Origin of the sequence: Thermoleptolyngbya sp. C42_A2020_037 (assembly GCF_015272455.1) — a bacterium.
GTDB lineage: Bacteria > Cyanobacteriota > Cyanobacteriia > Elainellales > Elainellaceae > Thermoleptolyngbya.
Genome location: NZ_JACYLP010000048.1, coordinates 1 through 57,671 on the forward strand (window position 1 = coordinate 1; position 57,671 = coordinate 57,671).

The window sequence follows — 57,671 nt, forward strand, 5'->3', positions numbered from 1 at the left end:
TAGCTCGGTGCCAGGGCGATTATCAAAAGCCCCTCGGAGGTACTTATCCGAGGGGCTTTTGGTTTATTCGTTTAAATTGCCCTGTTATGTAAATTACCCTGTTACGTCTTTTGCTTTGGGGGGAATAATAGCCTTATCAAGGCTTTTCACACTCAGGGTGCGTCATTATGGCAAGTGTTGGTTTGAACAAGTGGATTGTTAGTGGTAATTTGGGCGCTGATGCTCAGATGAAAACGGTTGATTTGCGGAATGGAGAGAAGGCTCAGGTTGCTGAGGCAACGCTTTACGTTCGTAGTCCTCGAAATCGCGATGAGTCTTTTACGGTGTCGTTAAGTATTTGGGAGAGGTCTGCGGCCTGGCGCAAGCTCCCGTATTTGAAGAAGGGATCTTTAATTATTTGTACGGGAAATTTGGAACCTAATCCTTACATTTCAAGCAACGGCAATGTTCCGAAGGCTGGGCTGTCGATGACAGTGCTGGATATTGATTTGGATATTGTGCGTGATGGAAGTGATAGTGATTCTGATGAATCGCTATCTGCTGCCTAGCGTCAAGAGGCTGATGATTCTGATGCGTGTTGGAGTGCCCAGTCGATCTGTTTGAACAGATCGTCCAGGGTTGAGGTGTTTTGAATGATGACGTTGGCGTGGCAGATTTTCTGACTGATTGGCATTTGGCTGTCGATGCGAGCGTGGATTTGTTCTAGGCTGAGGCGGCTGCTGCCAGAGCCTTCTATATCTCGCTGCGTGAGTCGTTCGATTTGTTGTTCGCGGGAGCAGTTGACAACCCAAATTTCGTTGACGAGATCTGTCATGCGGGCTTCGAATAGGAGTGGTACGACGACGACTGCGATCGCCTCTCGCCGCCGCGCCAATTCCTGTAGCTCTGCGGTGATTCGATCGCGCACGTAGGGATGAATGCGCTGCTCGATCCAAAGACGCTCTGGCGGACTATGGAAGATAATTTCTCCGAGTCGGGCGCGATCGAGTCGTCCATTGGGCATGAGGATACTTGGCCCGTAGCGTTCCACAATTTCATAAAGGACAGAACACCCAGGTTCGACTGCTTCTCGTGCGTATACATCAGCGTCTAGTATTGGAAGCTGTCGGACTGTTGCTAGATAGTTTGAAATTGTGGTTTTTCCCATCCCAACGCCGCCAGTGAGTCCAATTGTGCGGGGTGGCGCACTCCGGGTAGAACTATAGCTGCGATCGCTCATAGATTTACCCTGTTTGTTTAGGAACTCTTTGCCCATTTGACTATTGCTTGTGTCAATCCCTCCAAAGTATACTCTTCTGCTTCGATATCCACTCGGCCAAACGCAACTTGGCAAGCTTGTGAGGTTTGGGGACCGATGGATGCTAGACCGACGGAGTTCAATAGTAGAACTGAATCAGCCTCTAGGGATTGACAAAAATCGGTAAAAAGTTGCTTGAAGCAGCGTACAGTTTTCGAGCTTGCGAAGGTAATGACATCGACTTGTTCGCTGTGAAAGGCTTGCTGCACTTCTGGTGCGATCGCTCTTGCACAAACTGATTCGTAGGCGGGGACTTCAACGACTGTTGCGCCACTATGGGTAAAAGCCTGGACGAGAACGTCTCGACCGCCCGTTTCGACTCTGGGGAAGAGAATGTTTAACCCTTGCAGAGGTTCGGGAAAATGCTCGACTAGGGCATCGGCCACAAAATCTGGCGGAATAAAGTCGGGCTGGATGCCGTAATGCTGAAGTCGTGCAGCTGTTTTTTGTCCAACCACGGCGATCCTGACTCCGTGTAGGGATCGGGAGTCTTGATTTTGGGCAAACAAGCGTTCGAAGAAGGCATCGACTCCGTTGGTCGAGGTCAAGATCAGCCATTGGAACTTGGGCAGATGGGCGATCGCCCCATCGAGGGCATCCCAGCTTGAGGGCGGGCCTATCTCCAGAGTCGGCATTTCTAGCACGGTTGCGCCCTGGGCTTGCAGGAGTTGTGTAAAGGAACTGGATTGACCTGCGGCGCGGGTTACCACTACTGTTTTGCCGGAGAGGGGCAGCGGCATGGGCTGATCTGCTGGAGAGTTTATCTGCAAGGTGGAGTCGGACACGGGCGCGGTTGCAGGTGACGAGGGAATTGAGCTAACTCCATTTTGGGCTGAGGACGGGGGAGCAAGATAGGGGCGGAGGGCGACAACTTCACCAATTGTAATGACGGCGGGTGACAGCGCTTCGTGGGCGGTTTGTCGTACAACCGCTTCCAGCGTGCTTGTCCACACTTGCTGCTGAGGATGCCCGGCCCAGCGAATAATGGCGATGGGGGTGTGGGGCGATCGCCCGTTGGCAATTAACCGCTCCACAACGACCGCAAGCTGCTGGGTTCCCATCAGCACAACCAGCGTATCTATTCCCGCCAGCGCCGGCCAATTCAGCGCATCTGGCTCATGAGCGCTCACCACGGCAAAGCTACGGCTTAGCACCGGGTCGGTCAGCGGAATACTCGCCAGCAGGGGGCCTGCCAGGGCTGAGGAAATGCCAGGGACGACTTCAAAGCGACAGCCTGCTGCGTTCAATGCCTGAATCTCAGACGCAGTGCGCCCAAAGATAAACGGGTCGCCGCTTTTGAGTCGAACCACTTGTAGCCCCTGCTGGCACAGGTCAACCAGAAGGCGATCGATTTCTGATTGTTTGAGGCTGGGCTGCCCCCCGCGCTTTCCAACGTGAATACGCTGGCAGCTTGCTGGCGCAAGGTCGAGCAAATCTGGAGAAACGAGCGCATCGTAGACAACCGCTTCAGCCCGCTCCAAGCGCGAGCGCCCCTGCAAGGTCAGGTAATCTGGCAGCCCTGGGCCTGCGCCGACAATAGACACGAACCCTGTCGGCACACTGTCAGTACGCAAAGCCTGATGGGGGGCGATCGCCATCAATCTCTACTTGTAAATGACACAAAAACTGGCTTAGGAGATTCGCTAAGGTGATTCCTCCGGTGGCTCCGAACCCGCAATCTCACGAGTCTTGATGCGATCGACCTTCAGCACCAGCACCCCCAACGGCGGCAGGCAAAGATCGATCGAGTAAGGACGACCGTGGAACGACCACTCATCGGCCCACTTTCCGCCCAAGTTGCCCATGTTGCTACCACCATATTCGCGAGCATCGCTATTGAACAATTCGCGGTAGAACCCAGGTTCTGGCACACCGACGCGGTAGTGCGCGTGAGGCTGGGGCGTAAAGTTGCAGACCGTAATCACATATTCCTGAGGATCTTTGCTCTGGCGAATGAAAGATACAACGCTGTGGCGATTGTCGTTGCAATCAATCCACTCAAAACCGTCGTAGGAAAAGTCTTGCGTATAGAGCGCTGGCTCACTCCGGTAGAATTCGTTGAGCTTGCTTACAAAGTGCTTCAGCTTTTGGTGCGGTTCGTATTGCAGCAGATGCCACTCTAGGTCGCCCCACACGTTCCACTCATTCCACTGGCCAAACTCGTTGCTCATAAACAGCGTCTTTTTGCCTGGATGCGTGTACATATAGGTGTACAGGCATCGCAAGTTGGCATACTTTTGCCATTCATCTCCTGGCATCTTGCCGATCATGGCGCTCTTTCCATGCACCACCTCATCATGAGAAAACGCCAGCATAAAGTTCTCGCTGAAGGCGTACATAATGCTGAAGGTGATGTTGTTTTGGTGGAACTGGCGGAACCACGGGTCCATGTGAAAATAATCCAGCATGTCGTGCATCCAGCCCATGTTCCACTTCAGGTTAAACCCAAGCCCGCCAACATAGGTGGGCCAAGATACCATCGGCCAGGTCGTCGATTCCTCGGCAATGCTGAGGATGCCAGGAAAGTAGCTGAAAATAACGTGGTTCATCTGGCGCAAGAAGTCTGCTGCTTCCACGTTTTCTCGACCGCCATACTGGTTGGTCACCCACTCCCCAGGCTTACGCTGATAGTCGAGATACAGCATAGAGGCGACCGCATCAACCCGGATGCCGTCAATATGATACTTGTCGAACCAGAACAGGGCGTTGGCAACGAGGAAGTTACGAACTTCGTTACGAGAGTAGTTGAAGACCAGCGTGCCCCACTCCTTGTGTTCGCCCTTCCGGGGATCGGCGTGTTCGTAGAGGTGCGTGCCGTCGAATAGTGCCAGTCCATGTCCATCTTTAGGAAAGTGACCCGGAACCCAGTCCACAATCACGCCAATCCCATTTTGGTGGCACTGATCGATGAAATACATCAGGTCTTGGGGAGAGCCGTAGCGCGAGGTCGCAGCGTAATAGCCTGTGACTTGGTATCCCCAGGAGCCATCAAAGGGATGTTCGGCAATCGGCAGTAGTTCGATATGGGTGAAGCCCAATTCCTTGACGTAGGGAATGAGCTTATCGGCAAGTTCGCGATAGGTCAGGAAGCGTGCGCCCGGCTTGAGATCCGCGACAATGACAGGCGGCTCTTCGGTGCCATCGGGGCGGATGTAAGGTTCGGCAGAGGAGGCGTGGAGCCAGGAACCGAGGTGGACTTCGTAGACCGAAATAGGCTGAGTCAGCGGATCGGTCTGGCGGCGCTTTTCGATCCAATCTTGATCCTGCCACTCATAGGTTTCTAGGTCTGCCACGATGGAGGCAGTCTTGGGACGGACTTCTTGAAAAAAACCGTAGGGATCGGATTTTTCGTAAATATGCCCTTCCTGGTTTTTGATTTCGTACTTGTAGTGAGTGCCTGCGCCCAATCCTGGGATGAATAGCTCCCAGATGCCATTGCCAATGCGGCGCATTTGGTGTTTGCGACCGTCCCACCAGTTGAAATCGCCTAGCACAGAGACGTTTCGGGCGTTGGGTGCCCAGACGGCGAAGTATACGCCCTTAACTCCATCGACCTCGGTGAGGTGTGCGCCAAGTTTTTCGTAGATTCGGTGATGGTTTCCTTCGGCAAAGAGGTGGATGTCGAAGTCGGTCAGCAGTGGCGAGCGGAAGGCGTAGGGATCATAGGTGACGCGCTCGTGGTCGCCCTCTTTGATGCGAAGTTGATAGTTGGAGAGTTCTGCACGATCGAGGAGGCACTCGAAAAAGTGGGGATGGTGAGTGCTTTCCATTGGGTATTCGGTGCGCTCTTCGGGGCACACTACCCAGGCGGCGTCGGCGCTTGGCAGATAGGCGCGAACAACCCAAACCGTTTTGTCGTCTTGTGTGATCTGGTGGGGACCAAGTACCTCGAAGGGGTCGTGGTGTTGGTTCCAGACAATGCGATTAACCTGGTCGGGTGCAACGGTCGATGACATGAAACTACCTGCCTGCAAGAGCAATCTAGACTAAGGGGCGGATGTAGCAAAACTCAACTTGACCTTACTATACAGGTCGCTTTGTCCAGTTCATCTATCTATCCTGATGGAACTATCCTGACGGAATTGGTGGACGCACGTTAATGCGGAGTTCAGATATGGGGGGCTGATGGGCGATCGCCCCTGCTCAGGTCAACGAACGATGAGCGTCAAATCACTGCTGCCAACCTGATCTAGTTCCCCAGTACAAACACTCCGGGCAATCCGCAACCAATACGCTGAGCAATCCGTAAAAGGTCAGTGGGGTCAGGAACCCAAAATGTCAAAGAGCTTTGTAAACAAAACCCAACATTTGTTTATTTATCTGTAATAAACCGTAGCAAATTACGGCTCAAGTCTCAAACGATGTTTATTTTTATGGAAAACAAAAAATGCTGCTAGACCCTTTGGGGCGGCGGGGTATCAAACCTCAAACTTTCCATCCATACGAAGGCGCGATCGCAGGCGTGGCTGGAGGCGTGGGGGATTTCTTGCCGACGCTGCTAGAATCACTAGAATTACAGGTATCTGCAAACTCATTGATCCTTTGGATCGTTCGCCATGCCAAATGTTGTTGATTCCGCGCCGGTGCTTGATGTCCGCAACTTGCAGGTGCAGTTCAAAACCGAAGATCGGCTGAACGTAGCGGTTGACGACATTTCGTTTCAGGTGCGTCCGGGGCAGACGCTGGGCATTGTGGGCGAGTCGGGGTCGGGCAAGTCGGTGACTTCGCTGGCGGTGATGGGGCTGCTGCCGCGGCCGGCGGGGCGAGTGACAGCAGGCGAAATCTGGTTTCGCGAGTCGCCGGAGGCAGACCCCGTGAACCTGCTGACGCTGAGCGAAGAACAGCGGCGACGGCTGCGCGGCGGCAAGATTTCAATGATCTTTCAGGAGCCGATGAGTTCGCTGAACCCGGTCTATACCTGTGGGTTTCAGCTTGTGGAGGCGATTCGACAGCATACGGACATTTCCGAGGCTGAGGCGCGGCGGCGGGCGATGGGGCTGTTGCAAGAGGTGCGGCTGTTGCCCAGCGATGCCGAACTGGAGCGGCGCGTGGTGGAGGATTGGCAAAAGCGCGTGCCTGCGGTGGGACGATCGGGCGTGACTGAGCGGGAACTGAGCGATCGCCAAATTCAGCAAGAGGTGATCCGCCAAAAGCAGGCGATGCTCGACCGCTATCCGCATGAACTCTCCGGCGGGCAAATCCAGCGGGTGATGATTGCGATGGCGATTTCCTGCAATCCGGTGCTGCTGATTGCCGATGAGCCGACGACGGCGCTGGATGTGACGGTGCAGGCGACGATTCTGGACTTGCTGCGAGAATTGCGCGATCGCCGCAATATGTCCATTATTTTCATTACCCACGACCTGGGCATTATTGCCGAAATTGCCGACTCGGTGGCGGTGATGTATCGCGGGCGGGTGATGGAGATGGGCCCGGTGATGGACATTTTTTCTAACCCGCAGCATCCCTATACGCGGGGGCTGCTGGCGTGTCGTCCCCAGCCTGATCGCCGCCTCCGCTTTTTGCCCACGGTGGCAGACTTTATGGAGGTGCAGACTGGGCCTGACGGGGCGATCGCCATCACCGAGAAACCGATGGATCGCGATCGCCTGCTTTTGCTCAGCGACGAAATCAGCGATGCCGAGAGCCAGGAGCGCCTGGCTACCTTGCAGGGGCGATCGCCCTTAGTGTCTGTAGAAAATCTGGAAGTCGGCTTTCCGGTGCGCGGTCTGTTTGGCAAAACCCAGCGCTATCTGCTGGCGGTCAACGGCGTGACCTTTCAGGTGTATCCGGGTGAAACGCTGGGGCTGGTGGGCGAGTCGGGCTGCGGCAAATCAACCCTGTCGCGGGCGCTGCTGCGGCTGATTCCCACGATGGGCGGACGGATTTTCTTCGACGGGCAAGATGTGACGCACCTAGAGCCGCGCCAGCTCCGACAACTTCGCCGCGATATGCAGATTATTTTCCAAGACCCCTTCAGCGCCCTCGACCCGCGCATCAGCATTGGTGCGGCCGTGCTGGAGCCGCTGAAGATTCACAATATCGGCAATGCCCGCAGCCGCCAAGAGCGCGTCGCCTACCTGCTGGAGCGCGTCGGTCTAGACCCGCGCTGGAGCAACCGCTATCCCCACGAATTTTCCGGTGGGCAGCGGCAGCGCATCTGCATTGCCCGCGCCCTGGCGCTAAACCCGCGCTTTGTGGTGTGCGACGAGTCGGTGTCGGCGCTGGATGTGTCGGTGCAGGCGCAGGTGCTGAATTTGCTGAAGGAGTTGCAAGAAGAATTCAAGCTCACCTACATCTTCATCTCCCACGACCTCAGCGTGGTGAAGTTCATGAGCGATCGCATTATGGTGATGAATCGCGGCCGCATTGAAGAAATCGGCCCGGCAGAGCAAATTTATCGCCAGCCCCAGCAGCCCTATACCCGCCAGTTGATTAACGCGATTCCAGCGGGCACGCTCGACGCGATTCGCCAGCGGCAGACCCAGCGCAGCTAGGGAAACGGGTTCAAAGCAGGTCTGGTCTACTCGCTCTAGTACGGCTCGTCCCACGGTTCCCCCAGCAGCCAGGAAAAGAGCATTGCGCCGAGGGCGATCGCCAGCCATATAGGCCAATGGAACAAATGGTTGACCAATGCAATCGGGAAGTAGACTACCGCCTGCACCAGCGCCAGCGTGATGAAAAACGCAGCCAAACCAACTGCAAATGCCACGATTTAACCTGCCTCTTTGCGATGCCGTGCAACCCTATGCTACAGCAGCGGTCGGGGCGAAAGCCGTCTGCATTGCCCTGCTTCCTCGCTATCCTGGTAAAAAGTTAATGGGTTGGCAGATGTTGTCCCAGATGTCGTGAAGCCAGAAAACCCTGCCAAAATCGACAATCCAAAATCCAAAAAATCCCAAATAGATATAGCCGGGACGCAGCATCGGCTATGAAAGGAAAGACAGACATGAACCCAAAAAAGCCCAAAGGGAAAAGTGCAGGCGCTTGGCTGGTGACTGGGGCGGCGATCGCCCTGATAGCAGGCGGCGGGCTGGGCTACTGGCTCTCTCGCCAGCCCAAACCGGGCGCAGTCTCCGATGTACCCGCTGGGCTGGAAGCCGCCCCCCGCGATGCGCTGCTGGCGCTGTCGATTTCTACCCGCCCAGCGCAGTGGCGACAACTGCGTGAATTTGGCACGCCCCAGACCCGCGCCCGACTCGATCAAGCGCTGGTGAACTGGCGCGATCGCCTGCTCACGTCCAAGGGCTATCGCTATGCTCAAGACATTCAGCCCTGGGTGGGCGACGAGGTGACGCTGGTGCTGCTGGCTCCAGCGGCAGAAACCGAAAGACCACCTGCCCTCTGGATCTTGCCGATCGAAGATGCCGAAAAGGCGCAGCAAAGCCTGTCGCGACTAGGGGCGGGCGCATCTGCTTCTGCTCGCAGCCACAAGGGTATTGCCCTCCGTACCCTCGCGGGAACCGACGGACAGACCCTCAGCGCGGCAGTGCTGGAGGATCGGCTGGTGCTGCTGTCGGACACGGCTTCAGCGATTGAACGGGCGATCGACACCTATCAGGGCGGCGAGGCACTGACTCAGTTGCCGAATTATTCATTGGCCCTGGCCCAAACGGCGGTGCCTGAACCCTTTGCGCGGCTGTATGTCAACGGGCCCCAGGCAAAGGCGATCGCCGCTGCGAATTCTATCCAGCCCGCGCCGCTGTTGGGTCTAACGCCCCTGCAAAATAATCAAGGACTGGTTGCCAGTGCCCGTCTTACCGAGACAGGGGTGCAACTGCGGGGTTTTAACTGGCTACCTGCTGACAGCCAGAATCGCTATCGGGTGGTCAACAATGCCGGAGATTTGCCGAAGCGATTGCCAGATGATGCGCTGATGGTGGTTTCGGGCAGCAGCTTCCAGCAGTTTTGGCAGGGCTATAGCCAGCAGGGCAGCGTGGTCAATCCGCGCAATCCGCTGAATCCCAATATGCTGCGTGAAGGGCTGCTCAGCACGACTGGGCTGAACCTGGAAACGGATCTGGTGGACTGGATGAATGGTGAATTTGCCCTGGCGCTGTTGCCGCAGCCCGATGCGACGGGCGATCGCCGTTTGTCACTGGCCTGGCTGGCCGAAACGAGCGATCGCCCCGCAGCAGAAGCCGCCCTCGCCAGGTTAGACGAGGTAATGGGCAGTCGCTATCGGTTTCGCGTCACCCAAGCGGAGGTCGGCGGACAACCTGTGGTCGGCTGGGCATCGCCCTTTGGCTCGATCAACGCAACCCACGGCTGGCTGAATAACAACACCGCCTTTTTGACTCTGGGTACGGGTACGCTCCCCAACCTACTGCCCCAGTCCGAAATGCCCCTAGCCAACGACCCAGACTTTGTTGCCGCCACTACGACCAGCCTTAACAGCCCAAACGGGCAGTTTTTTATCGATATTGAGCGGCTGCTCACGAGCGACACACCTTTTCCCCTGCCCAATTTGCCTAATGGCACCGAGATTTTTCTGACAGGAATGCGATCGCTCGGCATTACCACTGCCATCGAGGGCGATCGCACCACCCGCTATGATCTGAACTTGACGCTGAAAAAATCGACCGAACCCGTTGCGCCCCTGCCACCGCCGGAGTAGGCAGGGTTGGAGATTTTGGGTTTTGGATTTTGGATTTCGGATTTTGGATTTGGGGTTTGGGAACGCGACAATGATTTAACCGCTCTTCTGTCACACTAGGTGAGCAATCATCAGAGCAAAGCAATGAACGCGAGGTGCAGCCAATAGTTGACCCACAACCTGCTAAAGCGACTGTCCAATTCATCGACGACTACTGCCAGTGGTATCCAGCGCTGTTTCCAGAAGTTAGGAGCTCCGAGGCGTTTAAGCAGTAGAGCGATAAAGTCCAGGTTTGCCAATCCAAGCTTAAGGGAAAACCAAGCCTCTCTAGAAGTTCCCCTGATTAAGGGGGAATTAGTGTTCTTATGGTGGCTAGTGTGGTGTTTGATCAAAAATGCCGCTCTCCAGATACCTTGAAGTTACCAAGCTCAAGCACAGGAGAATCGGATGAAAAACACCACACCAGTCCAATCTTATGACGGCGAGCAGATTTACGTCGGCATTGATGTGCATAAGAAAACTTATGTAGTTGTTGCTCGTGTTAACCAAGTCATTGTCAAAAAGTGGAGTACGACCGCTAAACCCGCCGATTTGGCAGCGCAGTTGTTGAAGTATTTTCCAGGAGGAAACATCCATACGGTATACGAAGCAGGGTTTTCAGGGTTTGTTCTGCATCGAGAATTGAATCGTCGGGGCATCGATAATCGGGTTGTCCATCCCGCAGCCGTGGAGGTGGCGGTTCACAACCGGGTCAAGACGGACAAACGGGATGCGGAGAAACTCTCGACCCAATTGGAGGCTGAACGGTTGCGAGGTCTGCGAGTCCCGACTCCAGCCCAGGAAGAACGACGAATGCTGAGCCGAACACGCAGCCAACTGGTGCAAGAACGAACAACGATTAAGCATCAAATTCGGATGAAAGCCCAGCAACTGGGACTGAATTCGAGCCGCGTTTCGCAAAGGAGAACGGTCTCAAACGGGCTATGAAACAAGCCAACTGCCTCACCCAAATTCTCATCCATCCTTCAGGAGGTGATCCCCCCACACTGCTCAGGCTGTCGTAACGAACCTAAACAATCTGTCTTGCTGTGACCGCGTCTACATCCCGGTAGGCATTCTCTGACTATGTTTTAGTGGGAGCGGCGCAGCCTATGAGGACAGCGAACAAGGAAACTGTGGCACAGTTACGACTGTGACTACGAATGACTGGTTGTTGTCGCCTCGTTTCGCTCAGTCTGGACTTGAGCAGTCCTCTTTCCCATGATTGTTCCGCTGCTGTGATTCAAACTCGTCTTAGTTGTGATCTAGAGGGCGCTTCCTCGTTCCTCTCTGGAGTTGTGTAGCTACCCTTGACAAAATCCCATGACAGGGATTTAGGGTGAGGGTTACAAAAGTGGGATGCACCCTCTCAATTCCTGCAAACAGCCTGAGCGATGAAAGCGCTAGAAGTTTCACAGATACTTGATCGGCAGTCCAAAATCGCCAATCCAAAATCCAAAATCGCCAATCCAAAATCCAAAATCGATATAAGTTTGGTATGGCGCTAGAGGTTTTGGCACTCACGTTATGGCACTTGAAAACCCATTGATGGATGCAGGGGCAATGGATGCAGGGGCGATCGCCCCCCGCCAAACGCAGCGTCGCCCCTGGGCGCTGGGGCTTTGGGCCGTGCTGGTATTCGGCTTTCTATATTTGCCCATCGGTGTGCTGGTGCTGATGAGCTTCAACAACTCGCGCATTCTGTCGCTGCCGTTTCAGGGCTTTACCCTGCGCTGGTATCGCACGGCCCTGGAAGATGCAGCGATGCGCGTGGCGCTGGGCAACTCGATTCGGGTGGCGGCGGTGGCGACGGTGCTGGCATCCGTCTTTGCGCTGCTGGCAGCCTTTGCGATCTATCGCTACCAGTTTTGGGGCAAAAATGCCTTTCGCATTGCGCTGAATCTGCCGATCTTGCTGCCGGGAATTGTGACGGGCGTGGCGATGCTGGCCTATTTCTCGGATTTGGGACTGCCGCTGTCGCTGTGGACCGTGATCTTGGGACATGCCATCTTTGGCTTGCCCGTGGCGCTGGGGCCAATGCTGACGCGCCTGGGCCAGTTTCCCCGCAGCTTGGAAGAAGCCGCCTATGACCTGGGAGCCACGCCCGTTCAGGTGTTTCGCGATGTGCTGTTTCCCTACCTTCGCAGTGCCGTGGTTGCTGGGGCTTTGCTGGCCTTCACGCTATCCTTTGATGAAGTTGTCGTCACTATTTTTCTTACTGGCCGCGACAATACTTTGCCGATGGAGATCTGGGGTCGCCTCCGCACCAACATCACGCCAGAAATTGCGGCGATCGCCACCCTGATTCTAACTGTGAGTACCGTCCTGGTGCTGTTGAGCCAGCAGGCGCAGCGAGACGGCTGATGGCGTGAAGCGGCTGTCTATATCCCCAGCAACCCTTTCCAACTCTTCCACTCCTCCATCCCCAACCCCTCTCCATGCCTTCCCAACCCATCGTCTCCCTCGATCGCGTCAGCAAAATCTACGGCAGTGGACAGAAGGAAGTCTACGCGGTGAAAGACGTAACGCTGGCGGTGCAGCCGGGGGAATTTTTTTCGCTGCTGGGGTCGAGCGGGTCGGGCAAAACAACCACCCTGCGGCTGATTGGCGGATTCGAGATTCCAGAGTATGGGCAGGTTTGCATCGGTGGTGAGGATGTGACTACGCTGCCGCCCTACCGACGGGCGGTGCATACGGTGTTTCAGAGCTATGCGCTGTTTCCCCACATGACGGTGGCGGAAAATATTGCCTATCCGCTGCAAATTGCAAGCGTGGCGCGGGCAGAGGCAGAACCGCGCGTGGCAGAGGCGATGCGGATGTTTCGGATTGAGGGGCTGGGCGATCGCCGTCCGTCGCAGCTTTCGGGCGGGCAACAGCAGCGGGTGGCGCTGGCGCGGGCGCTAATCAGCCGGCCCAAGGTGCTGCTGCTAGATGAGCCGCTGTCGGCGCTGGATGCCAAGATTCGGGAAGAGGTGCGACAAGAACTGCGAGAGCTTCAGCGCGAGACGGGGCTGACCTTTATCTACGTGACGCATGACCAGGAAGAGGCGCTGTCCCTGAGCGATCGCATTGCCGTGATGCACAGCGGCCAAGTGCAGCAGTTGGGCAGCCCGAAAGACATTTACAACCGACCCGCTTCGCATTTTGTGGCGCAGTTTATCGGCAAGGCAAATTTTCTGCAAGGCACGGTGCAGGCGATCGAGGGCGAATGGGCGGCGATCGCCCTCAATGGCTTTCCTATCCGGGCGCTGTCTACTGGAACCCCGCTGACCGTGGGCGATGCAGCGACCGTCATGCTGCGGCCAGAGCGCGTGCGGCTAGGGGTGGCAGATGCACCGGGGGCGATCGCCGCGACGATTCGCCAGGTCACCTACATTGGCCAGGTCTGGGAATGCAGGTTGGATACGCCGGTGGGCCCCCTGATGGCAACGCAGCTTGGAGGAGCAACCGCCCCTGCCGAGGGTGATGCCTGCGGAGTAGTTTGGGAAGACGACGCTTGCATTGTGCTGCCGGACTAGCAGGGGCGATAGACGCTTGACGGATTATCCAAAATCGCCAACCCCAAATCGCCAATTGGATATTGGTGGTTGCTGATCTAGGGTGGGTAATTAGTGCGGTTGATGCGTTAGACGCAACCCAAGAGCCATCGCATCTTCTGAGATAAGATCGAAGTGCCGACTTTTCTATAGAGGCAATAGAACTTTACACCAACTGTCTCGGACGTGTCTCAAAGGTTCCAGCGTTTTTGACTTTATTCACTGAAAAACTGCCGGATAGATTCGCTTTTGGGGCAAACGTTACTTTTTCGGATTTTTTTAGATTTCTTGGATTTATTAAAGCAAGCCCTGGTCTGAGATGCTCTGTCTGCAAGATGCTTGCGTAACGTGCTTATGCCATTTGACGTTCAGCCCTTCTGGGCCCTGTTTGATGATTCTCTAGACGGGGTGGTGGCGATTGATGCCAGGGGCTGCGTCGTGGGCTGCAATGCAGCGGCTTGCAAACTATTGGGGCGATCGCGCGAAGCATTGGTGGGGCAGCTTGCTGTAGAGGTGCTGCCTGCGGTTCTCTGGACCAGTTTGCAGCGGAGCCAGGAGTCCCACCGGGCCGCAGCGGAACCAATCAAAGGTGAACTTGATTGGTTTGTGCAGGGTTGCACCGCTCGACGAATTGCCTACGGCATCGCAAGTCATGCCTTGCCGGAGTTGTGCCTGATTGCGTTGCGGGAGGTCGGCCCATCCGAAGCGAATTGCTCTGCAAACTGCCAGCAGATAGAGGAACTGCTCCACCAGCAAATCCAGCGCGAACAGGTTTTGCGGGGCATTACTCAGCGCATCCGCCGGTCGCTCAGTGTAGACACAATCTTGGCGACGGCGGTAGATGAGGTGCGACGGGTTCTCCAAGTCGATCGAGCGCTGATCTTTCGGCTGATCAGCGCTGAGGTGGGTGTGGTGATCCAAGAATCGCTGAACCCGGCCTATCCGCTGACTCTGGAGATGAAGCTGGAAGATCGGTGCTTTGGGGGCAGCTGTCGCGACTTTTATCAGCAGCACAAGACGCGGCTGGTTCCCGATGTGCGCCAGGATGCTTGGGCTGGGTGCCTGGCAGACTACATGCAGCAGTTTCGCGTCAAGTCCAAAATGGTGGCGGCGATTTTGCAGCGAAACTCTCTCCAGCCCTCGGATCAGCCCACCAAGGGCAAGAATTTGGTGGACGACGCTGACAATGCTGACAATTTAGACGGCTCGCCAGAGGTGCCCACGCTCTGGGGGCTGCTGATTGTGCATAGCTGCGAAACTCATCGCCAGTGGCAGCCCAGCGAAGCAGACCTGTTGCAACACATCGCTGATCAATTGGCGATCGCCCTCCAGCAGGCAGAACTCTACAACCAAGTGCGGCAGTTGAACCTGAACCTAGAAGACAAGGTGCAGCAGCGCACGGCAGAACTGGAGCGATCGCTCAATTATGAAGCCCTGCTGCGCCGCATTAGCGATCGCCTACGCGACAGCCTCAACGAGCATCAGATTTTGCAAACGGCGGTGCAAGAACTCGCCGAGCAACTCCACCTGTCTACCTGTGAAGTCGGTTTTTTTAGCAGCGACGGCCAGTCCTATCGAATTGCCTACGAATTTCCGACTAGTTTGCCGCCGATTCGAGGAGCCGAGTTTCGCTGCGAAGAGCATTATGAGCTGGCAGTTTGCCTACAAGCCCGTTCCTGGACGCACACCTGCGGGCAGCACCCGCTGGCGGGCTGGGTCGGTCTGTTTCGCTGCCCCATTACCGACGAACACGGCAATCTGGGTATCTTGACGCTGGTGTGCCCGCCGGAGCGGGTGTTTACGGAGCCAGAAATTCGCCTAGCGGAACAGGTCGCGATTCAATGTGCGATCGCCATTCGCCAGGCCCGCCTGTTTCAAGCCGCCCAGACCCAGGTTGCTGAGCTAGAGCGCCTCAACCGGCTCAAGGACGACTTTCTCAATACGGTGTCTCACGAGCTGCGAACGCCCCTGTCGAATATCTCGATGGCGACGCAGATGCTCGAAATCATTCTGCGCGACATGACCAACAGCGTGACCGAGCCACTGGCCGCTCAACTGCTCCGACACGCCGCTCCTTTCGTGCAAATTCTCAAAGAAGAAAGCCTCCGCGAAACCAGCCTAGTCAATGACCTGCTCGACCTGGCCCGCATCGACTCAGAAACAGAGCCGCTCCTGTGGACGACGGTGAACCTGCGCGACATCCTGCCCCACATTGCCGAGCCATTTTTGCAATACGTCCATAAGCAGCACCAGCATTTGGAAATCCAGGTTCCAGACGACCTGAAGCCATTGACGACTGACCTAAACTATCTGGAGCGCATTCTTTCGGAACTGTTGCACAATGCCTGCAAGTACACGCCTGCTGGAGGCAAGATTCAAGTCTCGATTGAACAGGAGCAAGAACAGGTTAGAGAACAAAGCGGGGAACTGAGTCGAGAACACACCCGAGAACAGGTTGGAACATCCGCAGAAGCAGCATCCGTTCCTGGTCAGTTGCGGGTTTGCGTGACGAATACTGGGGTGGAAATTCCTGAACAAGAGCGCGATCGCATCTTTGAAAAGTTCTATCGCATTCCCAACAACGACCCCTGGAAATATGGCGGCACGGGCCTGGGCCTGGCGCTGGCTCGAAAGCTGGCCACGCTCATCGGGGGGCAGTTGTCGGTTCAAAGCGCTCCAGGTCAGACGACCTTTGTGCTTGCCTTACCGCGGTTTGGGCTGCTTCACGATGGAACTGCCGCTGCACCCAGCAGCACCCACACCAATGCGTAAATGCCAAGATCTGTCATGCCAAGATCTGTCATGCCAAGATCTGTACAAATTGCTACCCAGAACCGTCAAAAGGCGCGTCTCGAAACGCCTCCAGGTAGCAGATTGAACCAAACTAAATTTCTTTAGGAGTCCTTTCGCTTGAAATCAGAGAGGAGGGTGATATTCTAGCCCGCAGAGTATTGCACCCAAGCGATGCACTTGCATTCCCTCACTTACAGGCACTTGAGTCATTTTTATGCATTGGATTACTAAAGCCGCTGTCGCGCTGAGCTTGACCTGTGTTGGTGTAGCTCAGTTTGGACCAGCGCTGGCCGGGTCTTTGGTTTTGGTTGGTGGAAACTGGGCATTTCCAGGCAGCGGCGGCATCGAAGAAGATTACGGCGTTTCCATTTACGAGGAGATCGTGAATCTGGCGGGTGGGCTGTCCAATGCAAAGATCGGCATCATCTCGACGGCCAGCAGCAACCCTGCGCGATCTGCCGGGTTCTACATCGAAGATTTTCAGGCGCTCTATGGCGACAGCGTAGATGTAGAGTGGGTTCCCATTACGGTGAGTGATTGCGCGGGCTACAAGAACGACAGCAGTTCGGCGATCGCCAATCAAATCAGCAGCCGCAACGCCTTTGTCTTCACAGGTGGCGACCAGTCCTTCATTACCGAGTGCTTCTTTAACGAAAACGTCGCCACTCAAAGCCGCACCGACACGGCGCTCATCCGATCCCTGCGTGACCAGTTCACCAAAGGCGCAGTCATTGCTGGCACCAGCGCCGGAACCGCCGTGCAGCCCGGTACTGAAATGATTACCAACGGCGAAAGCTACGAAGGATTGCGCGATGGCTCCAACAGCCTGATTGGCAGCCCGCCCTTCGACAACACGCTCTACTACAACCCCCTGGGCGGGCTGGGCTTTTTTAACTACGGCATCTTAGACAGCCACTTTAGCGAACGGGGGCGGCAGGGACGCATCATTCGCCTTGCGTCTGACCTGGGAATTGACACCGCCTTTGGGGTGGACGAAAACACAGCGCTGGTGGTGACGGACACCGACACGGAGGATGTCAACTTCAAGGTGCTGGGTCAGAACGGCGTGTTCATTGCTGACCTGACTGGCGCGGAGCCGGGTGAGAAGAACGGCAACTGGACGATTTCTGGCGTAAAGGCTACCTACCTGACCGAAGGCGACACCTACGACCCACTGACGAAGACGGCAACCTTTGGCAGCAAAACCTCGCTTAAAGGCAGCGAGGTTCCAAGTGAGATTCCCAACACGGAAAACGTCTTTAGCTATTTTGACGACGATCTGGGCAACTGGACCAACCAGCGGGCCTTTACCAACACGGCGATCGCCCTATTTGGCAGCACTAGCACCACGGCCACGGGCACTAGCCTAGAATCCGACCCGACCTACGGCGTTACCCTAACCAAGGGTCTGGGAGCGGAGGGCTTCTCTGGGGTCGATGGACTGGGGCAGACTCGCGTATCCTTTAAGGATCTGGACGTGGCGATCGCCCCCACTCCTGAACCCTCCAGCCTGCTGGGGCTGGTCGGCGCAGGCGTGTTGGGGGTTGGCCTGCGCCGCAAGCGAAAGCAATAGACCTCGCGAATCCAGCGCCAACAGCGTAGACCACTAAAACAGCGTAGACCGCTAAATAGACTGCTAAACCATCACGCGCCACAACGCCCTGTCGTGTACTCAAACGCATCCAGCACCACGGGCGGCTTGCCATCGCCAGTTATGCCGTAGGTCTTGACCTGCAATCGCTGATCCGGCGTGAAATGAAGCTGCGTAAACACATGCATCGTGTTGTTGCGGTAGGCAGTCCAGGGGGGCGCAGTGTCGCTCTGAAAGATTGAAAACGAGCCGCTTTTGTTGCTCTTTTTGCCGCCAGGACTGGACTTGAGCCAGGTCACGCCATCTTCCAGGGTGTAGCAAGATTTGGAAGTAGAGGTTGCGGTGATGGACTGGGGCATATTGACCAGCGGGTAAGTTCGCTCATAGGCCTGGTCATGGGAAGAGACAATCAGCTTCACACCATATTTTTCGAGCAATGGCCCAAGCTGCGCCCGCAGCGCCAGGTTGGATGGATGGCTTTTGCCCTCAGCAAAAGCAGACACATGGGTAAACGGAATAATCCACTGTTTGCCTGCGGCTTGCGCGGCCTGAATGTCTTCCTCCAGCCACTTCAGGGTTGCATTAGAAACGCCCTGCTCTTCAAAAATCGTGAACAGAGAGATAAAGTGGACGTTGCCCACGTCAAAAGAGTAGTTGAGGTTGTGGTCAAACCCATCGGGCGTGGGAAAGCGCTGCGACCAGAGATCAATGTTCTCCTCCAGCATAGCCTCATGATTGCCATAGGTCGGCATCAGCGGGGCCTTGCTGGCCACGGGCATCATCTGGTTAAACCAGGCATCGATTGCCCGATCGAGCGGTCGAAAGCGCTTGTCGCCATCGTAGTAGGCATAGTCGCCTCCACCCAGCACAAGCAAGGGATTCAGCTTGGCAATTTCGTCGATGATTTGCTGGGTTCCGGTCGAGAGGCCGTCCTTACGACCCACCAGTCCCGTATCTGCGACATATACCACATCAAATTCGCTTGCGCCCCCCGCCGGAGCAGTGCGGAACGTGTAAATATCGCTCCAGACTGACCAATAGTCCCCTTTTACGCGGTATTCGTATTCAGTGTTGGGCAACAGATCTTCAACAGTGACCTCATGCAACATGCCCTCTGTGCCAGAGGGACGGTGGACCCCTACCCACTCTTGCCACTCTTCAGCGCCCTTCGGGCGATATTGCACGTAGGAGGGGGTGTAGTCTCGGTAGGTGCGCCAGGTGACAGTCATGGTGGTTGCGGGATCTTTGATCCAGGCGAGATGCACCTGATCGGGCGGGCGGCGGCGGTGTGCTTTGTAGGCAGAGTAGGCAACCGTTGCACTGAAGAAGAGAAACAGCAGCGCCAGCGCCAGCACAATGAGCCACTTGGGAAGGGATTTGCTGACAAATCGCCAGCGTAGAACCGATGGAGTTCGATGACGAGCCATGATGGTTTCGGTAGAGAGATTTTACAAGGGTTTACAGACTCTAGAACTTTAGAAACTTTGGGAAAAACAGCCCGAAGCGTGTGTGAGGTCAGTCCCCAGAGGAAGGGATTAAGAACATCGGCCTCAGGGCTATTGAGTGTGGTCTATCGGTCTAACGGTCTAACGATCTATCGTTTTGCGGCGATCGCCCGTTGATAGATTTCCACGGTGCTTGCCGCAATATTGGACCAGTTCAGGTCAGTCTGGCAGCGGGCCAGACCAGCAGTGGCAAAGCGCTCTTGTAATGCGCGATCGCCCAACAGGTGAATGACTGCGTCTGCTAGGGCGCGGCTGTCTCCGGGGGGAACCAGCAGCCCGTCTTGCCCGTGGTTGACCATTTCTGCTAGCCCGCCAATATTAGAGGCAATCACAGGGGTTCCCATCGCAAACGCCACAGCCGCCACGCCACTTTGGGAAGACTCGACATAGGGCAAGACTGCCACAGTGCTGCGCTGAAATAGCCCCGCCACCGCCTTGAGCGGAATAAACTCGTTCAAAATTTCAAACTGGCGGGGGTCCGGTTCCCCAGAAAAATACTGGCTCAGGTTTTCCCCCCGCCCCGCAACAATCAGTCGCACATCGGGGAAGCGCTCTGCTACCAGCGGCATGGCTTCTACCAGATACTTCAAGCCCTTGTAAGGCCAGATGCGACCAAAAAACAGCAGGGTGTGGGGTTCGCGCGGCAGATGCACGCCATCCGCCCATTTTTGGAAAAAGCTGCCAATCTCGCCGTGGGGTAAGACCAAAATGCGATCGCCCGACACTCGAAACTGGTTCACTAGGGCTTCTTTGAGCGGATTGGCATGGACGATCAGCGCCTGCGACTTGTAGAACGCGATGCGCCGGGTATATTCAGACCCCCATACATTGTCGCGATCGCCCGGATGTCGAAACACATCGTGAATCGTGGTCACCAGCGGCGGCATCTTGTTCAACAGCAGTGTCAGGTCATACCAAAAGTCGTTTGTCTCTTGTACATGCAGCACGTCGGGTTGAGCCTCCCGAATCAGTCGCATCATCTCCACCATCGAAAATATATTGCGCGGATCTCGAATCCGAGGCTTTGCGAACGTCCGCACCTGGACTCGTGGATCGAGCGCTTTACGACAGTCCGTAGAAATCTTCTCCGGATGAATCAAGGTCAAATCAACATAATTCGCTAACCCGTTGGCAAGCCCAACCGTGTATTCGGTAAAACAAAAGTGTAATAGAACAACCTTCATCAGTACCCCCGCCTATTTATGCAAAAGCTTTGCGTAAATCGTCCTGACTCCACCTGCTTGAAACATAGCCAGCGCACCCACAAGCAAAAAATAAATGACTGTTGAAATGATGGTAATCCTCAAAATTTCTTGAACATAATTTTCAAGAATCCAAAACACAAGCGTCATCTGGATTGTAATTAAAAGTGGACGCTTGAGGATTTTCCAAAATCGAACCGAGAACAAGTTAAATGAAACGCCATAAACGTATTGACCAAGACTAATGAATCTCATGAGCAAAACGCAAACCGCCGCCCCCATCAGTTGAAACTGAGAAATTAAAAGAATACCCGTAATGCCCATTAGGGTAGTGGTCACAATCACCTCGCGCATGTTGATCCGTTCGAGGCGATTGGCAACCAGAAGATGGCTTAAAGGACGGATAAATGAGGACGCAATTAATCCCAGCGACACGATAGCCAGGGGAACCGCAGCATTTCCGAAATCGGGTCTATGATAAACCAGATTTAGCAATTCTCTGCCAAAAAAAATCAGCGCCGTGACCAGTGGCAAGGACACCATTAACAACATCTCAATACTTATTTCAGCAAGCTGTTGTTGCCTCTGGAAACCGAGATCTACTGCCTTTGACATGCTTGGAAAAACACCGACCGTCAGGCTAGTCGATAAAATATCGAAAGGTTGCATCAACTGCATGATGGCTCCATAAAGCCCGACGATAACCTCTCCTCCTAGTACAGAAAGAATGAGAATCTGCATCCGAGCATTGATCACTGAAACGCCTTCTATTGCTACAAAGGTTCGCACCGACTGCACTGATTGTCGGATGAAGGCTTGGTCAACCCTCCAGCAGGGAATGACGGATCTCAACATCAACCCCCACTGAAACAGTAAGATGAGTATTTCCGAGAGAAATATCACCAAACTCAGCCCCATGACTCCATATCCTGCCTGCATCGCCCAAATCATGAGGGGCAGCCGCAGAATGTAAATTGGAACTGTAGTGGCAGTAATCAGATACATCTTCTCTTTTGCTTGGAAGATGGACTCTGATATGTTTGATAAAGAGAATGGAAAGATAGTCAGCCCCATGACATAACACACCAGCGTTGTGTCATCTTGATAGGGGAGTAGATATATAACAAGTACCAAAACCGCGTAGGCGATGGTGCTGAATAAAAGTTGCAGCAGGGTACCGCTTACTAGGTAGGTTGGCGCTTTTTCTGGATTGCGAGACAACTCTCGCGTGAACAAAACCTTAAAGCCCTGTGAGGCAAGGCTCATGAAGATGAAATAATATCCAAAGGCGAGGAGGTATTGACCCAGCTCGTATGCGCCCAATACGCGAGCAATGAAGGCGCTGAGGGCAAAGGTTGTGATGCTCTGGGTCAGGCGCGTCGCAAAGATTGAGAGTGAATTTCCAAGCAGCCGCTTTCCCATCGTCAATAGCGATCCTCTTTGGATATGTCGAAATCGAGTCTCTGCTGCAATCTCCCTTTCATCTGCCCACTTAGACCCCCTAGATAAAAGGCTTTGGCGAGAATTGCGATTGGTTGAGTGATTGAAACTATTGAGAATTATTGAGAACTATTGATTGGATAAGCGAGTTTCGTAGGCCAGCGTATTCTTTTGGAAATAGTAGCGCCAGCGTCTTTGCAGAATGTTGCTAAGCTGCCCTGCAAAATGCACAAAGAAATAGGGATTTTGCACTGCGGCAAGCATGGCTTTGAAATACTGCTGTTGCTTCAGTGGTTCAACGACCCGATAGTAGGCTCGGTTGCGCTTGAAGACGGCAAGATTGTGAGAGAGCGATCGCACGAGACGAGGATTACTCCTGACCTGCTCCTTTTGCAAGCAGCTTTGTGTTGCGCGGCAGTAGCCGTCTAGTCGAGCAATTTTGCTCTGCTTGACCAAGGAGTTGGGGCGGAAGCGATAGTAGTAATATGGCTCTGGCACGAGAAAATAGCGTGCGCCATTGATCAGGCAGTTCATATACAGCCAAAAGTCTTGCCCAAGGCGCAGCGAGAGGTCATACTCAATGCCGTGTTTAATCAAGAACTGACGGCGCATCAGCGGCTTGCTCAATCCCAGGTGTAGCCCCTGCTGTCCGTAGACATCGGTTTCCACAAAGAAGACCGGATCGACTCGGCGGATTTCTGTAATTGCGTGCCCGCTTCCCTGGATTAACGTGCTTAGAGGGGTGTCGCTGCCATCCTGCACGTAGTACAGGTCGTCGGCTACCATATCTGCCTGTTCTGCTTGGGCAACCTGGAGAAGACGTTCTAGGCGCTCCGGGGCGTACCAGTCATCGGAGTCTAGCACAGCAATCCAGTTGCCTCGGGCTTCTCGCAGAGCGCGATTGCGAGCGCCTGCTGCCCCCATATTCCGGTCATTCACAAAGACCCGAACCCGCTCATCTTGAAAGCGTCTGGCGACCTCTGCTGTGCTATCGGTCGAGGCATCGTCTACGACGATGACCTCGATGTTGTGCAGGGTTTGGTTCAGGGCCGAGGCGATCGCCCGTGCGATATACGACTCAGTGTTGTAAGCAGGGATGATAACAGAGACTTCGGGATTCATAGGAAGCGCTAGGGTAGATCTGCAAAATCGGTTGCTTATGAGGCAGGACGGGCTGCAAGTGCGACGATATCGCCTCCACAGCCCGCACCTCAATTCATGAATGTGGAAGTCTGGATGATAGAAGTCTCTTACCGAATAGCCGCCGACCGAACGGAGGACACTTCCAGCAGCGGCGTTCCATCCAGGCGATCGGGAATGGGCGCACCCAGCAGACCCAAAATCGTCGGCGCAATATCGAGTGCCTGACCGCGCTCAATGCTGGAATTAGGAGCAATACCCGGCCCCTGAGCCATGAAGAATCCTCTAGACCGATGCCCGCCCGCCCGGAAGTGGGGAATGGGGCCAATTCGCCCAAAGTCGGGGCTGTCTACCACATCGGTAATCACTTCTTCCCAGACCACCACAATGTCTGCATCCGAGAGATTGCCCTCGTCAAACGGCGTGCGGCGAGTGCGAGAAATTTGCCGCACGATGGACTTGCCTGTTCTGGCATCCTTGAGCTTCCAAAGCTTTTCGATCACCTCTTCACAGACGGCATCATATTCAGACGGCGGCACAATGCCACTGCCCTCGCGCCCCTGGACATTGATGCGAACGTGGCCATCGGCAAAGTAGGGCAGCGCGAAGGCCCGCATCTGCGACCACAGCGGGCGATACCACATGGCTGGCATCCAGAACAGCGGCGCGTTTTGCTCCATTAGCACGTAGGGCGATTCCAACCCATTCAGGCGATCGCGCAGAAGCTTGCTGGGCAGATAAGGACGCAGCGCCCGCTTAAGGGGATTTTGCTCGTAGTTCCGCGCCCACATTTCACCCATCCAAGACTTGCGGAACGGATGGCTGATGACCGGGCCTGGCTCTTCGCTGGGGTTTCCTGGGGCGATCGCCGCCTTGCCAAAGTTAAAGCGATACATCATCTCCGGCAGCACGGCCATACTCAGCAAGTCCGTGTAGTTTGCGCCCATGCCGTGGGGCGAAAAGAGCGTAATGTAGGCATTTTCTGGCACGGCATCTAAAATCTCTCCGATCGCTCGGTCGATATTCTCAAACGCCTCCAGCATCAGCGGGCCCGCAGGCTTGCCGTGGAATTCGTATACAGGATGATCGGGATGGGTATACCAGAGGTCATGCCCAGCGGTATGGGCTTCTCCAAACCCAACAAAGAAGAAATCCCAATCCTCTTTCTTGAGATAGTCGCGGCAAACCTGGGCACGCTTCTCTACGCTCTCTTGGATTGCGCCGGGAACCCACTTTTCGTAAGCCTTGTCCCACCAGATGCCATCGTCTTTGTAGAGAACCGGATTTTCCCCATATTCCCGAATCATTTCCGGCAGCACCTCTGCGGGAACAGACACACTGGGAGTGAAGGGATAATGTCCGCCCCACGCGAGAACCTGAAGCCCGTTGACCTGGCTCGACAGTCCCGAAGTCGGCGGGTCTAGCACAAATACCCGATAGTCTTCGCCAAGGGCATAAAAGGGAGGATTCTGCTCAAAATCGCAGCCGACCTTGAGAATGTCTCGGTCAATGCCGTAGCTTTCGGGATAAAACTTGGACGTGCCCCAAAAGCCTGTCTTGTCAGGCATGCAGCCTGTCCAGGTCATAGCCCACAGCCGCTCAGTCGAAGCAGCGGGTGTCGGCACACCGCAGTAGTTCACGATGTTTTCTAAGCGACCGTAGGCCCCCTGCTCACGGACACGACTGAGATTCTTGAGATGCCCCTGAGACATCCACTCCTCAAGAACCACGGGGTCAGCAGCATCTAATCCAATCGCAATTACGGGAGTTTTCACACTATCCTCCGGCAAAACAATGCACAACTAATGAACTGAAACCAGGCGAAGACGTGCCCAGCCTTGGGAAACCGAGAGCAAGACAACGAAGGCTACTGCCCACCGTCGGAAACTGGCGATGCATGAACGAGTGCTGTGAACTTAGTGCAGACTGATTCCTTGGCGATCGCCCGCTCCAAGAACGCTTGCCTAAAGACTTAGCGGCCTGCCTAAACAACCATCCGACAGATTCGGAAACCGCTCAAGCGCACGCCTTAAGCACTATGCAAAAACTTTGTGAGAAAAACTCGCAAGCCAAAACCAAGCCAGAACCAATCTAAAACTATGTGAAATCACGGAGCTTTATACTGTGTTGCCCGAAATCATAGTCAAATTACGGACAGGCTTCTAGCCCTCACTGAGAACTTTATGAAAACTTTGTCTAGAATCTGAAATTCTCTCCTTTTTTGTAAGGGATAGTGAAGCTCTCGATTTAGCAAGTTTCTGATTAATACCACTTTAGACATAGTTTTGAAGCCACACCTAGGGGTTCGTGAATTCATGGGAAAACAGACTGAGTTTGTTTTCCAGGGCGAGATCCGGGTTATTTACAGGCGTTGATTGTAATGTCTTGATTAATTTTTGAAGGACGACAAACCAAACTGATAGGAGGAATTGAGAGGCTGGTTTTTTCTCCAGAATGATTCTTCAGAGAGTCTTTAAACAGTCTTTAAAAACTCTTCAAACATGCATCTAGCACAACTCCATTGTCTGTATTTTGGGGCGGATAAGGTTTCTTTTTATACGACAATCACATTTTCTTTCCTAGGATTAGACTCAAACTTCAAAGCAAAACCACTATGTAAGCCTTGATACAGACTAGCTATACAAACTGGCTGTGTTGAAATCTGACTTTATGGCTCTGACTTTATGGCTCGGTTCTCAAGCCAGCTTTCACACATCTGTGGGCGATCGCCCTTCCTAGTGCTTACGCATCCGCACAGCGCTTGCATGGCAATTGTGCGAACGAGAGAACTGCGTAACAATTCAACGTATAACCCACCCGACTCAACGCGATTCAACGCCTGTGATGGCTCATCATGGTTGAAGTTTTGGCTATCCTTTCGATTTCAGCCGCCACGGGGATGCGGATTGCGTTGCCGCTGTTGTTGATTGGGCTGTTGCAGCGCGAGTCGCTCTGGTCGTCGGTGCCGCTGCTGTCGCAGGTGCCGCCGCCGCTGGTGTTGGGGGTGTTGGTGAGCTGGTCGCTCGTGGAACTGCTGTTTTCTAAAGACCGACTCGCTCAGCGGTTGCTGCAAATTGTGGAACTGGCGTGTAGCCCGGTGGTGGGGGCGATCGCCGGAATAACAGTCGCCCGCCTCATGCAAACGAGCCAAGAGCTAGTACCCGTGGCGGCGCTGGTTAGCGGGCTGCTGGCGCTGGTGTTTCAGTTGGTGCAGGTGGGCTGGTTTTATCGGCTGCGGGGGCTGCCGCTCTGGGCCATTTTTCTGCAAGATTTTCTCTGTGTGCTGCTGGTGCTATTTGCCTTTGATGCGCCGCGCCAAGGGGGGCTGATTGCGCTGCTGTTGCTGTGGCTGGCGATTCGCAGCACGGCAGAGTGGCAACAGTGGTATCAAGCCCAGGCTAGCGCGGGCGATCGCCGGTTTCCCCGGCGCGGCAAACAAGACCCAGATTAGCCATACAGCAACGCCATGCAGCATGAATTCAGTCAAGAGCAGACTGGGCTGGCGGGTGTGTGGAGTGTGCGATCGCGCCTAGAAGCCGCGCTGGCGACCTGTTGGCAAGCAGCAATTGTCCACCCCGCGCTTCCCAATGTGCCGGACTTACAAGGCCAGATCGCCCTGCGTCGGGTAGATGCGCCGATGGGGGTAGTCTACAGTTCGGCGATCGCCCCCCGACTGGCGGCAAACCTGGGCATTCCGACCGAAGACCTTGCCATCCGGCTGGCTGAAAGCTGGCCAGCATCGACTGCGGACAAGGCAGACTGGGCCGACAGCCCGCTCCGGGTTGCCCAAAAGCATCTGGTGCAGATTCATCTGGGCGATCGCCTGCTGGCGGCATGGTTGCAGCAATTTACCAAACCTGCCGAGTGCCAGTCGCCCAATTGTTTCTCTGAGCTTGCGACAGATCTCGCTCTCCCAAACTCAGCCCCGCTGACCCATGCCCAACCGTCTCCAGGACTGTTTCAAGACGAATTATTCCAAGACAAATGTTTTGAAATCCAGGCGGCCCATGCCCGATGCTGCAACCTCTTGGCACTGGCAGAGCGAGTCGGACTGGTTCGCTTTGAGGTGTCAGGAGCAATCGAGGGTGAACTGGCGTGGCCCATGCCCATACCCTGGCTCACGGCGGAAGGAACGCTCCGCACCCAAGCGCCCGCCGAGCAGCGGCTAATCGGGCACTTGCTGGATAGCGTGGATGCGCTGGGTTCAATCCAGCACGGTTCGGCGATCGCCCTAGCTCTGTCCCTCAGCCGCTGTGTGTATGACTTTGACGCAAGCTGTCGCATCTTTGGCGACGTGGCAGTTAACCAACTGGAACTGGCGCAGGCGAGGCTGGGGCTGGTGCGAGCCGCACAGCAGACGTTGCGCTGGCTGCTAGAAGGGCCTCTGCGGGTGGCGGCTCCATGCTCCCTATAGGCATTTTCTTGCAGGGAGGAAAGTGTAAAGACTGTGACAATTATAGGAATTGTTAATCATTGGCACTGGGGCGCTGACAAGACTGGGAAGGGTCTGATATATTTTCATCAGTGTGAGGAGCGAACCAGCAAGGGCATCGAGACGAAACACGGTCAGTCGCCGGTGCCCTTCCTGATTTCTAAGCTCTAGCTTCTCTAGGCGAGAGGCTTGATATCACCTTTTAAAGCTTTTGGGATTTTGAATAGTTTGGATATCACCGAGCGATGCCTCTTGTTATCTCTCTTCTCAGAGGCAAGTTTAGCTTGGTGAATTTTGCTTGGTGAATTTTGCTTGTAATTTGTGACCTGTGGGTCGCGCTGCGTTGCGCTGGTGTTTGGGGTAAGGATAGGCGGCTCGTGCTGCGGAGATCGCGCCCTATCCCAGGATGAACTTTTCGATGGCGATCGCCGCCCCGTCTTCTTCTACGGAAGGGGCAACCCAATTGGCGATCGCCTGCACGCCCTCCGGCGCGTTGCCCATTGCCACGCCAATGCCTGCATATTGCAGCATCTCAAAGTCGTTGAAGTTATCGCCGATCGCCATTACCTGGTTGGCACGGAGTCCCAGAATGGTCTCCGCTAGATAGCGAACCGCGTTGCCCTTATTCACCTCTGGGTGGGTTGCTTCCAGGAAAATATCCACAGATTTGGTCAGGTATAGCTCGGTCGGGGCGTAGCGCTGCCGCAGCTTTTCCAGCAGGTCGTCAATCAGTTCTACGTTGCTGCTTTGGGCGAGGATCTTGGTCAGGTCGGCATCGAGCAGGGTTCGCAGGTCGCCAACGGCAATCGGCTCAATGCTGGAGCGTTCTGCATAGGCTTCGGTTTCGGCGGTGATCTCGCGGACGTAGAGCTGGTCATTAATATAAAAATGCACCGAGACTTCTTTTCGCACCGAGGGCTGCTCGTAAAACTCTAGCAATTGCTGCGCGTAGACCCTGGGCAAGTGCCAGTGGCGATGCAGCGTGTCGTCGGCAGGATCTTTGATTAATGCGCCCTGATAGCTCATCAGCGGCAGGGTAGAGCCAAGATCTGCATGAAAACGGCGGGCTGATTGATACATCCGCCCCGTGGCGATCGCCACAGGAATGCCCTGCGCCTGCACCGCTTGCACCGCCTGTTTCACTCGCGCCGAAATCTGGTTCGACGCGCCCACGACTGTCCCGTCCAGATCCACCACCAACAGTCGAATCTCTCCCGCTTGGGCTGTCGAGTTTTCCACAAATGCCCCTTGCGCTGCCCCTGCCGCTAAATTTCCCATCCCAGCTTACCGCAAGCTTCAGTTTTCATTAAGCCAAGCCAGGTCAGCAATTAGCGCTTGTTATGATTTGAGCCGAAATAGCGAGTTGAGTTCATCCGACCATGACTACTGCAACTGTGCTGGAATTTATGCATCGCACTGCCGCCGACGATACCCTGCGGCAACAGCTAGAAGCCCTGCTCGGTGTGGGCGATGGCAACATCAGCAGCGAAGCGGAGCTAGATCCCGCCGAAACTGCTGCCCTGACGGGCGATCGCGCTCCGGATGTGGCAGCCTTTGCGGCTCAAAAGGGCTTCCAGTTTTCTGCCGATGAGCTAATCGCTGTGGTCAGCGCCTTTCAGCAGCATCAAGATGGCACACTATCGGACGAGGAGTTTGCCCAGATCTTGGGAACCTCGTTTACCACTAGTTCCGACAAAGTGCAGTCTCAGGTGAAGCGCCTGGCCCAGTTTCTCAGCAAGACCTATTTAGGCATTGATTTGAAATAAGGTTTAACGACTAGCGGTCAGGTTTCAGGACTTGTGCCTTCTCCGTCCTAGAACCCTGATTGCTAGTCCAGTGCAGATGCTTCGCTCCTTGCCTCCGGCAAGATAAGCATGGCATCGCCAAAGGAATAAAAACGATATTCTTGGGCGATCGCCTCTTGATAGAGTGCCAGCAGTCGCTCTCGTCCCGTGAGGGCGCTGACGAGCATCATCAGGCTGGATTTGGGCAGGTGGAAGTTGGTAATCAGCCCGTCCACCACGCGCCATTGGTAGCCAGGATAGATGAATAGCTCTGTTTTGCCGCAGTAGGGCTGGAGTTGCCCGCTCTGGGATGCGCCTTCGAGGGCGCGGGTGACGGTAGTGCCCACGGCAATTACCCGGCCGCCGCTGGCTTTTGTGGTGGCGATCGCCGCTACGGTTTCTGGCGAAATCTCCAGCCACTCGCCGTGCATCTTGTGGTCGGTGATGGTTTCCGCTTCCACCGGGCGAAAGGTTCCCACGCCCACATGCAGCGTGACAAAGCTGCGCCGGATGCCTCGCTGCTCCAGGCGATCGAGCAGTTCGGGCGTGAAGTGCAGACCGGCAGTGGGAGCGGCGGCAGAACCGGGGCGATCGCCATACACCGTCTGATACTGCTCTGGATCAGCCTGGGAATTCTCGATATAGGGAGGCAGGGGCACCTGACCCAGCAGGTGTAGCACTGACAAGAAGGGCTTGTTTTCTGCAACCTGAAATTCCAGAATCCTGCCAGAAGTGGCTGCATCCACCGCCAGCACGGTCGCCGTCAGCAGCGGTTCCGCGCCTTCCGGCTGATCCGGCTGAAAAAATTCAATCATTGCGCCCACCTTGAGCCGTCGCCCAGGACGCACCAGCGCCAGCCAGCGATTTTCCGACTGCTCCTCCAGCAGCAGCACCTCCACCTTTGCGCCGCCCACCTTGCGCCCAAACAGTCGCGCAGGCAGCACGCGGGTATTGTTCAACACCAGCAAATCGCCCGGCCGCAGCAGTGCAGGCAAATCCCGAAAGATGCAGTGCTGATGGGAGCTTGGCGAATCCACCACCAGCAGCCGAGCGCGATCGCGCGGTACGACCGGATTTTGGGCGATGCGCTCGGCAGGCAAATGATAATCATAGGATGTCAGCCGCAGGTCGGGGGAAGTTGGCGCTTCTGAGCTTGGCGGAGAGTCCTGAGGGAAAGGGGATGGCTCAGGGTGCTGTGGCGACGGGTTCAAAGACATGCTCAACTAAATCCACTAAATCCAGGCAGATTGGGGAGAAACACCCTCCAAGGTAGGGGGGCTTTCCCCTATGAAACGTCAGAGTTTATTACGAAAATAAAACTGTAGTCGAAATTGCATTTGCTGGGGTTGGACACATGGAATACATCTATTACCTCGCGAATGCCAGTTTAACGCTTCGGGTGGTTGAATATCTTCACAACACGCCCTGGCTCCCCGTTCGCTTCATGACGGTCATTCATCAGATCGACGGTTGGGTAGTTAAGGTTAAACTGGAACGCTGCCTGGATGCCGGTCGAGACGGTGACTTTCGCGCTTTTTTGAATGAGTTGGGCATTGCCTACGAACCAGATATCCGAGTACGGATGGCGCTGTGGGGGTTGGAAACTGGCCAATCGCCTGTGGACGTAATGCGCCGCTACCAGGTGGCGGTGGTGTCTCACGGCAGCCCTGATGGTGAAGAAATCGAAGAGTTTCGTCAGCAGTTTGTGCAAGGGCTGGGCTATTGCCCCGAAACTCTGGCCTAGTAAGCTACCTGCTTTGCAGCGATAGGTGACCTGCTTCCTGAGCGACTCACTCAAGTTTATCGCCACTCCAAGTTTGAACGCAGCTTGAACTCTATTACGCCATCTCACCCGATGCGGCTTGAGGTGGCGTTTTTTGTTGGGCAGCTTTTATGAACGACCCAAACTCCTGTCCTGGATTGCGGAAAATTGGCAAGGGGCGATCGCGCTAAAATGCACCCAACCCTCCGATCTCTCAGCCCTCCACCACCCATGACCTCCCTCCTTCCCGCAGCCACGCCTACCGAAATTTTCTACCCCTCTTCTGATGGTGAACCCGTGGCAGAAACCTATGTGCATCTCTATGCCATGCTCGTCACGCTGGAAGTGCTGCGCCAATATCTAGAAGGACAGCAGGCAACTGTGCTAGCGAATCAGTTCATGTATTACGCGCAGGGCTATCCCAAGCTGCGAGTTGCGCCGGATGTGATGGTGATTTTTGGCGTGGCTCCGGGCGGACGCGACAACTACAAAATCTGGGAAGAGGGACAGGTTCCATCCGTCATCTTTGAGATGACCTCGAAGGGCACTCAGGCTCAAGATCAGGTGTTCAAACGAACGTTGTATGAGCAGCTCGGCGTGCGCGAATACTGGCTCTTTGATCCGCGTGGCGAATGGATTGACGGGCAACTTCAGGGCTATCGCCTGCACAACGACACCTACGAGCCTATTACCGACGGCCGCAGCGACCCGCTGAAGCTGCGTCTGGAAATCGACGGACAACTGATCGCGTTTTATCGAGAAGACACGGGCGAAAAGCTGCTGATTCCTGGCGAACTGGCGCAGGCCCTAAGAACCGAAGCCCAGGCCCGCCAGGACGCTGAAGCGCGGGCGCAGGAGCTAGAAGCAGAGGTCGAAAGCTTGCGATCGCGCCTGAGAGAGTTGGGCGCAGAGGAAGGCTAGCGGCTGGGTCGGTCGGCGGCGCGGCTGGTCTGCTACGCTGATATATTGCGGAATGTTGATAGGCTGATAAATGGTCAGCTTCCCGCGACACGCAGCCGTTGGCGATCGCCGCGCCCCAGCGCCCAGATCTGCCTGCTCATCTCTCCTCCTTTACCCAATCGCTCTATGCTTCAAGCTGGAATTGTCGGACTGCCCAACGTGGGCAAATCGACCCTCTTCAATGCGGTGGTGGCCAATGCCAAAGCGCAGGCGGCCAACTTTCCTTTTTGCACCATCGAACCCAATACGGGGGTCGTCGCTGTGCCCGACGAGCGGCTGGCGGTGCTGGCCAAGATTTCCAACTCTGCCGAAATCATTCCAGCGCGGGTAGAGTTTGTAGATATTGCCGGACTGGTGAAAGGGGCTAGCAAAGGCGAGGGGCTGGGCAACCAGTTTTTGGCGAATATCCGCGAGGTGGATGCGATTGTCCATGTGGTGCGCTGTTTTGAAAACGACGACATTATTCATGTTGCCGGCTCGGTCGATCCGGTGCGAGATATCGAAGTGATTAACCTGGAGCTGGCGCTGGCGGATCTGTCGCAACTCGAAAAGCGGGCCGATCGCACTCGTAAGCAGGCAAAAACCAGCAAAGATGCTCAGGCAGAGTTGGCCGTGTTAGATAAGCTGCTGGTGGTGCTGAACGAGGGCAAGTCGGCGCGACTGGTGGAATTGACGGACGAGGAGGAGGCGATCATTAAACCGCTGGGGCTATTGACGCGCAAGCCAGTGATCTACGCAGCAAACGTGTCGGAGGATGACCTAGCAACGGGCAATGAGTGGGTAGAACAGGTGCGGGCGATCGCCGCTGTGGAAAACGCCCAAGTCGTTGTCGTGTCAGCCCAGGTTGAATCGGAACTCATCGAGCTATCGGAAGAAGAAAGAGCCGATTTTCTAGAATCGCTGGGTGTGCAAGAAGGCGGGCTGAAATCCCTGATTCGTGCCACCTATGACCTGCTAGGACTCCGCACCTACTTCACCACCGGCCCCAAAGAAACTCGCGCCTGGACGATTCGCGCTGGAATGCTGGCTCCCCAAGCGGCAGGCGTAATTCACACCGACTTCGAGCGGGGCTTTATTCGTGCAGAAACGGTGGCCTATGATGACTTGGTAGCCACAGGTTCTATGGCGGCGGCAAAGGAAAAGGGATTGGTTCGCAGCGAGGGCAAGGAATATTTAGTGCAGGAAGGGGATGTTATGCTATTCCGCTTTAACGTGTAGTTCTAATGTGCAGCTTGGGAACGGTGAATCAGCTTTTTAGGCCCCGTGACTGAAGTCTTTAATTTTGATATTTGGTTTTGATACTTGATTTTGATGAGGGAAAGCGCAATGGGAGACTCGAAGCGACGCAAGGAATCTCTGGGCGAAAAATACGGGCAAGAAGATAATATTCTGCCGGGTATCCCCATCAAGCCCAGTCAGGCAAGACTGTTTTCGCAAATCACAACGCGCGGTGCATGGATTGGGATCGCGCTGTTGGTGGTGTATTGGGTCGTGGTGCGGTTCGTCGGCCCTAGCTTGGGCTGGTGGGAATTGAACTAAGGAACTGGTTGGCAGGGCGATCGCCCTAGGGGCGACCTTGCTAGGTTGGGACGTGACCTTTTTTCTCAAAAACTTTTCGCCTATAAAAATCCAGCGTGGAGGCATGTCCGTATATTCCTCTAGACGGGCGCAGTTCACCTCTTTAGCGACCTAACGAGCGCTTGAAGAAGCGCTCCAGAGGGTTAGCGTGTCGGCTGAACTGGAGCCATCTGGCGATTTGAGCAAGTTTCAGAACTTTCAACTCTGGTGCAGCGTTTAGCACAGAGTTGACGAGGGCTGAGCCAGCACAGGTCGTCTGCTTTGTGTTGCTCTTTTCGCAGAACTTTTGTAGGAGAACGCTGACAATGAACCGACGCAAATCTGAATGGCTGGGTCGCGCTCGACGGGCGCAGGGCTTGTCTCGTCGCCAAATGCTGACAGGCGGAGCTGTGGTGGGTGCGGCGAGTGTGCTGAGCGTGCCGCTCATTGCCGGAACGGCCGATGCTTCGACCGAGAGCGATCGCCGCAATGATATTGAGATCCTCAACAAGGCCCTGTTTTATGAACACGCTGCCATCTGGGCCTACAGCGCTGCTGCGGGCAAGCTGACGGGTTCTAATGTGGGTAATGCCGTAAAGGCGATCGCCCTGGCGAACCAGGCGGATCACATGCAGCACCGCGATGCTTTGGCAAATGTCATCCGCAGTCTGGGCGGCACGCCCGTTCAGGCAGAAGCCAGCTACGATTTGTCCTCCTATCTTCAACGGGGCGAAGGAAACTTGGATTCGGACGTGAATATTGCAAAACTGGCGCTGGCACTGGAAACCGACGCGGCGATCGCCTATAGCCAGGAAATCGCCATGCTCAAGACGCCCGCGCTAATCACCGCTGGAGCCAGCATCGGCTCGACCGAAGCCAGCCACGCGACCCTGATTCGGGCGGCGATTCAATCTCTCGGCGTAGACATCCAGCCCGTCCCCGCTTCCTTTGTCAGTGCCGAAACCCGAAACGCCTGGATTTTAACAGTCTAGGTAGGTTGATATCCAAAAAAAATGCGCTCCAAAAAAATGCGCTCCGGAGCAGTTCGGAGCGCATTTCCTGTCTTTCAACTTGTGGACTCTGCTAGTTTCTCAAGACCCAAACTCTAGTCAGACTCCATGCAAGAACGCTTACTCCAAATCGCGCAGCAGTTGGCGAATCTTTGAGCCTTGCCGTGCATCCAGGTGTGCGGGGAACGAGACCTCGACATCCGCCGTCACGCCGCCTGCCGAGCGATTCACCAAAAACACCACGCCGTCAGATGACTGGGCATTGGAAACCCGCACGTCTTCGATCTGCCCCACCAGACGCTTCGGATTGTCATCTGTCGTATGCTGGCTCAGCAGCAAACCCACAGGCGGCTGAGCTTGCTGCAACATCTCGATGTTGGGCAGCAGGTTGCCGTCCATTTCAATCCGCAAGCTGCGCGAACTAATCTCCTTGGCAATGCCAGGATAAAACTGCCCTTCCCAATAAATCTGAGCGGCAGCGTGGATTTGCTTGCGAATTTCAGTCGGCATGGCGGGCTGAGGATCACGGAAGGCTCGCAACAAGCCCGTCGCCAAAAACGCCAACGACTGGATTGGACGGTCGATTTCGGTGCGTTTCTGTGCGTACCATTCCTTCACATCGGAATACAGCACCAGCACCAGCGCGTCATTTTGAGACTGCGACAGGTTTACAAAGTCCACTGCCACCACGACTTGGTCTTCGCTAATCGGGTCAACCCGAATCACTCGCGCCTCCAAAAACGCCCGCTTGCCAAAGTCGCCAATGAGTTCGATTTCAACCGCATCGGGCAGGTTCGGCCAGCTATCCAGCACAATCCGCGCCCCGTTCTCGCTAACATCCAGCGTCTTGCCAGACAGGGTTTCGTTGTTGTTGCCATAAATCACCGCACCCAGCTTGCGTTCCAGACGGTGTGCCCGACGCAACTGTGGCTGTTCGTAGGCCACCAGCAGCGCTGCTACCAGCAAGATCAGGTTAAATATGCACCAGGCGGCGTTGATAATGACTGCTTCCTTTGCTTCGGGCTGAAGCACCAGCCAGAAGGGAACGGCCAGCAGCGACAGCACCAGCAGCGACACAACAATCAGGGAGGCTTTGGCAGATTCATAGTCGAAGCTGCGTTTTGTGACCTTTACGCCCTTGTCGGTCACGTTGAAGCTACCCAGTTTGGGGTTAATCAGCGCCATAAAGGTCACAATGCCATCCTGAAACGCCATCGCATATTCAAACACTTCGTTCCAGAAGGAAAAGCGGACTTCTTTGGCGGTGATGTAGTTGGCATTTAGCGCCAGGGCAATGTGAGGCAATGCGTACACCAGCGTTTCCACACCCAGACCGCGAATCAGGTTAATGCCAAACAGTAGGTACAGCACTGGCGATAGTGCATACATGATGCGCGGAAACCCAAAGAAAAAGTGGGTGGTAGCGGAGGTATAGCACAACCGTTGCGGCAGCGTGAGCTTGAGCTTGCGGTTAAACAGCGGATTCTCTAGCCGCAGGATTTGTGCCATGCCTCGCGCCCAGCGCACCTGCTGCCCCACGTAAGAGGAGAATTTTTCCGGTGCTAGCCCTGCCACCATGATTTTGTCGTAGTAAACCGACTCATAGCCCAGCGAGTGGAGCCGTAGTGAGGTGTGGCAGTCCTCGGTCACAGTTTCTACGGCAATCCCGCCAATCCGCAACACGTAGTCGCGGCGAATGACTGCGGCCGAGCCACAGAAGAAGGTGGCGTTCCAAAAGTCGTTGCCCTTTTGCACCACTTTGTAGAACAACTCGTTGCCGACAGGGACGCGCCCCTGGGTCAACAGGTTGCGCTCGAAGGGATCGGGATTGTAAAACCAGTGCGGGGTTTGGACGAGTGCGACTTTGGCGTTGTAGAAGAAGCCGACCGTTTCCTGAAGAAACTGCCGCGATGGAATGTGGTCACAGTCCAAGATCAGCACCAGATCGCCTCGCGTGCGGCGCATCGCCGTGTTGATGTTGCCCGCTTTGGCGTGGTCGTTGTTGTCGCGCGTCAGCATGGTGCAGCCAATTTCTTCGCACATGCGGCGCAGCTTTTCGCGGCGATCGGGAAACTTCCGCCCATCGTCCAGCACATAAACTCGCTTTTTCTCTTCGGGATAGTCCAACGCCAGAGCCGCGAGGGCCGTTTTGCGGACGATTTCGACATCCTCGTTATAGGTGGGAATGTATACGTCTACGTTGAACCATTGACTCTGGGGGATGCCGGACAGATCGACCGGTTGGCGATCGCGCAGTTTTAGCGTCTGAAAATAGGACAGAAACAGCGTGGCGATCGCATATAGCTCCGCCATGAACAGCACAATACTGAAGGTTGCATTCAGCCAGCCATCCAGGTTCAGCGTATAGCTCGTGCGGTAATAGAGATACCGCATCGTGGTGACAATACTCAGCCAGGCCAGGAACAGATGCAAATACTCGCTCGACTGACGCTGGGTTTGCCACTGCTCTAGCTTTACCACAGCCCAGCCCAGCAAAATCAGAATTACTGCCACAATGCCCTGCTGCCAGATCTTCAGCGGCGTGACGATCAGCGGCACAGACAGCACCATCAGACCAATCACCAGCCAAAAGAGCTGCGTGCTGCGTGCCCTGGGAAAAAAGCGGTCAAACCAGTTCGGCACTCGCAGCAGCCACCGCGCAATCCACGGCTGCTGACGAGAGACGGGTTCGACAGGGGCTTGAGACATGGAACTCGTCATTTTACCTCTCCTGACTTGGCAAGCCGGTTAACGTAGATCTGAGAAATGCCATACAGCAGCAGTGAGATTAAAAGAATGCCCGTTGGCAGCAGAAACCAGTTGTCCTGAATAAAGATAGAGATTCGGCTCAAGAATCCAGTTTTTTGCACCTGCTGGAGCGGTTCCTCCCGCAAGATATCGAGCTTGTAGGCATAGGGATCGTTGGGCGACGGGTTGGGCTTGTTGCGGCTGATCAGCACCGTGTCGCCATTCAACTGAGAGAACAGCGGATCGCGCTTGAAGACCTCGGCTGCATCGGTCAAGCCCTGTTCGCTTTGGCCAGTGATGGCTAGCACAGCGCGATCGCCATTATTCGGCGACACCATCAGCTTCACCACACCCTGTGCATCGGGCAAAGCCTGCACCTGGCTACCGCGCCAGCCCCGCGAGAACAGGTTGCGGAGTTCAAAACCACCAGACTCCATCACTTCCGGTAATGGAAAGCGATCGCGCGTCCCAATTCCTACCAGGTTCATCCCCCGCGCCTCAGCAGGCAGATTGCCACCTGTATAAACTTGCAAGTTCACCGCATTGGCACGGCTCAGCCGCCCCAGTCGCTCACTCACCGCCAGCATGGTTCGCACATCTGCATCCTGTGGCGCACTTGGCACCACAAAAGCCGTTTCCGACAAATCCTGCGGCGCAGTAAACGGATAACCAGCTTGCAGCAGCCTCAAATCGGGCATCCGGGTAAAGATGTCTCGCTTCAGATTAAAGTCCGTATCGCCATGCAGCGTTCCCCAGAGGGACTGATCTCTAGACAGCCCACAAACCTCAGCAGAGCGCGGATTTAAGTTAAACACCACATTCAACTGCGAATCTGGCTGAATCAGCTCTGCGGGCAAATCTACATCCAGCGAATCGCGCCCCCCTCTCGCAGAATTCAGCCGCTTAGAGCCAATCGTCACATCATCCAGCCGCACTTCCACCGTCGAAGTGCGTGGATCAACCTGAGCGCTATAGCTATAGTCCACCCTCATGCGGCTGCCCCGCGAAAAGCGGTCATCGGGCAGCGCCCGGAACGGAATTTCAATCGGTGGTGCATTCGTGCCATGCACCGTAATGTCTTCAAAGTTTTGTCCGCCGAGCGTGGTTAAGTCCCGCAGGGTAAAGCTATTGCGCGTGGGCAGATAGCCCGGCCACTCGCGGGGCGGAGGCGACGGCTCAGCGACCAGATTGGTCACGGTCAACACCTGCCCCGTACCAATCTGCGCTTCTTTGGTTTGCACCAGGAACTGCACCGCCTTCTGCACACCCGCCGCCGAATTACCCGTTGCGACAAGAACCGGTAAACCGTTGTCTTCCAGTGTGGTCAACATTAAAACGCCTGTATCGCCGGGCAGCGGCGTGTTGTTGCCGTCCAAAAGCTGACCGTTGCGAATCGGCAGCGGCAGCGATAAGTCTGACAGAACAGGCTGTTCTGCTGGCGTGCCCAGAATGACGACGCGATCGTTCCACTGGAGGTTATCCAAACTGCCCACCAGCCGAGTGTTGAGCGGGCGAAAGTCCACGAGTCGCCCCGCCTCAGCCTGAAAGATGGCTGCTGCATTAAGCCAGGTGTCGCTATAAGCGCGGGGTCGGAGATACGTGATCTGATTGGTATCGAGACTGAGGGTGTCAATGAAGGGGAATGGATAGCGGCTGAAATCTAGCGGAACAGACTCTAACGCATAGTCCAGAATGACCTTGGAATCAGGCAGAATCTCGGTCCACAGGGTCGGATCGGTGGCAACGGTGCAGTCTTCATTCGTCTGCTGCTCTGCCAGAATTGAAATCTCGTTGTAGTCCTGAATTAGATTAGACGGGATCTCGAAGACCACCTGACCAATCTGAGAATTGGGACGATTTAGCGGCACGCTGCCCACGCTGGTATCGTTTACCCGAACCGTCAGGCTTGAGCGATCAGACAGCAGCGATGGAGAGTGCTGGAACCGCAGTACGAGCTTGGCAGTTTTGACATCCCACTGACGGGGACGGTTAAACCCAAGCCGAGCCGTTGGGTACACGCCTTCCATGCGGAGGCGATTGCCCACCACCGGGCTGCGATTGAACTCAATCACATGCTGGTAGGTGGGTTCTGGCTTGGGCGCGGCGGGCGATGCGGTGGCAGTCGGTCTGGTTGGTTGAGGATTGGCGGCTGGTCTTTCTGGGCTGGACGGGGCCGCAGGACGAGCGGCCGGGCGAGATGGCTGGCTGGGTTGCTGGGCAGGCGCGGCCCGGCGCACGGCAGGGGCAGGGCGGGGTGCAGGCCGAAAGTTGGGCGGAGAGGCTGGCCGATTGGGCAAGGACAATTCTCGGATCAGCGTATTTTCTCGCTGCTGCACGCTGGTTTGCGCGGAGGCGCTGGGCAGCAGGCTCAAGCCTGCTCCTAGACCCAAGAGGACGAGCAGAATTGCCAGGGTTTGGTTTCGTTTGACACGCTTCCGGCGTGTCCAACCAGCGGGAGAGGCATTGGGTGAATTGCCTCGGCTAAACGTAAGGAACCATTGACGCAGCGAACGAAACATAGACCTGTCTCTCTACTAGTAAAGGGGGTTTACGGGTCGGTCTAAGGCTGAAGCCAATTCACAGCCACATCAGTAGATGCAAGTAGCCCAAACCAAGCCAGATTTTGTGCGTAGTACGCAGAGTCGTTATCCCAAAAGCCGTTTTGATAAGCAGGAAGAAGCTTTTGCTGATAAATTTGCTCAGCAATTTGAGGGTTTGTTAATTGAAATGCCGCAAACAACATGCCGTATTGGGATGTAGATTCGTAAGGCACAAGCGGCTGACCTTGCAGGTCAATCTGTGCTGGAATCTTTTGCTGGGCTTTCCATTTGGATTCCAGCGACGGCAAGTGCTGCTGCAAGTATTCCCAGGCGGCAGGCTCGTTAAACCACTGGGCATCAATTCCAACCCGCCACCAAACTCGATACGCATCGAATCCATAGATGCTGCGGATCGGGCTGGGGGGACGCAACGGAATGTAGCTGTTTGTAGTGGTGTTGAGGGCGACCCAATCGCTGGGCAGTTTGGCGGATGAAAGCTGGGAGGATTCGCGCAGGATCTTGTAGCTGCTGTCTACTAAGCTCAGCCAGTTGCGATCGCCATCTATCTGGGCAAACAGGCGAAAAGCGTAGGGCGCAAGGTAGGAGGGATTGAGGTGGAGCAGGTCTGGCTGGGGCTGAAACGCTTCCTTGGGCCCCGGCAGCAGATAGCGCTGCTCGCTGGCTGGTTGGGAATCGGAGGCACGAGCGGAGTGAGGGGGGACAGCCACTGTTGAGAGAGTCCAAAGATCTCTCAGCTTTATACGCGCTAGCCGGAGATAATCCGGACGGTTCCAGCGGCGGGCTGCGAGGATGAGGGCGGTCACTGCGTCGATATCGGCATCGCTGGCAAAATTTTCGTCCAAAATCGTCCAATTGCCGGCTGCGTCTTTTCCCCACTTCCAGGCCCAGAGGTTGTCTCGGCGTTTGCCGTTGGCATCCAACCGCTGGAGGTTTTCTTCAGCCCAGGTCAAGGTTTGAGCGAAGGTTTCTGGGTCATCTATAAAGACGGCGCGGAGCATGGCGTAGGCCTGCCCCTCGGAGGTGGTGCGTTCGTCGGCTTCCCAGTCGATGACGCGGCCGTCTTGCTGGATAAATCTTTCTCGGTAGGCGCTCCAGCTTTCGGCGAGGAGGAGTTGCTTGGAGGCGATCGCCCCTGGGGTTGGCTCAGGAGGGCTGCCTGTTTGGGACACGGCAGTTGCCTCGGGGGGTGTCCCCTGAGATAGCCCGGAGTTGTTGCAGCCCGCCAGGGTTGAGCCAAATACTAGCGCTAGGGCGATCGCCCACGGTCTCAGGCTGGAGGCAGCGAGTTGAAAAAGTTGCATAGACCAGCGTTCAAAGTGCGCTCTTTTCAGGAAGTCTCAGCAGGAATCTCAGAGAAAAACTCTCAGCGAGATAAAGAAGGCAAGAAAAACTAGAACGGTTCCTTCATCCATGACAATCCAAAATCATCCGCACATCCAACGAAAAACGCTGCGCCTTACTGAAGATTCACATTTGACTAAAGATTTGTATTCAGGCTGCAAATCCACTGGGCGATCGCCATTTCCCCAATCTAGCCACCGCAATAAAACACCTGAAAATGCTGTGGAGATGTATGGAAATGCCTGAAAGATCTGGTGCTTGCTACCCTTGAAGCCTGTGACCACATGACGGTCTTAGTCCCGACCCCAACAGTCTAAATAACGTTATCGGAGACAGGTATAAATTAGTAAAAACGCTTCAGTAGGAAGACTGAACTAGCAAAAACAATGCCGACCGTTCAGCGTTGAAAATAGTCCGCTAGACGGTCGGCGCTGAGTCTATGAGAGTCGAGAATTGGGTTATTTTTTAGACAGGTTCTCAGCCTTAGAAACGCTCCCAATAAGGTTGAAATCCACGCTGTTGCAAGAAGCTTTCCTCGATTTGCTGGGCCTGGCGGACGAGAACTGGATTCATGCCGCCCATCTGCGCCGCTTGAGACTGCATGGCTGCAATTTGCGCCAGCGCTTCGAGCTTGTTGCCCTGGGCGGCGGTTAACCCCAAGAGCGCACTTTGTGCCGTGGGGTTGTTGGGCTGAATAGCTAGCACCTCGCTGTAGATCATCGATGCAGAGTTATAGCGACGCTGCTGGAATCGCACGCCGCCCAGAGCTGATAGGGCATCGATATTACCGGGCGATCGCCGCAAAATTTCCTCATAGGCTTGGGCCGATAGTCCCAAATTGCCCTGCTCCTGAGCCAACTGCGCCTGTACAAAATAAGCGCCGAGGTTGTCTGGGTCGCGGGCGATAATCTGGCGGATCTGCGCCTGAGCAAGCTGGGGATTGCGAACCGACACAACCTGGAGTTGGCGAATCCGCACCGGAATATTCTCCGGGTCTGCCTGGAGCAGTGCATTGTACAACGGCTCTCGCTGGGGGTTGGCGGGCAGGGCCCCGGCCAGGCTGTACAGTTCTGGCGGGGTGTCGGTTAGCGGGCGGCTAGCCAGCCACGCATTCAGCACGGCTTCGGCTTCTCCAACGCCCAGAAACCCTGCCTGATAGGCGAGGCTGGTGCGCCCCAGCACCTTGGCGTAGTCCGTTGGGTCGAGGGCGACAATCTGGTCGTAAATCGTCAGCGCTTCGGCCGTGCGCCCCTGGGATTGGCGGATGCCTGCCAGCCCTTGCAGCGCTCCAATCACCACGCCGCGATCGCCCGGATTGCTGACCAGGATGGACTGGTAGCGCTGGGCGGCGGCTTCGGGATTGCCTTCGCGGCGGTCGATTTCTGCCAGCAGTAGTTGAATCGCGAAGGGGTCTTGCTGGCCTGCTGAGGTAGCGGAATAGGCCACCAGCGCACTGCGGGCAGAGGCTAAATCTCCTCGTCGAATGTGGATTTGGGCGATGCGGAAGTTCAGAAATGGCTCGTTCACCCCAGAATTTACCAAGGCCTGGTAGTAGGGCAGTAGCTCAATGCCGGGGGAATCGAGTCGGATGAGGGCCTGGGCGATCGCCCTGAGTTGCGCCGGATCGGCAGGGAGTGGCTGAAAATAGGTCTGGAGCCGCTGCTGGAACGTTTGGTTGGTAATTAGCCCGACTTGCCGTTCTAGAACGGCCACCTGCACCTGCAAACCCACGTCGGTCGGCTGCTGCTGGGACAGTTGGCGATAGACTTCCAGCGCGAGGGCCTGCTCCGACGGATAGCCGCTCAGCACGTCTGCCACCTCTCGCGCCATGCCCACCGTGAGCTGGGGCGACTGAAGCACCTCTCGATACAGGGCGATCGCCTCCTGAGCGTAGGCAGGGCTATTGCTGTAGCGGGCAATGTCATTCAGCGCCCGCGCTAGGGCCAGGCGAGAATCCTGGCGACCCCGCAGCGGTGTAATCACCGAAGCCGCCTGGTTGACCTGGCCATTGGCAGCATAGGCCGACGCTAGCGCCGAGCGGATTTGAATCGTGGTGCTGTCGAGGGTGCGCGATTCGCGAAGCGATCCCTGCGGGAATCGCCGCAGTTCTGCCTCCAAGACTTCTACCGCCTGGCCCGCACTGCCTGTTTCCCGCAGGGCCAGGGCATAGGCGATCGCCTGTCCACCCCGAATGGGCCGGCCCGTCGCCCGATAGCGGTTAAACAAGTCCAGACTGCGCTGATATTCTCCGGCGTAGGCGTGGATTTCTGCCGCACCCAGCACTGCTTCTGGCGTTGGGTTGTTTTGCAGCACAATGGCATAGTCTGCCAGCGACTCGGCAAAGCGCCCCTGATAGCCCAGCAACAGCGCCCGCTGGGCCCGCGCTTCGTTGTCGTTAGGGTTGATGGTCAGCAGTCGGTTTAGCGCTTCGATGCCCTGCGCCTGCCATTCGGGGCGAAATCCGCCCAGCACGCCCACCGTCAGCAGCGCCAGCCGATTGTTGGGATCAAGCTCCAGCACGCGCCGATAGGCATTGAACGCATCGGCATCGCGCCCGGCCCGCCGAAGGGCGATCGCCAAACCCAACTGCGCCTCCAGCGATTGCGAATCAGAGCGGAGTACTTGCTGAAAAACGCGAATCGCCTGATCCACCAAGCCCTGGTTGAGCAGCGTATAGCCCCGACGCACTTCCGACGGAACCGCTTGGGCCAGGGCGGGTGGCGCGGTTAGCGGCAGCGTTCCCAGCAGAGAACTGCTCAACAGCGCCAGCCCAGCCAAACAACCGATTTGTGTTTGCAACTGTTTCATCAGTCTGCCAATCTGCCTCAAAATGGGGTTTTCATAATGGGGTTTCCGCCTTGGGCGATCGCCTCTACGGATTGCCTCAACAGGCGGCCTCTCATCAAAATCATGCTCTGCCCAAGATTGCTCTGATCCAAAATTGCTCTGCCCAGAATTAATCTGAACCAAAATTAATGGCTCTGGATGACTAACCTGAGGAACCTGAGCGGGCGCAGATCAACTACGCCCGTTGGATACTCCACTTCAACCGTGTAATCGAACAGGGATATCGAACCAAGGGGACTCAGCAAGGATGACTTAGAAACTGCCGCGCGGCAGCACATCAAAATCAGCCCGCAGGCGAACCCCGGCAATGGATTCCGAAAATTCATTAAGCTGCTGGAACGTAAAGCCCATGCGGATATTGCGAGCCACAGGCAGGTCGTAGAAGACCTCTAGCACATCGGGACGGCGGGCCCCGGCACTTTGACGTAGACCCGCGTTGGAAAGTGCCTGACCATAGCCCAAACCGAGGCGATCGCCATCCCGAAACAGGTCAAACAAGTTGAACCCAAAGCTATAGGTATCGCCCGACTCGTCCAGATCTCGGTTGTAATACTGACCATAGCGCCCAAACAGACCCAGATTGAGTTCAGGAATGAACAGTTCAGCATTCACGCCATAAGCGCTTTCCTGGTCATCCGAATCAATCCCAAACGTGCCGTCTCCCCGTGGGGCGATACCCGACTCGCGGAAGCCGTCATTTTTACCGCCGTCGATCGACGAGGTATACGTCCCTCGCAGGATCAGATTACCGACTCGGAACCCGATTTCGCCCGCAAACGCATTCAGCGCAAAGTCATCAATACTCCGATCCGAGGAGAAGGTCGCAACCTTCGCCTCTAAATTATCGGTAATGCTCCAGTTCAGCAGAATACCTGGACGGGAACCAATGGCCGCTGCCGCCAGTGCCGGGTTGGTCTGAAACACGGGATTGAAGAAGTGGGTCAGCGAGTCTTTGGCGAAGCTGTTGCGGTCGAAATAAGAAGTCAAATCCATCTGCCCCGCTATCAGGCGCAGACTGGGAATGTCCGGTAGCGATGCCGCAATGTAAAGCTCGTTCAGGTTCAGACCATCGTCATCGGTGAAGGCCTCCCCCGTCGCCAAGTCCAGCGACCCCCCCACTAGGAAGTTGGGAGAAAACGGATAGATACCGCTCAGCCGTCCCCGTGCCGAAAACTCATCGGCCTGGTAAATTGCCCCTGCTTGAAATTGCAGAACTGGCTGAGTCAGGGCTTCGCGTCGCCCTGGCAGCGACTCCTGGCCAGTCGTCGCGGGAAAGGGCTGACCCAACACAGGCGCAGTGGGAACGGGCGCAAGCTGATTGGCTGCACCTGGTGGCGCAACGGGAATCGTTTGAATGCCTGGCTGCTGAAATCCCGGTTGCTCAAAGCCAAAGCCTGGATTTTGCGTCGGCAGCGGCGCAGGCTGGATTGGCTGGATGTTTGGCACAAAGGTAGGGGGTAGAGTCTGTGCTAGCACAGGGCTTATTGGCGCTGCACCCCCAGCGGGAACGGTCTGGCTTTGGTAAGGCGGCGGCGGCAGTGGCGTAGAGGGGTTGCCGGTTCTAGAAGGCGCAGCAGGGACGCTCAGCGGCGCGAACTCTAGCGGTGGAATTGTGGGGACTGCGGCTGGTTGTCTGTTGGGCACCGGCCACCCTGGCATTTGATATGGCATGGCTGCCCCAAGCACTCCCATTGGCAGCGCTGGAACATTAGCGCTCATGCCACCTGTGTTTGCGCCGCCATATCCATATCCCTGATACCCATAGCTAGGCTGGGCTGTGGCGAGGCTGCCTGGAGCGCTATAGGGTGCGGCATAGCCCGGAGCCATACCGTAGCCAGGGAGATTGGGAACCACACCGGGTGTGAGACCCATCGGGCTGGTCTGTGGCTGGCTGCCGTAGCCATATCCCGGCATTCCACCGGGCATCGATAGAGCCGTGCCCTGGGGCATTGGCGGTTGAAAGACAAAGCCTGCATTCGGATTAAAGGCTTGTCCGGGAAAAGTTTGTCCAGGAAAGGCTTGTCCGGGAAAAGTTTGTCCAGGAAAGGTTTGTCTAGGAGTTGAGACAGGTGCGTAGGGATTGGCATAGCCGATGGCCGATCCGCTGGGGTAGCCATAGCCTGCTATGGGCATCTGCACGATGACGGGGACAGGCGTGCCGTTGGGCAGATAGCCGATGACGGTGGCTGGATAAGTGGCTGGGCCGCCTGCCATGTTGCCCAGTCCATTACTAAAGCCGTTGCCAGCGCTGGGCACAGGCTGGACTGGATAACCTGGCTGAGCTGGCATGTAGAACACGAAGGGAGCCGAGGAACTGGGGCTTTGGCCCTGGGGCAATGCACCAGCCATTCCAGACTGTGGTGTGCCGTAGGCGGTTGGGAGGGGGGAGCCTGGGGTTCCGGGAACCAGTCCGGGCATTTGCCCAGTCATCTGGACAGGCATTGGAGGGATTGCGGCCGTACCGCCGACTGGAGCGCCCGGGGTGACGGGGTAAAACGTGAAGGGAGTAGAGGAACCCGCGATCGCCCCTGGAAGTCCTGAAAATAGGGTTGAAGGTGCAGCCGGAGAGATGGTTGAGGCTGACGCTGGGGGGTCAGGTTCGACAGCCGCCCCGATCCTGATAAAACCGTTTGGGTTGATTGAGGCCCCTGCGGCATGTGCCGCTGCGGATTCGGCCGCTGCAATCGCACGGGTCATTTCAGGATTTGAGCTATCTGTATTGGAATCGGCATTGGAAGCGATTGGCGCGGTGGGCGGGTTCTGTTGGGCGATCGCCGGACGCAGAGCCTCGGATAAATTTTTGCTAACCGTTACGGATTCAGGGGCGACACCACCGCTGGCTGAGTCAGTCGGAATCTCTGGAGTCGCGCTCTGTGCCAGGAAGTTTGAATCAGAGGGGGGCTGATCCGGCACATCAGAGGCAGATGCGGTAGCAGTGTTGGCAAGCACGAGTCCCAATCCTAGCCAGATCAGGGCAGAACTGGAGGTGGATCGGCTATTCAGCAAGATACTCTTGAGCAAACTGGTTAATATCCAAGCCATGGATCACTTCCGCATCATGATGAAGGTTTTAAGGGTTGGGGGCAACCTTATGTAGGTTAGATGAAGTTTGAGGCGGATTTACGTTCAAACTTTGTGGATTTCGTGCGATCGCCCAACTCATGTTTAGACTCGACTTGTACCGATCGTCAATCAAAATCTGGTTCATCGGTTAACCCATCCCGTCCACTGTACATTGTCCCCATCGACGAATCCGGTTCAGATCCTGAAAATTGTCCATTCCTAAACATTCTCACCCCCTATCGGTTCTCATGTTGTCGTTCCTACGCCAAGCTAGCCAAACTGCCCTTATTCAAGCGCAAACCCAAGCTCGAAAAATGGCCCTCAGTACCATGCTCCGAACCCCGTCCCAAACCGCTCATCAAGCCACTAATTTGATTTTCAAAAGACTGGTTCTCTTAGGACTGATTTCGGTTATGGCAGTTGGCTCTCTAAGCTGCTCGTCTGCCCCTGCGAACTTGCGTGGTCTGACCAACTCCAGCACCCCACTTAACTTATCTATTCGCGAAATCCAGGACGAAGGCGGTGGTACGTATACGGTTTCGGGCACGACCTCCCTGCCCAGCAAGACCAAAATCACGGTTTCTGCGGTTCGATATTTGGTCGAAGGCGCAAACCCTGAAACCAATAGCGAAACCGATATTCCCTACGCCATTCTGGATCGTCAGATTGCTGAAGTCGGACAAGGAAACTGGCAGGCGGAGCTAAACCTGTGGCAGATTGCGCCAGATGGAAAGTTTCAGGAAGCCTGGCAATTGAGCCAGCAAGATGCGAATGTGATCTTCACTCCGGATGCCAACGTGACATTTTTGGCAACCTTTGATCCGGTCAATCAACCTGAAAACTTTAAGGCAGAAGTAGAAAAGCTGGATACGTCGCTCCAGGCTGCTCTGGCACGCTTTACGCCCGACGGTGAGCTTTATCTGCAAGCGAGTCGGGTGATGGCGATCGCCCTGCCCACAGGACAAACCACCCCACCCCAACCCTCTCGACTCGCAGATGCCGTTCGTCGCAGTAAGCGCACAGCCGCCTCGCGCACCAGTCAGGCTAATGCAACCCAGGAACCCACCTCCTGGCGTAAAACCACTGCGCCGCTCAAGCCAGCCGAAATGCTGCGATAGATTGCCAACCCTGGAGTGGTTCTCATTAGACGAGTTAGGCAAGTTAGAGATTGAATTCGGCTCTACAGCATTTTCTTGCGGGGTGAGGCACATGCTGCCCTCACGAGGCAAGGGCTTATTGACCATCCATGCGCCTCACTAGCTTCAAAAACGCTGTAGCAGAGTTTTCTTAAGCCCTTCCTAGAAGGGACTTACCAGAAGGGAATTAAACGACAGAAACCATCTTTCCAGAGGATTGAAGCGAGAGGATTGCAGCGCTTCATAATTCCTGGAGAGATGGTTTTATTTTTTGTTTTTGTGTTGCGTTAAATGAAGTTATAAAAAGATTGCAAATAATGAAACTTTTGGGGTGAGCGATCGCCTCAAATTCACCTTTTGCGAGAGGCATATCGAGTCTTTTAGTAGTCGATTTGACAGTTTACATGAGTGCCTGAGCATACGATACGAAGTTGCTAAACTGCTTTTTAACCTGGTTTCAGATATTGTTTGAAGTACGCAATTAAGCAGTAATGTCTGTTAATTTGAAGCCCTATAAAAACAAATAATATCTGACCCAAAATCTGACCCAAGCAAAACAAGTAAATAGAGGTTTTCCTATGCCGAAGACGTTATTTAAGATAGATTTAACCAAGCCAATGAACGAGCAAGAATTGCCTGGGCACAATCGCTGGCATCCAGACATTCCCGCCGTGGTGTCTGTCAATCCGGGGGATATCTTTCGGATTGAATGCAAAGACTGGACAGACGGTCAAATCAAGAACAACGACAGCCCTGATGATATTCGCGATGTGGATTTGACCGTGGTGCATGTCCTCAGCGGGCCAATCTGGGTCAATGGGGCCCTGCCAGGCGATATTCTTGTGGTTGACCTGCTAGACATTGGGGCTTTGCAAGGGGACGAATGGGGCTTTACAGGTATTTTTGATAAGAAAAATGGGGGTGGCTTTTTGACAGATCATTTCCCAAATCCTGCGAAAGCAATTTGGGATTTTCAAGGCATTTACACTACCTCAAGACATATTCCAGGGGTGCGGTTTGCAGGCATTATTCACCCTGGACTGATCGGCTGCGCTCCCTCTCACGAACTACTGAAAACCTGGAACCAGCGCGAAGCCGAACTGGTACAGACTGCGCCCGATTTGCGAACCTACGGAGCGGGGCTTTCAGGCGATGCACCCGTCCTGGCTGCCTTGCCGAACCCGACGAACGCCATTCTAGGTACGCTTCCTGCGTCTGAGTATGGGCGAGTTGCGGCCGAAGCGGCGCGAACCGTGCCACCGCGAGAACATGGAGGCAACTGCGATATTAAGAACCTCTCGAAGGGCACGCGCATTTACTTCCCGGTTTACGTCGAAGGCGCAAAGCTTTCGATGGGCGATATTCACTTCTCCCAAGGGGATGGAGAAATTTCGTTTTGCGGTGCGATCGAAATGTCGGGCTATATCGATCTGCATGTGGACATTATCAAGGGCGGCATGGAGAAATATGGCATGGTGAATCCTATCTTTAAGCCGGGCCCTGTTGAACCCAGATATTCGGAATACCTGGTTTTTGAGGGAATTTCGGTCGATGAATTCACGGGCAAGCAATATTACATGGATGTCCACATTGCGTATCGGCGGGCCTGTTTGAATGCGATTGAGTATTTGAAGAAGTTTGGCTATACGGGCGAACAGGCTTATCTATTGCTCAGTTGCGCCCCGGTGGAAGGGCGGGTGAGCGGCATTGTAGATATTCCAAATGCCTGCGCGACGCTGGCGATTCCGACAGAAATTTTTGACCAGAATATCTTACCTGTTTAGCGATCGCCCCTTTTGTCCTACTGCCTCGCCCCGCTACCTTTTTTAGGTATCGCATTTTAGGTATCGCAGAGAAGGAGCTAAAGGTAAAAACTGAAAGTATGAACCAAAATTGCAGGATGCAGAACAACTATGCCGTTATACGAATTTCGCTGTCCGGAGTGTGGCATTTTTGATCAGTGGCGATCGCTCGATGAGCGCAACCTCCCTGCTGAATGTCCCACCTGTCAGCAGCCAGCCCAGCGCATTTTCTCGCCGCCGGCCATCCTGTCAGGCTCTCTCCGCCTCAAGCAGGAAGCGAAGGAACCCAAACTGATTCAGCGCACAGAAGAGCGATCGCCCCCAAGGGTCAAAAATCACACCGGGGGTCGCCCGTGGATGATTAGCCACTAGGATGATGCTGATTCCGCTTTCAGTTCATCTTCCCGATCCTGCTGCGGATGGAAGTAGTCGTAAATCTGCTGCGCCATTTTGGGGCCGATGCCGGGGACTTCGGTGATTTGTTGGGCAGTGGCTTCGCGCAGATAGTCGATCGAGCGGAAGTGGGCCAGAAGCTGCTTTTGACGGTGATGCCCCAGACCCGGAATATCCTCCAGGCGAGAGCGCCTCATGCGATCGCTCCGCTGCTGTCGGTGGAAGCTGACGGCAAAGCGGTGTGCCTCATCGCGCAGTCGCCGCAAAAGCTGCACCCCCGGCTGCTCGGCCTCCGTTGTCAGCGGCAGCGATTCCCCCGGCAGAAAAATCTCTTCGCGCTGCTTGGCCAGGCTAACCACCTTTACATCCTCTAGCAGGTTCATTTCTCGCAGCACGGCCACCACCGCCGAAAGCTGCCCCTTGCCGCCGTCGATCATCACCAGGTCAGGAAAATCAGGATTGCCCACTCGCTGGAGGTTTGGGTCCTGGGCATAGCGGCGGAAGCGGCGCTGAATCACTTCTGCCATGCTGGCAAAGTCGTCGGAGTGGCCCGACTTCACGGTGGGATTTTTGATTTTGTAGCGGCGATAGTGCTGCTTGGCGGGCATTCCGTCGATAAACACGACCTGGGACGCGACGGCATCCGACCCCTGAATATGGGAAATGTCGTAGCCCTCAATGCGGTGGGGCAGGTCGGGCAGGTCGAGGATTTCTGCCAGGTCGAGCATGGCCTGGTTGTTGCGGTCGGCAAAGCGCTGGGTACGAGCCAGTTCATAGCCTGCGTTGCGCTCCACCATGTCGATCAGGTCGGCTTTGGTCTGGCGCTGGGGCAGGAAGATGTGAACTTTGCGCCCGCGCCGCTGGGTGAGAAATTCGGCCAGAATGTCGCCGTCGGGCAGCTCATGCTGCACCAAAATTTCTGCGGGAATCTCGATCGCCTCCACGGTTTGATAATGTTCTTCCAGCACCCGCTGCAAGATGGCTCCTGGCGTGCCCGACTGGGCATCCGCCACAAAGCCCAACCGCCCCACCAGCCGCCCCGCGCGAATTTGAAAAAGCTGGATACAGGCGTGGTGTTCGTCGGCCGCTAGGGCGATCGCATCTCGTGACACCGTATCATCCGGCGTTTGCACCTTTTGATCTGCCCCCAGGGATTGAATGCCGCGAATCTGGTCGCGCAGCCGCGCCGCATACTCAAAGTTCAGATCTTCGGCCGCCTTTTCCATTGCCGTTGTCAGGATGGCTTCTAGCTCCTGGGTGCGTCCTTGAAAGATCATCGCCACCTTTTGCAGCGTCTTGCGATAGTCCTCCGGGCTAATCAGCCGCTGACACACCCCAGGACAACGCCCAATGTCATAGTTCAGGCAGGGGCGGTCTTTAAATAGCGGCTGGGGACGCTGGCGCAGCGGAAACACCCGCTTGACCAGGTTCAGCGTGCGCCGCAGCAGCCCCACATCGACATAGGGGCCGTAGTAGCGATCCTTGCTGTTGAGCTTGCGCTTACGGGTGATGAAGATGCGCGGATACTCTTCGCTCCAGGTGATACAGAGAAACGGATACTTCTTGTCATCCTTCAGCAGCACGTTGAAGTGGGGCTGGTGCTGCTTGATCAGATTGGCCTCTAGCGCCAGCGCTTCGGCTTCGGTATCCGTTACGATGAACTCAATTTCCACCACCTGCTTGGTCATGCAGGCGATTCGATGTTCTCGGTAGGGGTCTTCCCGAAAATACGACCGCACGCGGCTCCGCAGGCTTTTGGACTTGCCGATGTAGATGATGTTATCGGCAGCATCGCGCATAAAATAAACCCCCGGCTCTTGAGGAATTTCCTTGAGCCGCGTCTCCAGGCGTTCCGGGTCTTTGAGTAGAGGCGTGAGAGGAGGCAATGAGGGCACGCGGGAAAGGGGGGTTAGAGATGGGGCGGGTTGATTTTAGATTTTAGATTGACGATTTTGGATTGCCAATCTGATGCATTAATCTGATACACGGTCAGCTTTCCAGCTATTCCATATGATCCGGGGGGAGAGGTCAGACGTTGAGCGTCGAGACCAAGAGCGTCGAGACTAAGCTGTGTGTACTGCCATATGTACTACTATTTTAGGCGGCTATACAGTCGGCGGGGATTAGAGAAATCTGACGGTCTATTTTAGCCAACTAGATAATGTGATATTTTCTCTTAGTTATTACTTTTCTAAAGTTTCTAAAATGCCAGAAACCATAATTTTTAGCTGGGGAATGTCCTCCTGAACCGCCTTCCAAATAATCGCTACATCTGTATTGAAATAATCATGAATCAGCTTGTCTCGCATTCCGGCAATGTCCCGCCAGGGAACACTCGGATATTGATTTCTAACTGAATCAGGGATGCGCTTCACCGCTTCACCAATAATCTCAATTGCCCTGGAAACTGCAAAGATTTTTTCTAGATTCTGCGAGAAAGTTTCAAACTCAAGACTATTCGTGAACTGTTCAATCGCATTAACAGCATCCAGTATATCCTGCAAATAGTTTGCAACATCTCGCTGGCTCAAACGTAGACAACCTCTGCCAAAATTCGCTTGCCAATACGGGGCTTTAAACCAGCCTTATGTACCAGATCGACCTTAACCCCTAGAGTGTCGCTGAGATAGTTTTCCAAATTGATGAATTTCAGCAAGCTCGGTGTTTCAGAAAACTCAACTAGCACATCCACATCGCTGGTTTCGGTCTGTTCTTGCCTAATGTAGGAACCAAAAATGCCTAACTCTCGAACCTTGTAATGATCTTCTAAGAATGGTTTGTTTTGTATAAGCCGCTGTTGAATCTCCTCCAGCGTTTTCATCAAAGCCAACCCCCTTAATGCCGAGTAAAACCCATAATCTAGATTAACTTGCTTTGTTCTGGATAGGAGTAGTGTATCAGCCAGCACTTTATGGATTCAGTCCTTATAACGCCGCAGTTATTGAAATAGGAAGAGGCGCTGGGCGGCGCGGGTGACGGCGACGTAGAGGAGTTGGTTGCGTTCGCGGATGTTGCGGTTGATCAGGGCGTTGGGCACATCTACAAACACGTTTTGGAAGGTTGACCCCTGGGACTTGTGAATCGTCAGGCAGTAGGCGTAGTGGACATCGGCAAAGGCGCTTTTGAGATGCCAGAACTCGCTCCAGCGCTTGTCTTTGGCGTAGGCATCGAGCAGGCGGGCGTATTGTCCCTGGCTGAGTTCGTGGAGGACGCTGAGGCTGCGATGTTTGCTGTCGTCCGTCAGGACATGCAGCCGCCAGACGTGCCAGTCGCCCTCGTCGGTGGTTTCGACGGACAGGACTTCGCACTCGCTGGAGGTTTGCAGAATCACGGACTCGCCGACGATGTAGGGCGTGTTGGCGACGAGGCGATCGCCCTTCACAAAGCGCGGCGTTTTGTCTCCGTGGATGGCGCGGCGGATCTTGTGGTTTAGCTCCCGGACGCGCTGGTTGGTGTAGGCGAGGGCGCGGACGTAATCGGGGTCTGCTTGATAGGACTCGCTCTGGAAGGCGCGGATTAACAGGCGTTCCCAGTCCATGCGGCGGGCGACGATTACGCCTTCGGTGCGATCGCCATTGGCATTTGTCTCAAAATTGGGCAGCTCGGGGCGGGTGAGGTTGTTGCGGATGGATTCGGCCAGGAGGGCGATCGCCCCGCCATAGCGCACCACTTCGGTCAGGTCGGAGCGGTGGTGAATCTGGCTGAACACCAGCGATTCTGGTTCGCCAATGGGCGGCAGTTGGGCAATATCGCCGACGAATAGAATCTGCGTTTGGCTGAGGAGGCTATTGACGGCGTTGGTGAGCAGTCCCCACATTTCCGCGTTGATCATGGAGGCTTCGTCTACCACCACGAGATGATAGCGGTCGAAGTGGTTCTCGCTGTCGCGATCGGGCTTAAAGACCTGCGTGCCTGAAACCGAGTCAATTTCTGGCCGCAGCCCCAGCAGCTTGCAACAGGTCATGCAGTCGATTTCGAGCTGCCACTCGTCGGCCATCCGCTCTAGAACTTTGGTCGCTTTGTTGCTAAAAGCAGTCAGGACGATGCGGCGGCGGTCTCCTTTGTCGCGCAGGCGGCGGATCAGGGCTTGCAGCAGCGTGGTTTTGCCTGTGCCCGCGTAGCCCGTCAGCAGATAGAGCTTTTCGCTGCTGCGGGTAAACTTCTCCAGTTCGCGCAATGCTTTGCGCTGCTGACGGTTGAGCCGGATTCCAGGCAGCGGGTTGGCGATGTCCTTGTCCTTGGAGGAGGGAGCAGGGGTCATGGCGAGTGCCCCCGACGACCAAGGTCAGTGATCAGGGTTTTGTCCCAAACGAGGCGGGTGAGGTCGGTGTCCAGCTTGGACTCCCGATAGATGCGATGGGCCGCAGATCCTACCGTGGCCAGCGTGAGGGCGATCGCTGGCGTAGCCACCGGAATCCACACCTGCTGCCCAAACAGCCAAATGCTGCTGCCGATGAGAATGCCGATTGCCGCCACGCCGCCCGCACCCAGCCCGGCCGGATGTCTCAGAAACCAGCCCAGCCCGCCGCCCACGACAACCCAGCCAATGATCCACAGCCCCTCTGCCCAATCGGGCCAATAGCCCATCAGCCGCCGCCCGTCTTGCACCAGGCTCAACAACTGGCTGGTGATTTGGGCATGGATGACCACACCCGGCATCTGGTGTTCGGTCTGCTGGCCAGCGCTGAAGGGCGTGTAGTACAGGTCTTTGCCGCTGGGGGCAGTGGTGCCAATGAGCACAATGCGATCGCGCACCTGATCCGCCGCCACGCGCCCGTTCAGCACATCGGCAAATGCCACCACGGGCGCAGGCGCAGCAGGCGATCGATAGCGCAGCAAAAGCTGATAGCCGCCCGCATCGAGCCGCTGATAGCCGCCCGCAGTCGATTCGAGCGGGGGCAGCGGAATGCCTCCCAATTCCGCAACGCCAGGATTGGTAGAACTGGTGCGGAGTCCTAAGTTTTCACTCGCCAGATACTTTTGCGCCAGCCGCACGGCAAAGGAATGAAACTCGCCGCCAAAAATCAGCCCCCGCCGCACGACCCGATCGGCATCCACCAGCAAATCGCTAAAGCCCACCTGCACAGGCGGCACTCCGGGCGGCGGCGGAATTTGGGGCGTGGCAACGCTGCCCAACTGCATGAAGGTGATGACCTTGGGCGATCGCAGTTCTTCCAAAAGCGCTGCTCGACCCGGTTCCTGGGGCAAATCGCGCCACAGCCCCAGCCCGATGACCCGTGGCTCTGCCCGTTGCAGGGTTTGCAGCACCTTTGCCACGTCAGCATCCGACGGTGTAGCCCGCCCCAGCGCTTGCAAATCTGCCTCAGAAATACCCACGATGAGCAGGCGATCGTCTGGCGGCAGGGCGGGTTGCAACCGGGTCATCTGGTCGTAGGCGAGGCGCTCTAGGGGTTCCGTCCAGCCGAGGTGTTTTAGCCCCAGGGACAGGGCGGCGGCGGTGGCCGTGGCGATCGCCAGGCCCCGCCAGCCCATCCGCAGGCGATCGCGCCAAGACAGCGGCGGCAACGGCTGCGTGCGATGGGCAACCCCAGGCGGCAGCAGCGATGTGGGTGTATCGATCAAATCGGTGGGCAGGTCTGCCAGTTGCGCCAGGGCGTGCTGCACCTCTGCCACCGACTGATAGCGCTGGCTAAAGTCATAGCGCACCAGATAGTCGAGAATCAGCTTCAGACCGGGGCTAATCTCTGTTGCCTGGTGCTGCCAGAGGACATCTAGGGTTTCTGGGTCTTCTGGCAATTGCGATGGCAAGCAGCCCGTCACGGCTTGCACTACGGTCATTCCTAGGGCATAGAGGTCGCTGCAATAGCGGGGTCGCCCCATGAGCTGCTCGCTGGGCGTATAGCCCTGGGTGCCAATGCCCACGGTCACCTCGGTTTGTCCAGAAATACCCGTCAGCCGCGTCTGAATTTCTTTCACAGCGCCAAAGTCAATCAGCACCAGCTTGCCGTCGGATTTGCGGCGGATCAGGTTAGCGGGTTTGATGTCGCGGTGGATGACCTGATTTTGGTGGACGAAGCTCAGCACGTTGAGAACGTCGTGCAAGAGGGCGATCGCCTCGGGTTCCGAAAACTGCCGTCTGTCTGCAAACTCTTCGCTCAGCGCGTGCCCTTCGATGAATTCCTGCACCAGATAAAACTCTTCGCCCTCCTGAAACGAGTCGTAGAGTTCGGGAATCTGGTCGTGCTGCCCCAGGCGACGCAGCGTTTCCACCTCCGTATCAAACAGGCGACGCGCCACCACCAGCAGGTGCAAATCTTGGCTGACGGGCTTGAACTGCTTGACCACGCATCGGCGCGGCTGCTGCTCATCTTCGGCCAGGTAAGTCTGTCCAAAGCCACCTGCCCCCAAAATGGTAATAATGCGATAACGCCCGCCAAGCACAGTCCCCAGCATGGACAATTCGTTGCTCAGTGCTCAATAGATGTAATGATTCTGACACACATCCCTGATACAAAGGTTCGATTCGGATCTCCGACCTGTCTCCTCAACCTGCTCCCTCGATTTGCACCGCTGAAGCACCTATGATGACCGGGATTACTGGCACTACGAAACTTTTGGGCGTGATTGGACATCCCGTTTCCCACTCGCTCTCGCCCGTGATGCACAACGCCGCGATCGCCCATCTCGGTGTGGATTATGTATACTTGCCGCTGCCCGTTGCGCCGGAAGACCTGCCCCAGGCGATCGCCGGGTTTGCCGCCATCGGTCTGCGCGGCTTCAACGTCACGATTCCCCACAAGCAGGCTGTGATACCGTTTCTGAATCATATTTCAGAGATTGCCCAATCGGTGGGCGCGGTGAACACAATCTGGCGAACAGAAACGGGCTGGGCCGGCACCAATACCGATGTGGAAGGGTTCCTGTCGCCGCTGTTGACCCTGCCCCCAGAGCGATCGCCCGACTGGAGCCAGAGCGCAGCGGTGATTTTGGGAAACGGCGGCTCGGCGCGGGCCGTCGTCGCGGGTTGTGCCCAACTGGGCCTGGCGCAAATCCACGTCGTCGGGCGCGACCTAGACAAGCTCAAAGCCTTTCAGCAAAGCTGGCGAAACTCGCCGATTGCCGCGCTCTCGGTGCATCCGTGGGAGGATTTGCCGAAGCTCCTCCCCGGGGCAACT

Annotated in this window: 40 protein-coding genes (1 of these 40 running past the window's edge); 20 read left to right on the plus strand and 20 right to left on the minus strand. The window is 55.6% G+C overall.

Features of this window, described 5'->3' with window-relative positions; all coding sequences use genetic code 11:
* The first annotated feature begins 167 nt into the window (after positions 1-167).
* Positions 168-548, plus strand: coding sequence for a single-stranded DNA-binding protein (locus tag IGS16_RS16305; protein WP_297087195.1), 381 nt, complete (start codon positions 168-170; stop codon positions 546-548).
* Positions 549-550: 2 nt separating this feature from the next.
* On the opposite strand, the gene coaE is transcribed toward IGS16_RS16305, so the two are convergent.
* From coaE to glgB, 3 genes are all read right to left on the minus strand, one after another.
* Positions 551-1,219, minus strand: a complete 669-nt coding sequence (gene coaE / locus IGS16_RS16310) for a dephospho-CoA kinase (RefSeq protein ID WP_297087197.1) — start codon at positions 1,217-1,219, stop codon at positions 551-553.
* A 17-nt stretch (positions 1,220-1,236) separates the two neighbouring features.
* Entirely contained in the window at positions 1,237-2,871 is a 1,635-nt protein-coding gene (cobA, locus tag IGS16_RS16315) for a uroporphyrinogen-III C-methyltransferase (RefSeq protein WP_297087199.1), read from the minus strand.
* 69 nt (positions 2,872-2,940) lie between these two features.
* Positions 2,941-5,253: a 1,4-alpha-glucan branching enzyme gene (glgB, locus tag IGS16_RS16320; protein ID WP_297087202.1), complete on the minus strand. Its 2,313-nt coding sequence runs from the start codon at positions 5,251-5,253 to the stop codon at positions 2,941-2,943.
* A 600-nt stretch (positions 5,254-5,853) separates the two neighbouring features.
* Between glgB and IGS16_RS16325 the strand changes: the two genes are divergently transcribed.
* The gene (locus IGS16_RS16325; RefSeq protein WP_297087204.1) at positions 5,854-7,794 is read left to right on the plus strand and encodes an ABC transporter ATP-binding protein; all 1,941 of its coding nucleotides are present in this window, start codon (positions 5,854-5,856) and stop codon (positions 7,792-7,794) included.
* A gap of 35 nt (positions 7,795-7,829) precedes the next feature.
* On the opposite strand, the gene IGS16_RS16330 is transcribed toward IGS16_RS16325, so the two are convergent.
* The gene (locus tag IGS16_RS16330) at positions 7,830-8,009 is read right to left on the minus strand and encodes a hypothetical protein (RefSeq protein WP_297087206.1); all 180 of its coding nucleotides are present in this window, start codon (positions 8,007-8,009) and stop codon (positions 7,830-7,832) included.
* Positions 8,010-8,246: 237 nt separating this feature from the next.
* Here IGS16_RS16330 and IGS16_RS16335 point away from each other — a divergent pair, with 237 nt between their 5' ends.
* The 6 genes from IGS16_RS16335 to IGS16_RS16360 all read left to right on the plus strand — a co-directional run bounded on the left by IGS16_RS16335 (position 8,247) and on the right by IGS16_RS16360 (position 17,834).
* The gene (locus IGS16_RS16335; RefSeq protein WP_297087208.1) at positions 8,247-9,914 is read left to right on the plus strand and encodes a DUF3352 domain-containing protein; all 1,668 of its coding nucleotides are present in this window, start codon (positions 8,247-8,249) and stop codon (positions 9,912-9,914) included.
* 426 nt (positions 9,915-10,340) lie between these two features.
* Positions 10,341-10,880, plus strand: a complete 540-nt coding sequence (locus IGS16_RS16340) for a transposase (RefSeq protein WP_297087210.1) — start codon at positions 10,341-10,343, stop codon at positions 10,878-10,880.
* Between the two features lie 579 nt (positions 10,881-11,459).
* On the plus strand, positions 11,460-12,296 hold the full coding sequence (locus tag IGS16_RS16345; RefSeq protein ID WP_297087211.1) for an ABC transporter permease: 837 nt from the start codon (positions 11,460-11,462) through the stop codon (positions 12,294-12,296).
* A gap of 74 nt (positions 12,297-12,370) precedes the next feature.
* A complete protein-coding gene (locus tag IGS16_RS16350; RefSeq protein ID WP_297087213.1) occupies positions 12,371-13,450 on the plus strand; it encodes an ABC transporter ATP-binding protein in 1,080 nt (359 codons plus the stop codon).
* A 372-nt stretch (positions 13,451-13,822) separates the two neighbouring features.
* A complete protein-coding gene (locus IGS16_RS16355; RefSeq protein WP_297087215.1) occupies positions 13,823-16,240 on the plus strand; it encodes a GAF domain-containing protein in 2,418 nt (805 codons plus the stop codon).
* 235 nt (positions 16,241-16,475) lie between these two features.
* Positions 16,476-17,834 carry a Type 1 glutamine amidotransferase-like domain-containing protein gene (locus IGS16_RS16360; RefSeq protein ID WP_297087217.1) on the plus strand — a complete coding sequence of 453 codons (1,359 nt, stop codon included), beginning with the start codon at positions 16,476-16,478 and terminating at the stop codon, positions 17,832-17,834.
* Positions 17,835-17,905: 71 nt separating this feature from the next.
* On the opposite strand, the gene IGS16_RS16365 is transcribed toward IGS16_RS16360, so the two are convergent.
* The 5 genes from IGS16_RS16365 to IGS16_RS16385 form a co-directional block, all read right to left on the minus strand.
* Complete coding sequence (locus IGS16_RS16365) at positions 17,906-19,279, minus strand: metallophosphoesterase family protein (protein WP_297087219.1); 1,374 nt, start codon at positions 19,277-19,279, stop codon at positions 17,906-17,908.
* Between the two features lie 167 nt (positions 19,280-19,446).
* On the minus strand, positions 19,447-20,541 hold the full coding sequence (locus IGS16_RS16370; protein WP_297087221.1) for a glycosyltransferase family 4 protein: 1,095 nt from the start codon (positions 20,539-20,541) through the stop codon (positions 19,447-19,449).
* A gap of 12 nt (positions 20,542-20,553) precedes the next feature.
* On the minus strand, positions 20,554-21,981 hold the full coding sequence (locus IGS16_RS16375) for an oligosaccharide flippase family protein (protein WP_297087223.1): 1,428 nt from the start codon (positions 21,979-21,981) through the stop codon (positions 20,554-20,556).
* A gap of 147 nt (positions 21,982-22,128) precedes the next feature.
* The gene (locus IGS16_RS16380) at positions 22,129-23,121 is read right to left on the minus strand and encodes a glycosyltransferase family 2 protein (protein WP_297087225.1); all 993 of its coding nucleotides are present in this window, start codon (positions 23,119-23,121) and stop codon (positions 22,129-22,131) included.
* Between the two features lie 128 nt (positions 23,122-23,249).
* Positions 23,250-24,914, minus strand: coding sequence for an alkaline phosphatase family protein (locus IGS16_RS16385; protein ID WP_297087227.1), 1,665 nt, complete (start codon positions 24,912-24,914; stop codon positions 23,250-23,252).
* Positions 24,915-25,993: 1,079 nt separating this feature from the next.
* Here IGS16_RS16385 and IGS16_RS16390 point away from each other — a divergent pair.
* Positions 25,994-26,590, plus strand: a complete 597-nt coding sequence (locus tag IGS16_RS16390; protein WP_297087229.1) for a DUF4126 domain-containing protein — start codon at positions 25,994-25,996, stop codon at positions 26,588-26,590.
* A 15-nt stretch (positions 26,591-26,605) separates the two neighbouring features.
* Positions 26,606-27,553 carry a hypothetical protein gene (locus IGS16_RS16395; protein ID WP_297087231.1) on the plus strand — a complete coding sequence of 316 codons (948 nt, stop codon included), beginning with the start codon at positions 26,606-26,608 and terminating at the stop codon, positions 27,551-27,553.
* Positions 27,554-27,967: 414 nt separating this feature from the next.
* On the opposite strand, the gene IGS16_RS16400 is transcribed toward IGS16_RS16395, so the two are convergent.
* Positions 27,968-28,849, minus strand: a complete 882-nt coding sequence (locus IGS16_RS16400) for a Cof-type HAD-IIB family hydrolase (RefSeq protein ID WP_297087233.1) — start codon at positions 28,847-28,849, stop codon at positions 27,968-27,970.
* Positions 28,850-28,950: 101 nt separating this feature from the next.
* On the opposite strand from IGS16_RS16400, the gene IGS16_RS16405 reads away from it, so the two are divergent.
* Positions 28,951-29,337 carry a hypothetical protein gene (locus IGS16_RS16405; RefSeq protein WP_297087235.1) on the plus strand — a complete coding sequence of 129 codons (387 nt, stop codon included), beginning with the start codon at positions 28,951-28,953 and terminating at the stop codon, positions 29,335-29,337.
* A gap of 62 nt (positions 29,338-29,399) precedes the next feature.
* On the opposite strand, the gene queA is transcribed toward IGS16_RS16405, so the two are convergent.
* Positions 29,400-30,572 carry a tRNA preQ1(34) S-adenosylmethionine ribosyltransferase-isomerase QueA gene (gene queA, locus IGS16_RS16410; protein WP_297087236.1) on the minus strand — a complete coding sequence of 391 codons (1,173 nt, stop codon included), beginning with the start codon at positions 30,570-30,572 and terminating at the stop codon, positions 29,400-29,402.
* A gap of 137 nt (positions 30,573-30,709) precedes the next feature.
* Between queA and IGS16_RS16415 the strand changes: the two genes are divergently transcribed.
* The 5 genes from IGS16_RS16415 to IGS16_RS16435 all read left to right on the plus strand — a co-directional run bounded on the left by IGS16_RS16415 (position 30,710) and on the right by IGS16_RS16435 (position 34,626).
* Entirely contained in the window at positions 30,710-31,099 is a 390-nt protein-coding gene (locus IGS16_RS16415; RefSeq protein ID WP_297087238.1) for a hypothetical protein, read from the plus strand.
* Positions 31,100-31,348: 249 nt separating this feature from the next.
* Positions 31,349-32,038: a Uma2 family endonuclease gene (locus IGS16_RS16420; RefSeq protein ID WP_297087240.1), complete on the plus strand. Its 690-nt coding sequence runs from the start codon at positions 31,349-31,351 to the stop codon at positions 32,036-32,038.
* A gap of 165 nt (positions 32,039-32,203) precedes the next feature.
* Positions 32,204-33,295, plus strand: a complete 1,092-nt coding sequence (gene ychF, locus IGS16_RS16425) for a redox-regulated ATPase YchF (RefSeq protein WP_297087242.1) — start codon at positions 32,204-32,206, stop codon at positions 33,293-33,295.
* Between the two features lie 108 nt (positions 33,296-33,403).
* Positions 33,404-33,616: a DUF2839 domain-containing protein gene (locus tag IGS16_RS16430; protein WP_068508474.1), complete on the plus strand. Its 213-nt coding sequence runs from the start codon at positions 33,404-33,406 to the stop codon at positions 33,614-33,616.
* A 344-nt stretch (positions 33,617-33,960) separates the two neighbouring features.
* On the plus strand, positions 33,961-34,626 hold the full coding sequence (locus IGS16_RS16435) for a ferritin-like domain-containing protein (RefSeq protein ID WP_297087245.1): 666 nt from the start codon (positions 33,961-33,963) through the stop codon (positions 34,624-34,626).
* Positions 34,627-34,764: 138 nt separating this feature from the next.
* Here IGS16_RS16435 and bcsA read toward each other — a convergent pair whose 3' ends face one another.
* The 4 genes from bcsA to IGS16_RS16455 all read right to left on the minus strand — a co-directional run bounded on the left by bcsA (position 34,765) and on the right by IGS16_RS16455 (position 44,102).
* Entirely contained in the window at positions 34,765-37,353 is a 2,589-nt protein-coding gene (bcsA, locus tag IGS16_RS16440; RefSeq protein WP_297087247.1) for a UDP-forming cellulose synthase catalytic subunit, read from the minus strand.
* A gap of 8 nt (positions 37,354-37,361) precedes the next feature.
* The gene (locus IGS16_RS16445) at positions 37,362-39,911 is read right to left on the minus strand and encodes a cellulose biosynthesis cyclic di-GMP-binding regulatory protein BcsB (protein ID WP_297087250.1); all 2,550 of its coding nucleotides are present in this window, start codon (positions 39,909-39,911) and stop codon (positions 37,362-37,364) included.
* A gap of 41 nt (positions 39,912-39,952) precedes the next feature.
* Positions 39,953-41,254, minus strand: a complete 1,302-nt coding sequence (locus IGS16_RS16450) for a glycosyl hydrolase family 8 (protein WP_297087252.1) — start codon at positions 41,252-41,254, stop codon at positions 39,953-39,955.
* Positions 41,255-41,777: 523 nt separating this feature from the next.
* Entirely contained in the window at positions 41,778-44,102 is a 2,325-nt protein-coding gene (locus tag IGS16_RS16455; protein ID WP_297087253.1) for a tetratricopeptide repeat protein, read from the minus strand.
* A 3,515-nt stretch (positions 44,103-47,617) separates the two neighbouring features.
* Between IGS16_RS16455 and IGS16_RS16465 the strand changes: the two genes are divergently transcribed.
* The 3 genes from IGS16_RS16465 (at position 47,618) to IGS16_RS16475 (ending at position 50,514) form a co-directional block, all read left to right on the plus strand.
* Positions 47,618-48,322, plus strand: coding sequence for a hypothetical protein (locus tag IGS16_RS16465; protein ID WP_297087257.1), 705 nt, complete (start codon positions 47,618-47,620; stop codon positions 48,320-48,322).
* Positions 48,323-48,918: 596 nt separating this feature from the next.
* Complete coding sequence (fmdA, locus tag IGS16_RS16470; RefSeq protein WP_297087259.1) at positions 48,919-50,124, plus strand: formamidase; 1,206 nt, start codon at positions 48,919-48,921, stop codon at positions 50,122-50,124.
* Between the two features lie 129 nt (positions 50,125-50,253).
* On the plus strand, positions 50,254-50,514 hold the full coding sequence (locus tag IGS16_RS16475; protein ID WP_297087261.1) for a zinc ribbon domain-containing protein: 261 nt from the start codon (positions 50,254-50,256) through the stop codon (positions 50,512-50,514).
* On the opposite strand, the gene uvrC is transcribed toward IGS16_RS16475, so the two are convergent.
* The 5 genes from uvrC to IGS16_RS16500 all read right to left on the minus strand — a co-directional run bounded on the left by uvrC (position 50,511) and on the right by IGS16_RS16500 (position 56,949).
* Positions 50,511-52,430, minus strand: coding sequence for an excinuclease ABC subunit UvrC (gene uvrC / locus IGS16_RS16480; RefSeq protein WP_297087263.1), 1,920 nt, complete (start codon positions 52,428-52,430; stop codon positions 50,511-50,513). The genes IGS16_RS16475 and uvrC overlap by 4 nt on opposite strands.
* A gap of 288 nt (positions 52,431-52,718) precedes the next feature.
* The gene (locus IGS16_RS16485) at positions 52,719-53,066 is read right to left on the minus strand and encodes a DUF86 domain-containing protein (protein WP_297087265.1); all 348 of its coding nucleotides are present in this window, start codon (positions 53,064-53,066) and stop codon (positions 52,719-52,721) included.
* Positions 53,063-53,356, minus strand: a complete 294-nt coding sequence (locus IGS16_RS16490; protein ID WP_297079348.1) for a nucleotidyltransferase family protein — start codon at positions 53,354-53,356, stop codon at positions 53,063-53,065. The genes IGS16_RS16485 and IGS16_RS16490 overlap by 4 nt, the downstream gene beginning before the upstream one ends.
* A gap of 117 nt (positions 53,357-53,473) precedes the next feature.
* On the minus strand, positions 53,474-54,796 hold the full coding sequence (locus IGS16_RS16495; RefSeq protein ID WP_297087267.1) for an AAA family ATPase: 1,323 nt from the start codon (positions 54,794-54,796) through the stop codon (positions 53,474-53,476).
* Positions 54,793-56,949, minus strand: coding sequence for a CHASE2 domain-containing protein (locus tag IGS16_RS16500; RefSeq protein WP_297087269.1), 2,157 nt, complete (start codon positions 56,947-56,949; stop codon positions 54,793-54,795). Before IGS16_RS16500 ends, IGS16_RS16495 begins: the two co-directional genes overlap by 4 nt.
* A gap of 131 nt (positions 56,950-57,080) precedes the next feature.
* On the opposite strand from IGS16_RS16500, the gene IGS16_RS16505 reads away from it, so the two are divergent.
* Positions 57,081-57,671, plus strand: partial view of a shikimate dehydrogenase gene (locus IGS16_RS16505; protein ID WP_297087271.1) — the 5' portion only. It continues 297 nt past the right edge of the window; 591 of the gene's 888 nt are visible here — the first part of the coding sequence; it begins with the start codon at positions 57,081-57,083; its stop codon lies off the right edge, out of view.

Coding starts and splice junctions, on each gene's coding strand:
- IGS16_RS16305 (WP_297087195.1), top strand. CDS start 168: ATGGCAAGTGTTGGTTTGAACAAGTGGATTGTTAGTGGTAATTTGGGC.
- coaE (WP_297087197.1), bottom strand. CDS start 1,219: ATGAGCGATCGCAGCTATAGTTCTACCCGGAGTGCGCCACCCCGCACA.
- glgB (WP_297087202.1), bottom strand. CDS start 5,253: ATGTCATCGACCGTTGCACCCGACCAGGTTAATCGCATTGTCTGGAAC.
- IGS16_RS16325 (WP_297087204.1), top strand. CDS start 5,854: ATGCCAAATGTTGTTGATTCCGCGCCGGTGCTTGATGTCCGCAACTTG.
- IGS16_RS16335 (WP_297087208.1), top strand. CDS start 8,247: ATGAACCCAAAAAAGCCCAAAGGGAAAAGTGCAGGCGCTTGGCTGGTG.
- IGS16_RS16340 (WP_297087210.1), top strand. CDS start 10,341: ATGAAAAACACCACACCAGTCCAATCTTATGACGGCGAGCAGATTTAC.
- IGS16_RS16345 (WP_297087211.1), top strand. CDS start 11,460: ATGGCACTTGAAAACCCATTGATGGATGCAGGGGCAATGGATGCAGGG.
- IGS16_RS16350 (WP_297087213.1), top strand. CDS start 12,371: ATGCCTTCCCAACCCATCGTCTCCCTCGATCGCGTCAGCAAAATCTAC.
- IGS16_RS16355 (WP_297087215.1), top strand. CDS start 13,823: ATGCCATTTGACGTTCAGCCCTTCTGGGCCCTGTTTGATGATTCTCTA.
- IGS16_RS16360 (WP_297087217.1), top strand. CDS start 16,476: ATGCATTGGATTACTAAAGCCGCTGTCGCGCTGAGCTTGACCTGTGTT.
- IGS16_RS16365 (WP_297087219.1), bottom strand. CDS start 19,279: ATGGCTCGTCATCGAACTCCATCGGTTCTACGCTGGCGATTTGTCAGC.
- IGS16_RS16370 (WP_297087221.1), bottom strand. CDS start 20,541: ATGAAGGTTGTTCTATTACACTTTTGTTTTACCGAATACACGGTTGGG.
- IGS16_RS16375 (WP_297087223.1), bottom strand. CDS start 21,981: ATGGGAAAGCGGCTGCTTGGAAATTCACTCTCAATCTTTGCGACGCGC.
- IGS16_RS16380 (WP_297087225.1), bottom strand. CDS start 23,121: ATGAATCCCGAAGTCTCTGTTATCATCCCTGCTTACAACACTGAGTCG.
- IGS16_RS16390 (WP_297087229.1), top strand. CDS start 25,994: ATGGTTGAAGTTTTGGCTATCCTTTCGATTTCAGCCGCCACGGGGATG.
- IGS16_RS16395 (WP_297087231.1), top strand. CDS start 26,606: ATGCAGCATGAATTCAGTCAAGAGCAGACTGGGCTGGCGGGTGTGTGG.
- IGS16_RS16400 (WP_297087233.1), bottom strand. CDS start 28,849: ATGGGAAATTTAGCGGCAGGGGCAGCGCAAGGGGCATTTGTGGAAAAC.
- IGS16_RS16405 (WP_297087235.1), top strand. CDS start 28,951: ATGACTACTGCAACTGTGCTGGAATTTATGCATCGCACTGCCGCCGAC.
- queA (WP_297087236.1), bottom strand. CDS start 30,572: ATGTCTTTGAACCCGTCGCCACAGCACCCTGAGCCATCCCCTTTCCCT.
- IGS16_RS16415 (WP_297087238.1), top strand. CDS start 30,710: ATGGAATACATCTATTACCTCGCGAATGCCAGTTTAACGCTTCGGGTG.
- IGS16_RS16420 (WP_297087240.1), top strand. CDS start 31,349: ATGACCTCCCTCCTTCCCGCAGCCACGCCTACCGAAATTTTCTACCCC.
- ychF (WP_297087242.1), top strand. CDS start 32,204: ATGCTTCAAGCTGGAATTGTCGGACTGCCCAACGTGGGCAAATCGACC.
- IGS16_RS16430 (WP_068508474.1), top strand. CDS start 33,404: ATGGGAGACTCGAAGCGACGCAAGGAATCTCTGGGCGAAAAATACGGG.
- IGS16_RS16435 (WP_297087245.1), top strand. CDS start 33,961: ATGAACCGACGCAAATCTGAATGGCTGGGTCGCGCTCGACGGGCGCAG.
- bcsA (WP_297087247.1), bottom strand. CDS start 37,353: ATGTCTCAAGCCCCTGTCGAACCCGTCTCTCGTCAGCAGCCGTGGATT.
- IGS16_RS16445 (WP_297087250.1), bottom strand. CDS start 39,911: ATGTTTCGTTCGCTGCGTCAATGGTTCCTTACGTTTAGCCGAGGCAAT.
- IGS16_RS16450 (WP_297087252.1), bottom strand. CDS start 41,254: ATGCAACTTTTTCAACTCGCTGCCTCCAGCCTGAGACCGTGGGCGATC.
- IGS16_RS16455 (WP_297087253.1), bottom strand. CDS start 44,102: ATGAAACAGTTGCAAACACAAATCGGTTGTTTGGCTGGGCTGGCGCTG.
- IGS16_RS16465 (WP_297087257.1), top strand. CDS start 47,618: ATGGCAGTTGGCTCTCTAAGCTGCTCGTCTGCCCCTGCGAACTTGCGT.
- fmdA (WP_297087259.1), top strand. CDS start 48,919: ATGCCGAAGACGTTATTTAAGATAGATTTAACCAAGCCAATGAACGAG.
- IGS16_RS16475 (WP_297087261.1), top strand. CDS start 50,254: ATGCCGTTATACGAATTTCGCTGTCCGGAGTGTGGCATTTTTGATCAG.
- IGS16_RS16490 (WP_297079348.1), bottom strand. CDS start 53,356: ATGAAAACGCTGGAGGAGATTCAACAGCGGCTTATACAAAACAAACCA.
- IGS16_RS16495 (WP_297087267.1), bottom strand. CDS start 54,796: ATGACCCCTGCTCCCTCCTCCAAGGACAAGGACATCGCCAACCCGCTG.
- IGS16_RS16500 (WP_297087269.1), bottom strand. CDS start 56,949: ATGCTGGGGACTGTGCTTGGCGGGCGTTATCGCATTATTACCATTTTG.